This is a genomic window from Ideonella sp. BN130291 (genome assembly GCF_036231905.1).
Taxonomy (GTDB): Bacteria; Pseudomonadota; Gammaproteobacteria; order Burkholderiales; family Burkholderiaceae_C; genus CAMLIZ01.
Map to the genome: position 1 here is coordinate 111,979 of NZ_JAZARE010000001.1, position 55,632 is coordinate 167,610.

Genomic DNA, 55,632 nt, shown 5'->3' on the forward strand with positions numbered 1-55,632 from the left:
GCTTGCAGGGCGTCCAGCACCAGCAGGGTGGCATCGACGATCTCGGGGCCGATGCCGTCGCCGGCGATCAGGGTGGCAGGGATGCGTGTGCTCATGGCGGGCAGCATAGCCGCGCCGATGCCTTCATGGCATGCGTGACCTCCACATCAGGAGGGCCGCAACATCCCCGCACGCGGCGCCACAATCGCCGGCTTCAGGTCACCAGGAGCGCCCGTGCTCACACTCTGGGGCAACGCCGATTCAGTCAACGTGCAGAAGGTGATGTGGTGCTGCGAGGAGGCCGGCGTGGCCTACCAGCGCATCGACGCCGGCCGGCACTTCGGCGTGGTGGACACGCCCGAGTTCCGCGCGCTCAACCCGAACGGGCTGGTGCCGGTGATCAACGATGGTGGCCTGGTGGTGTGGGAGTCGAACACCATCGTGCGCTACCTGGCCGCGCGCTACGCCAGCGGCACGCTGTGGCCGGAGGACCCGGCGCTGCGCTCGCACGCCGACCGCTGGATGGACTGGACGAACTCCACCTTGTGGCCGGCGCTGGTGCCACTGTTTCGCGCCTACATGCGCACGCCGCCCGAGCAGCGCGATGCCAAGGCCACCGAAGCTGCGCGGCTGGAGAGCCTGGCGGCACTGACCCTGCTGGACCAGGCGCTGCTGGGCCGCGAATACGTGGCCGGCGCGCACTTCACGATGGGCGACATCGCCCTGGGCTGCGCGGTCTGGCGCTGGTTCGCCTTGCCGGTGGAACGCCCGACGCTGGCGCGGCTGGAAAGCTGGTTTGGCAGGCTGGCGCAACGGCCGGCCTGCCGCAAGGTGGTGACGCTGCCGCTGTCGCGCTGAAGGCGCTGCCGTCGCCACGACTGCGACCGCGACACCGAAGAAGCGGCGCATTGTCGGAGCGGCCGTTGCCCGTTTCGCCGGTAAGCTTCGCGCTCGCTGCTCACCCACAGGATCCTCATGACCACATCGGCCGCCCGAGCTGCCCTTCTCCTGATGGCCGCAACCGGCCTGGCTGCCGTGCCATGCGCCCCTTCGCTGGCCGCCGGCACGGCAACCGCTACAGCCCCCGGCACGACCCAAGGCCCGAGCGCGGTGGACGCCCAGTTCTGGGCCACCACCGAGCGCATCGGCACGCCGGACGCCTACCGCGCCTACCTCGCCGCCTTCCCGAACGGTTTCTTCGCCAGGCTGGCGGCTGCCGCGCTCGCCAAGGCCGAGCCCGCGTCAGCACAGCCATCGCCATCGCCCGCGGTATCCCCTGCCGCGCCCGTGACCAGCGCCAAGCCTGACGTCCCACCCGCGGGCCCCTTCCCAACCCAGCGCCTGGCCAAGATCGCGGCCGATCCATCGAGTGGTGCGGTCACCTTCCGCATCGGCGACGTGTTCCAGGGCCCGGGGCCGGTGACGGTCGGCTGGGCGGGCGCGAAGAAACAGCTCATCGTGCCACCGGGCCAATGGGTGGTGCTGGCCACGCTCGACCACTCGGTGGCGCAGAACTCGGCGCTGCCATCGGTGCCGGCGCAGCCGATTCCGGTGGCCTCGGTGGCCCTGGGGCGCCTGGACAGCCTGGGCGCCAACGCACTGCTGCTGGCCACCTTCAACCGCCATGCCGCGGGCAGCATGAACACCCGCTGGCCCGAAGCCCAGGCCTGCGAAGGCACCACGCCCCGCAGCGGCTTCCAATGGACCGAGCAGCACGGCATCGCGCGCCAGTGCGTGCTGGGCAGGCCGACCACCGCCAAGCCGGTCGGTGCAGACCCTGCGCCGCTGTGGGACGAGTTGCGCCAGAACCTGCTGCGGCTGGACCTGCCGCTGGCCCAGGACACGCCTGCATGGCGCACCGACATGCACCTCACCGGCGCGCGTGCCGAATACATGTGCATCAGCCGGATGGACCTGGGTCCCGGGGCAGCCGGCTCGCCGGCACGGCAGGCGGCGATGAAGGCCTATGCAGACGCCGCGTGGCGCGGCTTCCGGCGTGAGCTGGAGGACAACGACCTCGCGCCCGGCGCACAACGCGGCGCCACCACACTGAACCTGCCGGAGTGAAGCGCGCACCTCGCGACCGCGGCACACGGGTTGCCAGGGAAGCAGGGTGTCCCACACTCACAGGAGCGTCCCATGAGCAAGAGCGGTCAACAGCACACCGAAGCGGACAAGGGCGGCCAGCGCCCCGCCAAGACCTCCGGCAAGGCCCCCGACGGCAACTCGCCGGCCGCCAAGTCGCCGCAGAAGCAGCAGGACAACAAGTCCTCGAAGAAGCGCTGAACCTCCTCCCACCACCCTCACCGCCGGCACTCGTCGCCGTGATCGGTGGCGCCTGATCGGCTCGGTGGGGGTGCTGCGCAGAGCGAAGTGAAGGAGGAGGGCTCGGCTCGCCCAGCCCGGGGGACATGAGTTCTGCACAGCGCCCCCACCGAGCCGATCCCACCGCAGAAGATGCAGCCGCTCCGGGCCGGCGGCTAACATCCCCCCTCTATGACCCTTCCCTACGAGCTGGTGGTCGGCTGGCGCTACACGCGGGCCGGCCGGGCCGGCCGGCGCAACCGCTTCATCTCCTTCATCTCGGGTGTCTCCATGCTGGGCATCGCGCTCGGCGTGGCCGCGCTCATCATCGTGCTCAGCGTGATGAACGGCTTCCAGAAGGAAGTGCGCGACCGCATGCTGTCGGTGGTGGCGCACATCGAGCTGCTGGAGCCGCAAGGCAGCGCACTGCCTGACTGGAAAACCACCGCCGAGCAGGCGCGGCGCCAGCACGAGGTGATCGGCGCGGCGCCCTTCATCGCCACGCAGGCGCTGATCGCGCGCGGCGAGGACATGCGCGGCACCATCGTGCGCGGCATCTCGCCCCAGGATGAAGCCAACGTCACCGCGCTGGCCGCCAAGTTGCGCGACACCACGCTGGCCAAGCTGCATCCCGGTGAATTTGGCATCGTGCTGGGCGGCGAGCTGGCGCGCCAGCTCAATGTGCGCGAAGGCGACCAGGTCACCCTGGTGGCGCCGGGTGGCACGGTCACGCCGGCCGGCGTGGTGCCCCGCCTGAAGCAGTTCACCGTGGTGGGCACCTTCGATGCCGGCCACTATGAATACGACAGCGCGCTGGTGCTGATCCACATCGACGATGCGGCGCGCCTGTTCCGCACCGGCGGGCCTACCGGCGTGCAGCTGAAGCTGAAGGACGTGCACGAGGCGCGCGCGGTGGGCGACAAGCTGCAGGCCAGCTTCGGCCGAGATGTGCTGGTGCGCGACTGGACCCGCACCAACCGCAACTGGTTCGACGCGGTGCAGGTGGAAAAGCGGCTGATGTTCATCATCCTCACGCTGATCGTGGCCGTGGCCGCGTTCAACCTGGTGAGCACGCTGGTGATGACCGTCACCGACAAACAGGCCGACATCGCGATCCTGCGCACGCTGGGCGCGAGCCCGCAGTCCATCATGGGCATCTTCGTGGTGCAGGGTGCCGCGGCCGGCATCATCGGCACGCTCAGCGGCACGCTGCTCGGCCTGCTGGTGGCGTTCAACATCGACGTGATCGTGCCCTTCATCGAGCACCTGCTGAACACGCGCTTCCTGCCCAGCAGCATCTACGTCATCAGCAACATGCCGAGCGAGCCGCAGCAAAGCGACATCGTGCCCATCGTGCTCATCTCCCTGGTGCTCTCCTTCGTGGCCACCCTCTACCCCAGCTGGCGCGCCAGCCGCGTGCAACCGGCGGAGGCGCTGCGTTATGAATGAGGTGGCACTGTCCGCTCAGGGCCTGCACAAGCGCTTCCACGAAGGCGACCTCGACGTCGCCGTGCTGCAGGGCGTCGACATGGCGGTGCACGAGGGCGAAACGCTGGCCATCGTCGGCGCCTCCGGCTCCGGCAAGAGCACGCTGCTGCACCTGCTGGGGGGGCTGGACCAGCCGACCGCCGGCCGCGTCACGCTCAAGGGCCGTGACTTCGCCGACATGACCACCGCCGAAGCCGGCCGCTGGCGCAACCAGCACCTGGGCTTCGTGTACCAGTTCCATCACCTGCTGCCGGAGTTCACCGCGCTGGACAACGTGGCGATGCCGCTGCGCATCCGGCGCCAGACCGACGCCCAGGCGCACGAGGCGGCGCGGCAGATGCTGGCGCGCGTGGGCCTGGCCGAACGCGTGATGCACCGGCCCTCGCAGCTGTCCGGTGGCGAACGCCAGCGGGTGGCCATCGCGCGCGCGCTGGTCACGCGGCCGGCCTGCGTGCTGGCCGACGAGCCCACCGGCAACCTGGACCGCAACACGGCCGACGGTGTGTTCGCGCTCATGCTGGAGGTGGCGCGCGAAAGCGGCACGGCCTTCGTGATGGTCACGCACGACGAGAGCCTGGCGGCCCGCTGCGGCCGTGTGCTGCGCCTGGTGCAGGGTCGGCTCTGACGCGCTGCCCGGCCTGCGTCACGCCCCGGGCAGCAGCCCCGCGTCACGCAGGTAGGCGCTGGCCTGGCCCTTGCGATGCAGCAGGGTCAGCCGGCGCCGCGCCCGCGTGATGCCCACGTAGAAAAGGTTGCGGTTGTCGGTGCTGTCCCCGCCGATCGCAAACTCGCCGCGGTTCAGGCCCGGCATCACCACCTCGTCGAACTCCAGGCCCTTCACCGCCTCCACGGTGGCCAGCAGCACGCGGCTGCTGCCTGCACCCGCGCGGGCGTTCCGGCGGCCGCCGCGCCCCAGGTTCACCAGCCGCTGCTCGCGCCCGTTGATCGCCTCCAGGAACGAGGCAGCGCTCTGGTAGTCGGCCGCAGTCGCGATGAAGGCCGCGACGTTGGCGCCGGCCTGCGCCACGTCGATCGCCCGCACCAGCACCCGCTCGGCGATCTGCTCGGCCTGCAGCGCCGCCAGGAACAGCGTGGGCCAGGCGGCCGAGCCCCCGCGCGCCGCCTGCAGCGCCGCCTCGATGCGCTCGCGTGTCGCCGGCCTCGCATTGCGCAGCACCTGGTTCTCCACGAAGGCCGGCACACCACGCGCGTCCGCCGCCATGGCCTCCACCTGGGTGGCATGCCAGCGTGCATCCGAGTCGCGTTCGGGCTGGCCGGTGTCGATCCGCGATTCGGTGAACATGAACAGCGCGCGCAGCACGGCCGCCAGGGTGCCCGGCACAAACCCCTCGAAGTCGCCGGCGGCCTGGGCCAGCAGGCCACGCACGAACAGCAGCTCCGGCCGCTGCAGGTAGGTGTCGAAGCCGGCGGTGCGGTAGTCCAGGGCGCCGTCGGGGTTGTGGTCCAGGAAGTGGTTCTCCAGCGCGATCGACAGATGCGCCTGGCGCAGCAGCACCGCCACGCTGGGGCGGCTGCCGGGCGGCACGGCGTTGCGTGCCTGGCGCACGGCCTGGGCCACCTGCCAGACCTGGTCCGCATCGTCCTCGCAGGGCAGCACGCGGATGTCGGTCTCCCACCCGCTGCGTGAGCCAAAGGGCTTGCCCGCCACCCGGCCGGCGGCCGCGGCCAGCGCGGGCCCGGCACGGTAGGAGGCCGACAGCGGCGGTCGCAGCGGCACGCCGATGGTGCGATCGAACTCATCGCGCATGAACGTGGCATCGGCGCCGGCCAGCTTGTGGATCACCTGGTGCGCGTCACCCACGCCGACGAAGGCCGCCTGCGGGTTCTGCGCCAGCAGGTGCTGCAGCACGGTGAACATCGCCCGGTTGGTGTCGTGCATCTCGTCCAGCACGACCAGCTCGAAACCCAGGCGCAGCGGATGCACATCGAGGAAGGGCGGGTCGTCGGCGCGCAGCGCCATGGCCAGGTCGTAGGTGGCGTCGCCGGGCGACCGGAAGGCCGGACGCTCCTCGCGCGGGTCGTAGCGCAGTGCCTCATGGGCGCGGAACAGGCGCAAGGCGACCGGGTCCATGCCCACGTCGGCCGCCACCGCGGGCGTGATGCGCGCCCCCGGCGCCTGCAGCGCCAGCGCGAGCGTGCCCTTGAGCCAGAGAAAGTCGGCCAGCAGGCCTTCCACCCACGCCTCCACGCCCGCCAGCGGCAGCTCGGGCTCGCCCTGCTCCAACGCCGCCTCGCGCAGTGCCTCCACCGCCTGCAGCAGCCGGGGTTTCACCTGCTCCGGCGTGTCCAGCCACGCCACGCCCTTGCCTTCGAGGCGCTCCAGGCACTCGGCGCTGAAGCGGTCCACCGTGCGCAGCTGCATGGCCTGGGCCACACGCGCCGGCACACCCACGCGCTCCAGCGACGCCTGCAGCGCCTGCACCGCCGGCTCGGTGTAGGTGAGCGCCACGATGTGCGCGGGCGGCATGCCGCGGGCCAGCGCTTCGCCGATGCGCAGGGCCAGGGTCGTGGTCTTCGCTGCACCCGCATTGGCCTGCACCACCACATGGGGCGCGTCGGCGCACTGGATCGCGCGCTGCTCAGGCGTGGGCTCGAAGCCCGCAGGGTTGAAATGCCACATCGTCATGGCGGCAGTATCGGCGCTGGCATGTCGCGCCGGCGCCGCCGCGGCGTCAGCGCTGGCGTGGATGGGCCTGCTGCAACGCGGCCGACAAGGCCTGCGGCGTCCACGGCTTCTGCAGCACCACGAAGCCCTCGGCCATGGCCTTGTCGGTCTCGCGCGCGTGGCCGGTCATCAGCACGATGCCGATGCTCGGATAGCGGCCGCGCACATGGCGCGCCAGCGTCAGGCCATCGATGCCGCCAGGCATCACGATGTCGGTGAGCAGCAGCTCGAACTGGCCGTCCGCCCGCTCCAGCATCTCCTTGGCGATGCTGCCCGAGCGCGCGCTGCGCACCTGGTAGCCCCAGCTGGCCAGCATGGGCTCGGTGGCTTCGGCCACTTCGGCGTTGTCCTCCACCAGCAGCAGCCGGCCTTCCACGCTGGGCACCGGCGGCGGCTCCTGCGTCGCCTCGGGCGTGGCGTTCACCGCCGGCAGCAGCAGCTGCACCGCCGTGCCCTGGCCCGGCGTGCTCTCGATGCGGGCCGTGCCACCCGCCTGCTGGCAGAAGCCATACACCTGGCTCAGGCCCAGGCCGGTGCCCTTGCCTTGCTCCTTGGTGGTGAAGAACGGCTCGAACACCCGGTCCAGCAACTCCGGTGCGATGCCCTGGCCGGTGTCGCGCACGGTGATGCTCACCCACTGGCCCAGGCCTTCATGCTCCTGCGGCTGCGCATTGCGCACCTCCACGCTGAGCTGGCCGCCTTGCGGCATGGCGTCGCGTGCGTTGACCGCCAGGTTGATCAGCGCGAGCTCCAGCTCCGCCGGGTCGACCTGCACATGGCCGGTGTCCGGGGCGGCCTGGCCGTCGAGCGCCACCACGGCGGGCACCGAATGCCGCATCAGGTCCAGCAGCAGCGGCAGCCGCTCCTGCAGGCTCACCACCTCGGGCCGCAGCGCCTGCCGCCGCGCAAAGGCGAGCAGCTGGCGGGTCAGGCGGGCGCCGGTGGTCACGGCGCGCAGGATGGCGTCGATCGGCTTGTCCGCCCGCGCCTGGGCGGCCGCCGGCATGCCCTCCTTCTGCAGCAGGCGGCGCAGCAGGTAGGCGTTGTTGCTCACCACCATCAGCAGGTTGTTCACGTCGTGGGCCACGCCGCCGGTGAGGTGGCCCAGCGCCTCCAGCCGCTGGGTCTGCCGCAATGCGTCCTCGGCCTGGGCGCGCTTGACCGTTTCGGCACGCCAGCGGTCCAGCGCCACACGCTCGCGCTGGGTGTGGCGCAGCGCCACCCAGGACACCCAGGCCAGCCCCAGCGCGGTAGGGAACGTGAAGGCCGCCAGCAGCGCCACTTCGCGATACCAGGAGCTGAGCACCGCCTCGTGGCTGATGCTGGCCGCCACCACGAGCGGCTGGCCCTCCAGGCGGCGGAACGCCACCAGCCGGTGCTGTCCGTCCACCGGCGACACGGTCTCCAGCAGGCCGGCGTTGTCCCCGGCGCGCACGCGCTGCATCATCGGGCCGCTGGCCGGCTGCACCATGCCCGGCGTGGGTGGCGCGGGTGCCCGCGCGATGATGGTGCCGTCCTGGCGGAACAGCGACACCGTGCCGCTGCGTTCGCTGCGCACCAGGTCGCGGTAGAAGTCGGTGAACGCCGTGGCATGCAGGGCCACCGCGTACACGCCGTCGAACTCGCCCCGCGGCCCACTGCGGCGCTGGCTCACGACGATGCGCCACTGGCCCGGCTGCACCTGGCTTTCGATCGGCGGCGACACCAGCAGCCCCGGTTCGGCGCTGTCGCGGTGGCGGCGGAAATACTCGCGCTGCAATGCGTTCAGCCCGGGCGGCGGGGGGCCGCCGTCGCTGGTGGCCAGCGGCTTGCCGTCGCGGTCCCAGACCGCGATGCCCTGCACGTCGGGCAGGCCCTGCTTCAGGCGGGCGAGTGCGGCTTCCAGTGCGGGCCGGGCGGCGTCGATCTCCGCGGCGGACTTGCCGTCGAAACGGTCCTGCATCTGCTGCACCAGCAGACGGCTGGTGTGCATGATCTTCAGCGCATGTTCGCGCGCGATCACGGCGCTGCGGGTGATGCGCTGCTGCGCGTCCTGGTAGGCGGCCGCGCGCGACTGCCACGCGGTGCTGACAAAAAAGGCCGCCGGCAGCAGCAGCGCGAGCGCCATCGACAGGCGCAGCCACAACTGCACGTGGCGCCCTTCTTCGGCGGCCAGGGACTGCGCTTCGTCCCGCACCACGGGCACCGGCCGCTGGCGCATCAGCCAGCTGCACACCGCCACCAGCAACACCGCAGACACCACGAACACGAGCAGCTGGCGCTCGGCCGGCGCGGCGCTCAGGATGCCCGGCATGCCGGGGATCAGCGGCATCACCGCGCACACGGCCACGGTGAGCATGCCGGCGCCCGCACCGGCCAGCAAGGTCGCCGCCACCACCGCAGTGAACGCGAAGACGAACGGCACGCTGCCCGCCATCCACGGCTCCAGCGCGGCGCGCAAGGCCATGGCCGCCACACCCAGCACCGGCCCCGCCAGCCAGCGCCATGCCGGCGACCGGACGGCCGCGGGCTCGCCAGCTGGGGGGTCGGAAACCGCCGCTGCGGGCACGCTCATCGGGCGCCCCCGCGATGGGCGCAGTGCAGCAACGGAACGGGATGCGGGCTCATGCGGTGGCATTGTGCGTGCAGGCCCGGCAGGGCCGGTTCGCACGTGACGGCAGAGGACAAGAAACGACAAGCGCAATCCATTGGCAAACAGCGCGCCCGTGGTCCGGCGCCGGGGCGCGCTAATCTGCGGCCTGTTGCCACTCCCGATGCGCCGCGTCGTGCCCGTCACCCCACCGCCCCTGGTGCCCGCCGATGCCAGCGGCCTGCCCGCCGGCTGGATCGACACCCATTGCCACCTCGATGCCGCGGAGTTCAACCCCGACCGCGACGCCGTGGTGGCGCGCGCCCGTGCGGCCGGCGTGGCCCAGATCGTGTTGCCGGCGGTGGAGGTGGCCAACTTCGATGCGGTGCGCGCGCTGGCTCACCAGCATGGCCTGGCCTACGCCCTGGGCATCCACCCCTTGTGCGTGCACCGGGCCGGGCCCGAGGACCTGGGCGCCTTGCAGGCCGCGCTGCACACCCACCGCGACGACCCGCGCCTGGTGGCGGTGGGCGAGATCGGGCTGGACCACTTCGTGGCCGAGCCGGACCGCGGGCTGCAGGAGCGTTTCTACATCGCGCAGCTGAAGCTGGCGCGCGATGCCGGCCTGCCGGTGCTGCTGCATTGCCGGCGCTCGGCCGACGGCCTGCTCAAGGGCCTGCGCCGAATCGACGTGGCCGGCGGCATCGCACATGCCTTCAACGGCAGCGCGCAGCAGGCGGCCGCCTTGGTGGAGCGCGGTTTTGCGCTGGGTTTCGGCGGCGCGATGACCTTCGAGCGCGCCTTGCAGATCCGCACCCTGGCGCGTGAGGTGCGGCCCGACGCCTGGGTGCTGGAGACCGACGCGCCCGACATCCCGCCGCATTGGCTGTACCGCACCGCCGCGCAACGTGCGGCCGGCGAACGCGCGCGCAACGAGCCGGCCGAGCTGCCGCGCATCGCGACCACGCTCGCTGAACTGCGCGGCTTGTCGCTGGCCGACGCGGCCACCGCCAACCGGCACAACGCACTGCGCGTGCTGCCTCGCCTGGCCGGGCTGCCCACGCCGGCATGACGCTGTTGCAGGGCCTGCCGCCGGTGATCGCACCGCACACGCGGCTGCTCGTGCTCGGCAGCTTTCCGAGCGCGGCCTCGCTGCAGCGGCAGGAGTACTACGCCCATCCGCGCAACCACTTCTGGCCCATCGTGTCCGCGCTCTGGGGCCTGGAGCTGCGTGCCCTGCCCTATGCCGAGCGCATCGAGGCCGTGCGCGACCGGGGCCTGGGCATCTGGGATGTCTACGCCCGCTGCCGCCGCGAAGGCAGCCTGGACAGCGCGATCGAGGAGGCCGAGCTCAACGACCTGGCCGGCCTGGCGGCCCGCGCGCCGCAGCTGCAGGCGATCGCCCACAACGGCGGCGAGTCGGCCCGCAGCATGCGCATCACCCGCGCGCTCGGCCTGCCGGTGTGGCGGCTGCCCTCCACCAGCCCGGCCAACGCGTCCTGGTCGTTCGCGCGCAAGCTCGCCGCCTGGCGCGAGGTGTTCGACGCTGCCGGGCTGCTGCCGGCCGCACCGCTGCCGACGTGAACTTCGCGCGCAGGCGGTTGCGCGCGATTCACTTGTGCCTGCGTCCGCCGCCCGGCAAGGTGAGGGCCTCAGCCACTCACCGCCTCCCGGGATGAAACCGCAACCCCCACGCCCACTTCGTTTGCTGGCCCCTGGTGCCGCCAGGCCGACCGCTGCCCCGGCCGGCGGGCCCGCTGCGGCGGCCGGGCGGCTGGTCCTCCTGCCCCTGGTGATGGGTGGCCTCATCGTCGGCATGTCCATGGGCATGCGCGGCGGCTTCGGCCTGTTCGTGCCGCCGATCGCGCTGGACCGGGGCTGGAGCCGCGAGGCGATCGCGCTGGCGCTGGCCTGGCAGAACCTCGCCTGGGGCCTGGCCCAGCCGCTGTTCGGCGCGATCGCCGACCGCTTTGGCGCCGCGCGGGTGATCGCCGCCGGCATGCTGGTGTATGCACTCGGCCTGTTCACGATGGCCCACGCCGCCGACAGCACCGGCTTCACCTGGTCCACCGGCCTGTGCGTCGGCCTGGGCCTGGCCGGCTGCGCGTTCGGCACGGTGTATGGCGCGGTGGCCAGGCTGGTGCCGCCGGAGCGCCGCGGTGCCGCCCTGGGCATCACCGGCGCGATCGGCGGGCTGGGCCAGTTCCTGATGCTGCCGGTGCTGGGCGGGTTGATCACCACCACCGGCTGGGTCACGGCACTGGTCGTGATGGCGATGGCCTTCGTGGTGGCCTCGCTGGCGGCGCACTCGCTGCGCAGCCCGCCGTCCGCAGCGCCGGTGCTGCCGGCCGAGCGCATGCGCACGGCCGTGGCCGAGGCACTGGGGCAGCGCGACTTCTGGCTGCTGGGCCTGGGCTTCTTCACCTGCGGCTTCCAGCTGTCCTTCGTGTCCTTCCACCTGCCGGCCTTCCTGGCCGACCATGGTTTCGCGGTACGCACCGGCACCACCGCGCTGGCCTTGATCACGCTGGCCAATATCGGCGGCATCTATGCGTGCGGCCGGCTGGGGGATCGCTACCGGCCGCGTTCGGTGCTCACGCTGCTGTACCTGCTGCGCGGCGCCGCCTTTGCTGCTTTCATCGTGCTGCCGCTGTCGGAGGCATCGCTGTACGCCTTCTCGATCGTGATGGGGCTCACCTGGCTGGGCACGGTGCCGCTGACCAACGGGGTGATCCTGCGGCTGTATGGCGCGCGCTACCTGTCCACCCTGTTCGGCTTCGTGTTCGTGGGCCACCAGCTGGGCGGTTTTGGCGGTGCCTGGGTGGGCGGCTGGGCCTTCGATGCCACCGGCAGTTATGCGGTGGTGTGGTGGGCCTGCGCCGCGCTCGGCCTGACGGCGGCTGCCTTCCACTACCCGATCGACGACACGCCGCGGGTGCCGGCCGGCGCCGCGCAACCGGCATGAAGCACCGTGCGTCCTCGAACGCAGGCGCGCCAGCGGCGCCCCGCGGGGCTTGTGCCATGAGCCCGCACGGCCGCCCGAAGGGCTCATGCACCGCAGTGCGAAGCACGGAGGTTGCCTGATGAGCCGCTGGCGCGTGACGCGCAGGGTGGCGGCGGCCGCGGGCCTGGCCGCCGTGGTGGCAGCCGTGGCCACCGGCTGGTCGGCCTACCGTGCGCCCACGCTGGTGCTGTCCTACGCGCTGGACGTGGCGCTGTGCGGCGCCGCCCGGCGCCCGACCGCCGTCACACCGCCGGCGCCTGCGCCTGCAGCCAGGCCAGCAGCGCCCCCACCGCCGGCCGGCGCGCCACCTCGTTGAGCGCCACCGCCTGGTAGAGCTTGCCCGGGATGCAGGCGGGGTGCGCGCGGGCGATCTGCCCCGACGCGACGGCCGGCGCGAGGATGTGCACCGGCAGCAGCACGATGCCCAGGCCCTGGGCCGCCGACTGCAGCGTGAGCAGGATGTCGTGGCACACGACCTGGGGCGCCGGCGGGTCGCCGGCCACGCCGTGGGCGGCCAGGAAGCCGGCCCAGGGCATGCGCGGATGCTCCACCAGCGCAAAGCGCTGCACCAGATCCGCCAGCGCCAGGCCCCGCGCCTGCCGGGCCAGCGCCGGCGCGGCGAAGACGGCGATCTCCTCGCGCCACAAGGGCACACGGTGCAGGCCCGGCGTGTCGGTGTCGCCGCCGTAGCGCAGGGCCACGTCCGCCTGCTCGCCCGGCACGTCGGCCAGCGACTCCGACACCAGCAGCGACAGCCCGATGCGGGGATGCTGCTGCCGGAAGCCCGCCAGGCGCGGCCCCAGCCACAGGCGCGCGAGCGCCGGCGAGCTGGACAGGCGGATCTGCACCTGGGCGTCCGGCGACACGCCATACAGCCCGTCGCCCACGGTGCGCGCGAACTGCTGCACCGCCGAGTAGTACAGCCGGCCCGCAGCCGTGAGCTCCACCTGGCCGGCATGGCGCGTGAACAGGCGCACCTTGAGGCGGTGTTCCAGCAGCGTCATCGCCCGGCTGAGGGCCGAACGTGTGACACCCAGCTCCTGCGCGGCACGCTGCGCGCTCTGCAGGCGCGCCATCGCTTCGAAGGCCACCAGCGCATGCAGTGGCGGCAAGGCGGGCAACCGCGGTACAAGATCGGTCATGGCAAACAAGGATAACGAGGCCTCTGCAGCGCCCCTGGTTGCCGCTGCGCCGCTGGACGTGAGCTCCATCGCGACCTTGCCGCTGCATGCGCTGGCCGCGTTCGAGGCCGCCGCCCGCCTGGGCAGCTTTGCCCGCGCCGCGCAGGAGCTGTGCATCACGCAATCGGGTGTGAGCCATCGCATCCGCCAGCTGGAGGGGCGGCTGGGCGGGCCCTTGTTCGAGCGCGCCGGCAAGGCGGCCCGGCTGCTGCCGCTGGGCCAGCGCTACCTGGCGCCGGTGGCCGACGGACTGGCGCGCCTGCGCCTGGCCACCGCCACCATCGACGACACCGAGCGGCGCCTGGTGCGTGTGGCCGCCACGGCGGCGCTGGGCACCCACTGGCTGGTGCCGCACATCGGCCAGTTCCTGCAGCGCCATCCCCAGGTGCGCGTGGACATCGGCCCGATGGCCGGCCCGGGCGACGCAGCGGCCGGCGCCGCCGACGTGCTGATCGAATTCGGCGAGGCGCAGGCCAACCGCGGGAACGATGTGGCTGCCTTCCCGGTGAGCCTGCAGCTGGTGGCCGGGGCCCCCTGGGCGCATGCCGATGGGCCCTTGGCCGAGGCGCAATTGCGCGCCGCGCCGCTGCTGCGCCACCCGCTGTTCCCGTGGGCCCGCTGGGCCCGCGCGGCCCTCGGCATCGAGCTCGAACCGGCGGGCCTGTATTACTTCGACGACACGGTCACGATGCTGGAGGCGGCGGCCGGCGGCCTGGGCCTGGCCCTGGCGCCCAGCATCGCGTGCGACGCCTACGTCGCGCGCGGCGCCCTCCAGGTGGTGCACCCCGCGCCGCTCGCCGGCTTCGAATGCCGCGCCCGGGTGAGCGATGCCGGCGCAGTGAAACCGGGCGCGCGTGCCCTGGCCCAATGGCTGGGGCAGCAGCTGGGCGCGGCGGCCTGAGGCGATCAGCTCAGCGCGGCCCGCCTGGCATGGAGCCGCCCCCCAGGCGTCCGGTGGACGACAGCACCGACTTCCAGCTGAACGACAGCAGCCAGAAGAAGGCGATCGGCAGCACGATGGTCTGCAGCAGGAAGATCACACTGAGGTCCACCATGCGCTCGATGCCGTTGTCGGCCACCTGCTTCAGGCCTGCGATGTCGGGCAATTGCGGCAGCTGCACGCCCTTGAGTGGCGCCGGCAACCAGCGCCGCCACCCCGCGTCCTGGTCGGCCGCGGCCGGGTCGGTCGTGGCGGCGTCCTGCCCTGCACGCGCACGTTCGATCTCCCTCGTCGACAGGCCCAGCCCTTCCTGAGCCGCGGCGTAGGGCTCGGCCAGGAAGCCGCGATACACAAGCTCGGTCCCCAGGACATACACCGGCACCGCAAACCGCACGATGAGCAGCGCCGCCGTCAGGCGCAGCAGTACGCCGGACACCGGGCGCCCGCGCAGCAGCGCCGCCGCCACGCCCACCAGCGCCAGCGACAGCAGCAGCGAGGGCAGCCAGTGCGCGCCCAGCTTCACCAGCAGCAGCTGCATGCCGAACGCCACCAGCACCACCTGCATCAACGAGGAGAACTGCTCGATCACGTCGTCCACCGGATCGAGCGCCTCGCCCACTGCGAAGGTAAAGCCCACGCCGGCCGGCTCCGCCGCAAGCTCGGTGCCCTTGGCCACCGAGATCACTGCGTTGAGGCTGCGCGCGACCGCATAGGTGGCCAGGGCACGTTTCAGGCCCTGCCGGGTGTGCTCGGTGGCGAAGTCCTGCGTGGTGGGCAACCAGCTCAGCGCCAGCAGCAGCAACGTCACGCCGAGGATCGCTGCCTGTCTCGGCCGGGTCATGGGCACCTCCTTGTCCGTCGGAGCGGCGATCTTGACGCAAAGCAGCCGCCGTGCCGGCAGCCCGCAGCCACCCCGCGCGTCGACAATCCCGGCGATGAAAAACAACGGCGACCTGCCCACCGTGACCCTGTCCGAACACCAGGGCATCCGCGACCTGCACCTGGACAGCCCCTGGATCCAGGGCTCCATGCGCATCAAGGCGCCCTTCGACATCGAGCTCGAATACGTGCAGCGCATGATGGTGTGGCTGCTGTTCCTGGAGCCGCAGGGCCTGGGGGAGCGCCACGCGATGCAGCTGGGGCTGGGCGCGGCCACCATCACCAAGTTCTGCCACAAGCGGCTGCGCATGCGCACCACCGCGGTGGAGCTCAACCCGCAGGTCATCAGCGCCTGCCGCGCCTGGTTCCACCTGCCGCCCGACGACCGGCGGCTGACTGTGATCCAGGCCGACGCGGCCCAGGTGGTGCGCGAACCCGAGCGCCTGCAGACCGTCGACGCGCTGTGCGTGGACCTCTATGACCATGAGGCCGCCGCCCCGGTGCTGGACGACGAAGCCTTCTACGCCGGCTGCCGCGGCCTGCTGGTCGACGGCGGCGTGATGACCGTCAACCTCTTCGGCCGCGATGCCAGCTTTGCGCGCAGCAGCGCGCGCGTGGCGGCGGTGTTCGGCCGCGACCAGGTCTGGAGCATGCGCCCCACCAAGGAAGGCAACACGGTGCTGATCGGCGGGCGCGGCGTGGTGGTGCCCGACCGCGAAACCCTGCAGGCGCGAGCGGCTACCATCGAAGAACGCTATGGGCTGCCGGCGCGCAAATGGTTGCGCATGGTGCGGCCCTTGGAGTGAACCTGACGATGTCCGCGACTTCTCCAGCACCGCTTGGCGCATCCACCTCCAAACACAGCCGGCCCAAGGGCAAGCTGGAGTGGCGCGCGTTGCTGCACTGGCTGAAGGAAGACGGTGTCATCTCGCCGGAGGAGGCCGAGCGCGTGAAGTACCGCTTCGGTGCCGGCCAGTCGATCCTGCATCCGCTGGTGCGCCTGGGCGGCGCCAACCTCACGCACCTGGGCACCGGCCGGCCGCTGGACGTGGAAGTGCTCACTGAATGGCTGGCCGCCAAGTGCAAGCTGCCCTACCTGCGCATCGATCCGCTCAAGGTGGACGTGGGCCGCGTGGCCGAGGTGATGTCCATCAACTACGCCGAGGCGCGGCGCGCGCTGCCGGTGGTGGTGGGGCCCACCGACGTCACCATCGCCACCTGCGAGCCCTTCGACACCGACTGGGTGCCGGAGATCGAGGCCCACACACGCAAGCTGGTGCGCCTGGCCCTGGCCAACCCGCAGGACATCGCCCGTTTCACCACCGAGTTCTACACGCTCGCCAAGTCGGTGAAGGCGGCGCAGAAAAGCGGCGAGACCTCGGCGCTGGCCAGCTTCGAACAGCTGGTGGAGCTGGGCAAGAGCAACAAGCAGCTGGACGCCAACGACCAGGGCGTGGTGCAGGTGGTGGACTGGCTGTGGCAGTACGCCTTCGACCAGCGCGCCAGCGACATCCACCTGGAGCCGCGGCGCGACATGGGCGCCATCCGCTTCCGCATCGACGGCGTGCTGCACACCGTGTACCAGGTGCCGATGAGCGTGATGCAGGCGATGACCGCGCGCATCAAGCTGCTGGGCCGCATGGACGTGGTGGAGCGCCGCCGCCCGCAGGACGGCCGCATCAAGACGCGCCGGCCCGAGATGCAGGGCCTGCCCGGCAGTGAAGTGGAAATGCGTTTGTCCACCCTGCCCACCGCCTTCGGCGAGAAGATGGTGATGCGCATCTTCGACCCCGACACCGTGGTCAAGAACACCGAGGCGCTGGGCTTCGGCACGCACGATGCGCAGCGCTGGAACGAGCTGATCGCGCGGCCGCACGGCATCATCCTGGTCACCGGCCCCACCGGCTCCGGCAAGACCACCACGCTGTACGCCACGCTCAAGCGCCTGGCCACCGACGAGGTGAACGTCACCACCATCGAAGACCCGATCGAGATGATCGAGCCGGCGCTCAACCAGACGCAGGTGCAGAGCGCGCTGGACTTCGGTTTTGCCGAGGGCCTGCGCGCGCTGATGCGGCAGGACCCGGACATCATCATGGTGGGCGAGATCCGCGACCTGGCCACCGCCGAGATGGCGATCCAGGCCGCCCTCACCGGCCACCTGGTGTTCAGCACCCTGCACACCAACGACTCCGCCTCCGCGATCACGCGACTGGCCGACCTGGGCGTGCCGCCCTACCTGATCAGCGCCACGGTCATCGGCGTGCTGGCGCAGCGCCTGGCGCGCACCTTGTGCCCCGCCTGCAAGGTGCACGACACCGAGACCACGCGCGAGGACCTGGACGCCGCCGCCAAGCCCTGGCGCCTGAAGGGCGGCGTGAAGGCCTACAAGGCGGTGGGCTGCCTGGAATGCCGCAAGACCGGCTTCCGCGGCCGGGCCGGGCTGTACGAGCTGCTGGTGATGACCGAAGCGTCACGGCAGTCGGTGCACCCCACCCTGGACATCGCCGCCTTGCGCCGGCATGCACTCGCCGAAGGCATGCACCCGCTGCGCCTGGCCGGCGTGATGAAGGTGGCCGAAGGCGTGACCACGCTGGACGAGGTGCTGCGCACCACGCCGGCCTGGGAGGGCTAGGAGGCTGGGCCGCAGAAGCCGCCCAGCCTCCTAGCCTGCGGCTTTGTGCACGGCTCCCCCCGAGCCCCCTCCAGGAGGGAGCTCCAGCTCGTTCGACCGCACCCTCCAGCCTCCCTCCACGAGGGAGGCTCCAGTCAGCCCGACGAGCGATCCCTGCATGCTCAGCTTGCGCTGAACACCGACATGCGCCGCTGGTTCAGCGCCGGTGTCAGCCTTTGGTGGGCCGCTCCTGCGCGTCGTGCTTCTGCTGGTGGATCGCCTTGCTCTGGTGGTTCTCGGCGTGCTGCACGCGGTGCTGCTCGGCCTGGCCCACGTGGCCGTCGCGGCCGGCGGCGTATTCCTTGTGGTCCACCTTGGCCTGGCCGCGCTCCAGCTTGGCCGCCTCATGCCTGGTGAGCTCTCCGCTCTTCAGCCCCTGCTGGATGCGCTGCTCCTGGTTCACGTTGCGCTGCACATCGGCTTGCATGCGCTGCGACGACGCCGACAGCGGGTTGCCGTTCACGCCGTTGTAGGTGGCGGTGGAGATGTCGCGGCTCGCCTGGTTCTGGGCCTGCTGCAGCCGGCTGCGTTCGGCATCGGTGAGCTGGCCGTCCTTGAGCGCCTGGGCCTGGAGCCGGTCCACCCGGCTCTCATCACGCTCCAGCAGCGCGGCTTCGCGGGTGGTGAGCTTGCCGCTCTGCAGGCCCTGCTCGATGCGCTGCTGCTGCTTCACGTCGCGCTGAAGGCTGGAGGCGGCGGTGGTCTGGGCGAAGGCGCCGGCGGCCGTAAAGGCCAGCAGCGCGGAAACGACGAAGTTGCGGTTCATCCAATGGCTCCTTGTGGGTGCTTGCGGTTCCAGAGTTGCGCAACTCTGCTGCGAACAACGGCGGCTTCCGAGCCGTCGTTGACCCGCCCCGGAGCAGGGCCATGTGAAGTTTTGTTGAGCGTGGGCAGGGTTCCCCCGCAGCGCCGCACCCCTTAAGGGGGGTGTGGGTGGCCGCTCCTGCGCGCAGAATGCATGAGCGCCAGGCACTCCAGCGCCGGCGTCGGCCTGCGCCAGCAGCGCTTCATGACACACCCACCAACCGACACCGCGCGCGCGGAGTTCATCTTCAGGGCCTTTTTCGACCAGGCCGCCGTGGGCGTGGCGGTGGTGGACAGCGCAAGCGCGCAGGTGGTGACCTGCAACGACCGCTTCTGCGCCATCCTGGGCCTGGACCCGGCCACGGCCGCAGGCACCCTACTCGGCACGCTGGAGCATCCCGACGACCAGCACCTGCACCGGGCGGCGGTGGCCGCCATCGAGCGGGGCGAAACCGACCGCTACGTGGTGGAAAAGCGCTACCGGCACGCCGACGGCGCGGTGGTGTGGGCGCGGGTGATGACGTCGGCGATCGCACCCCCTCGCAGCGCTGCGTCGGCCACACCCGAGGCGGGCTGGCACGTGGCGATCGTGGAGGACATCACCGACCGCAAGCAATACGAGCAGGCGCTGCAGCATCGCGAGGCCTGGTACCGCTCCTTGTGGGACACCACGCCGGACGCGGTGGTGACCGTCGGCGCGGACAACCTCATCCGCTCGGCCAACCCGGGCGTGCAGCGGGTGTTCGGCCACACGCCGCTGGACCTGGTGGGCCGCGATGCCGGCGTGCTGCAGCCCGAACGCCTGCGCGAGGCGCACCGCGCCGGGATGGCGCGCTACCTGGCCACCGGCGTGCGCCGTGTCGATTGGCGCGGCACCGAGGTGACCGGGCTGCGCAAGGATGGATCGGAGTTTCCGCTGGAGGTGTCGTTCAGCCACGCCAGCGTGGCCGGCGAGGAATTCTTCGTGGCGTTCATGCGCGACATCAGCGAGCGCAAGCGGGCTGAGCAGGTGCTGCGGCAAAGCGAGGAACGCCTGGCGCTGGCCCTGGCCGCCGGCCAGCTGGGCCACTGGGACTGGTCGGTCGCGGCCGACGAGCTGGATTGGTCCGACACCGCCAAGGCGATGTTCGGCCTGGCGCCGGCCAGCGTGGTGACCCTGCCGCGCTTCCTGGAGATCGTGCATCCGGAAGACCGCACCCGCGTGCAGCAGGCGGTGGAAACCGCGCTGGACACCGGCCACAACTACGACGTGGAGTTCCGCGTGGTGTGGCCGGACGGCACGCAGCGCTGGATCCAGGCCATCGGCAAGCCGCAGCCCAACCCCGGCGGGCGCAGCGAACGCATGACGGGCCTGGTGCAGGACGTGACCGAGCGCGTGGAGCGCGAGGCCGAGCGCCACGCGCTGGAGGAAAAGCTGCGCCGCGCGGAGACCCTGCAAGCCCTGGGCACCTTCGCCGGCGGCATCGCGCACGACTTCAACAACATGCTGTCGGCAGTGATGGGCAACGTGGCACTGGCGCGCCAGGCGCTGCAGGCCGGCGAGCCGGCGCAGGGCGCGCTGGACCAGATCGACATCGCGGCCCGCCGCGCGCGCAGCCTGGTCAAGGAGATCCTCGCCTTCAGCCGCAACGAACCGGCGCGCCAGGTCACCCTGGCGCTGCAGCCCCTGGTCGAGGAGACAGTGCAGTTGTTGCGGGCGGGCCTGCCTGCGGGTGTGACGATCAGCGCGCAGCTGTGCGCCACGCCGATGCTGGTGCGTGCCGACCCCGGGCAGATGCAGCGGGTGCTGATGAACCTGTGCACCAACGCCAGCCAGGCGATGCGCGGGGCCGCCGGCCGGATCCTGTTGACGCTCGAGATCATCGGGCCCCTGCCGCATGCAGCGCCGGGTGCCGCGCCGCTGGGCCACGCGGTGCTGCGCGTGGCCGATGACGGCGTGGGCATGACCCCCGACGTGCGCCAGCGCCTGTTCGAACCGTTCTTCACCACCAAGGCCTCGTCCGGCGGCACCGGGCTGGGCCTGTCGGTGGTGCACGGCATCGTCGCCGCGCATGGCGGCAGCATCGACGTGCGCAGCGAGCCGGGCCATGGCACGGTGTTCGAGCTGCAGCTGCCGCTGGCCGGCGCCGAGGCGACCGACGCCGTACCGGAGGCGCCGAGCCAGGTGCTGGCCGGCATTCCGTGGGACGACATCCGCCATGTGCTGTACGTCGACGACGACGAGGTGGTGTCGCTGATGGTGGGCCGCCTGCTGGAGCGCAATGGCCTGGCCGTGCGCTGCGTGCCGGACACGCAGGAAGCCCTGCGCCTGGCCGCCGACCCGGCCGAGCCCATCGATCTGCTGCTGACCGACTTCGACATGCCGGCGATGACGGGCATCGAACTGGCTGTCGAAGTGCGCCGGCTGCGCCCCACGCTGCGCATCGTCGTGAGTTCCGGCACCATCGACACGGACCTGCAGGAGCACGCGCGCATCACCGGGGGCTGGCCGGTGGTGCAGAAGGACGAGCTGGTGCAGGCGCTGGGCAGCCGGCTGAAGAATCGACGCCGCTAAGCGGCGAACGCTCGCCTCACGCGGTGTGGACGGGAGGGCGGGCCGCGGTGGTGGTGGCGGTGCCCGGGGTGGTACCGGTGCGTGCGCCCGTGGTGGTTCCGGTCCCGGTGCCGGCGGTGGTGCCGGTGCCCGACCCGCTTCGTGTGGCGGTACCCGTGCCGGTGCCGGTCCCTGTGGCGGTCCCGGCGCCCGATCCGCTTCGTGTGCCAGTGCCAGTGCCGGAAGTCGCGCCCGTCGTGCCGGAGCCTGTCCCTGTCCCCGTCGCTGGCGGCCTGGCCGGCGGCGTGGCGGGTGCCAACGGCCGGCTCGCCGTGTCGATGGCGCTGTCCATGGACGTGCGCCGTGCACGCTCGGCCCCCTGCTGCGACACCAGCCGCGCCTGGCGTGCCGCGTCGCCGCTGTCCACCGTGGCCGCAGGGTTCAGCGTGGCGTTGCGGATGCGGTCGGCCTGCGCCTGCGCGGCCATCTGGTTCAGCGGCAGGTAGTCGGTGCGGAAGTTGATCTCCACCGAGGAGTTGAGGTCCAGGTCGGTGTTGATCTCCTCGTTGCCCTGCGAGCGTTCGGTCGACACGTAGCTGATGGTGTTCTCGGCCTCCGCGCTCACGCCCCATGGGCCGGCGCCAAAGCTGCCCGAGGCCTTGATGCGGTTCTGCATGCCGAACTGGCTGCCGCGGTCCTGGCTGGCCGCACTGCGCGTGTCGATGTGGAAGCGCATGGACGCATTGATCTTGCCGCTGTCGATCACGATGCGCTGCATGCCCATCATCACCATGGTGGCCAGCATCTGCTGGCGCTGGCGCGCGATCTGGCGCCGCGCCAACGGCACCAGCTGCTCCGGGTTGGAGGCATCGATGCTCTCCTCCGGCCCCAGCCCGAGCACGCTGCGCAGCTCCTCGGCGCCCGGCATGGTGGCGTTGGGCTTCAGGCGCAGCTTGATGTTGGCGATGTCCTCCGGCTCGGGCGGGTCGTCGCCGGGCTCCACCTCGGGCAGGTCGTATTCGATCGCCTCCGGGAAGTGCTCGGCCACCCAGCGCCGGATGGCCACCAGGCTGAACTGCGTCTTCTCGAAACCCTCGGCGGAGGCCGACACGTTGTTGAGCAGCTGCACGTACATCTGCATCTGCTGCGAGCTCGAATCCAGCATCGCCTTGAACACGCCGTTGATCAGGTCGGTGACAAAGCGCGGGAAGGACACCGCGGCCAGCACGTCGCGCGTGGTGCTCGCGATGCGGTCGGCCGACGCGCCGAAGCCGGGCGCCTCCTGCGCCCGCGCCAGCACCGGCCGGCGCGGCGGCGCGGGCGGATCCGGCGCAACGGCGGGCGGCTGCCCCAGCGCCTGCGCCGCCTCGCCTTCCTCCGCGATCAGGCCGGCAGCGATGCCGCTCACCTTCACCATCGCCTGCGCCAGCGCACGCCGGTCCTCCGGCTTCAGCTGGTGATAAGCCGGCGCCTGCACCAGCACCTCGCGCACCGCATGGCGCAGCCAGTCCGGCGGTGGCGCGTCGGCCGCCGGTTCGTGGCGGACGTCGTTCATGTCGCGCCCGGCCGCGGCGCGGCCGCCTGCAGGCCAGACCAGGCGGTGCGCCAGGCAATGGCCGCAGCCATCAGCTGCTGGCCGGGCGCGCTCGCGGGGTCGAGCGCATAGCCCTGGGGCACCGCCGCGGCCAACCAGGCGAGCACCGTCGCGCCCTGGCGGCCCAGGTCCACATGCCGGCGCATCTGCGCGGGGCCCGCACCCTGCGCCGTGCCGACGGTGGCCACCAGCCCCCACAGGTCCTGTGCGCCGAAGGCCACCTGCAGCAAGCGGTCGCGCAGGAAGTGGGTGGCCTGCGCGAGGGCCTGCACGATGTCGCCGGCGGCGAACATCGCCATGCCCACCGCATGCGGCGCCAGCCAGCCGGCCAGGCTGTCGGCCGCCTGCTGCAGCGCCACCCGGGCCCGCACGTCGCTGGGCCGCGCGGGGTTGTCGAACTGGCCTGCCAGCGCGTCGCACAGCGCCAGCATCAGCGGGTAGAACTCGCTGGGCTCGAACACCTGCAGGAACAGCTGCTCGCGTTCGGGTGCGGCCAGGCGCTCGTGGCGGGCGCGCCAGAAGTCGGCAATCAACTGCGCGGTCGGCCCGAGCGGCTGGGTGATCGCACCGCTGGCGAACAGCCCCGCGATCAACTCCGCCGTGCGCAGCACGCCGGCGTGTTCCAGTTCGGCCGCCAGGTACAGCGGCGCCAGCGCTTCCAGGTGCTGCGCGTCCTCCGCGGTGGGCGCGCTGTCGGGCAGCTCGATGTCGCCCAGCTCGGCCAGCGCCATCGCCAGCGCCTGCACGAGGTGCACATCCACCCGCCGGGCCGGCGCGACCTGCATGGAAGACGGGAAGATGAGGGCGGCGCTCATGGCAGCAGCGGCGGGAGGCCGCTCACCGGGCCGGGGCGGCCGCAGCGGCACCACGCGCCGCGGGTGCGGCGTTCGGGTCCACCGGCATGGAGTTGCCCTGGATGGCCGCGATCATGCCGGGCGAGGCCAGCTTTTCCATCGGGAAGTAGTCGGACTTGAAGTTCACCCGCACCTCGCCCGACAGCTTGGCCTTCACCTCGGCCTTGGACTCGCTGGTTTCGTCCACCGCCGAAGCCACCGTGGTGACGTGGCGCTGCTCGTTCACGTTCACCGAGCCGGCTGCGCCCCAGCCGAAGTTCATGCCCGCCGCGCTGGTGTTGCTGTTGCGGCTGCTCTGGGTGTCGTACAGCGAGGCGCGCGCTTCGCGCTGCGCCTGGTCGCTGGCCTTCAGCTCGAACAGCACCTTGGCGTTGATCGCGCCATCGGTCACCACGATGCGGTTGATGCCCAGGATCACCATGGACGACAGCAGCTGCTGGCGGCTGCGTGCCATCTGCAGCCGTGCGGCGGTGACCAGCCGGGCCTCCTGCTCGGGGTCGGACAGGTCGGTGATCGGTTCGGCCAGGCCCATCTCGGCATTGATCTGCGCGAGCACCGACTCGGCGCCGTCCTCGGACTTCAGCGCCAGGCGCGGCTGGCCGCCCTCTTCCTGCGCGGCCGCTTCGTCCACGCCGATCTGGTCGGGGTACTTGTCGACCAGCCAGTCGCGTGCGTTGTTCAGGCTGATGTTGTCCTGCGCGAACTGGTCCACCGTCTGGGCCACCGACTTCAGCAGCTGGCCGTAGGCGTTCATCTGCTGGATGGAGGCGTTGACGATGGCCTGGAACACGTTCTGGATGAGGCCGCCCACGAAGCTGGGGAAGTCCACCGAGCCCACCAGGTTCTTGTACTGCTCCACGCCCTGGCGCACCGCGCCGGCCTGGAAGTCGGCGCCGGCGAAGGTGCCGCTCTTGTCCGAGGCCTTGCGCTTGGCGGCGTCCACCGCGCCATCGGCCTGGGCCCGCGCCAGCACGCCGTTGCCGGGCGTGAGCTCCTGCTTGGCCAGCCCGTCCGGGTTGGCCATGTAGGAGGCCACCCGCACCATGGTGCGCGCCATGTCCAGCTGCTGGGCTGGTGACAGCGCCCGGAAGCCCGGCGAGCGTTCGAGCAGCTGGCGCACCTGCGGCCGCACCGCCGACAGCGTGGCGTCGTCCAGCCAGGCGGGATCGCGGGTGGACAGGGTGGTGGCGGCGCGCATGGCGGGCTTCTCGGCAAGGTGTCAGCGGGCCGCAGCGGCCGGCGCAGGCGCGGCCGCCGGCGGGGGCACCGCCGCAGGTGCCGGCGCGGCACCGGGCTGCGGCCGCGCCGCCATGTTCTTCACCATGCCCGGCTGCGCATTCATCTGGATGGCCGCGATGTTCTCCGGGTTGGCCATCTTCTCCAGCGGCAGGTAGTCGCTCTTGAAGTTCACCTCCACCGCACCGGTGAGCTGGGCCTTGGCCTGCAGCTGCGAGTCGTCCATGAGCTTCTGCGTGCTCATCAGCTTGACCACCGGCTGCTGCGAATACTTGTACGTGCCCTTGGAGTAGTAGCTGGCGTCGCGCCGGTCTTCGGAGTCGGCCGTCTTGCTGTAGCTGCCGCCTTCGCTCTTGCCTTCATAGTCGCCGGAGTAGGTGCTGGTGGTCTGCAGGTTGCCGGCCGCGTCCTTCTCGTGGTCGAACTTGGTGGCGCTGAAGGCGTACTTGCGGTTGTCGCTGGCCTTGAAGTCGAACACCACCTTGGCGGAGATCTTGCCGTCGGTGACCACGATGCGGTTGATGCCCATCATCACCATGGTGGCCAGCAGCTGCTGGCGGCCGGTGGCGATCTGGGTGCGTGCGGCCGGCACCAGCAGCGCTTCCACCAGGCCGTCGTCCAGGCTGGTGATCGGCTTGTCCAGCGGCATCGAGCGGTTGATGCGCTCCAGCGCCGACTTCTCGTCCACGTCCTCGCGCACCGTCACGCGCGGCTGCGCCGGCTTGCTGCCGTCGCCACCGAAATCACCGAAGGCATCGTCCTCGCCCATGCTGATCTGGAACACGTCGGGGAACTGCTCCACCAGGTGGTCGCGGCCCTGGTTGTCGGTGGTGTTGTCGTCGCGGAACTGGTTCAGGCTCTTGGACACGTCGGCCACCAGCTTGGCGTAGGCCTCCATCTGCTGGATGGAGCTGTCGACGATGGAATGGAACACGCCCTGGATCAGGCCCGACACGAAGCCGGGGAAGTTCACGCCCTGCACCAGGCTCACCATGCTGTCGATGCCGGCCCGGGTGGCCTGGCCGAATTGCTGCGGCTTCATCGCCTCGTCGGCGAGTGCGCGCACCTGCGGGCTCTGCTGCTTCAGCCGCACGCCGTCGGGCTCGGCCAGGTAGGCGCCGATCTGCACCAGGTCGTGCGCCAGCTGGCGCCGCTTGGGCTCGGGCAAGGCGTTGAAGGCCTGGCTGCGCTGCAGCAGGCTGCGCACCGTCTGGCGCGCAGCCTCCACGGTTTCGGGGCTGGCGGCGGGCCGCGCCGGACGGGGCGGCGGCGCATAACGGCGCACGGCCGAGGCGGGGAAGACGGAGGCAGGCATGTGTGGACTCCGATAGAAGATCAGCTGTACTCGCGCGACTCTTCCAGCGTGTCGCGCATCTCGAACTCGATCGGCCGCACATACAGGCTGATGCGCGCCTGCGAGCTGGGCGACACCCGCACCGACAGCACCGAGAAGTGGCCCTGCTCGCCGGCGTCGTCCACGCCGAAGGCGGACAGCCAGCGCTCCAGCGCGGCCACCTGGCGAGGTCGTTCGGCCAGGCCCAGGCGCAGCAGGTCGAGGAAGCGGTTGGGCAGGTCGGGCAGCGACGCCAGCAGGATCTCCAGCTTCATCTCCACGCCGTCGGGCGTGTCGCGCAGGCCCACCAGCACGCCGCCGTTGGGCAGCTCGAAGCGCCCGCCCAGCGCCACGCCCACCACCCGCATCAGGCTGGGCAGCTGGTGCCCGATGCCCAGCCGGTTCATCAGCGGGCCGAGCGCCGCCAGCGCCAATGGGCCGCGGTGCATGAAGGTCACGCGCTGGCTGGCGGTGTCACGCTTGCAGCCGATGGAGGTGAAGATCGGCATCAACCCCGGCATCTCGGTCATGACCATGCGGGTCAGCCGCGCCAGGCTGGGCGCCAGCGCATCGATCTGCGTGGGCGCCAGCTCGTAGTACACCTTGGCGGCGTACAGCCCGTCCTCGTCGAAGGCGCTGCCGAACCAGGCGCCGTAGTGCATCCAGCCCAGGCCGCTCATGCCGCGCCATTCCTCGCTGCGCGAATCGAACCAGCGCAGTGCGTCGCGGCCGAACAGCGGCGAGATCAGGCGCCGCATCTCGCGCGTGGCCTCGTCGCGCCGGGCCACCGGCGAGGCGCCGGGACCGGAAGGCTCGATGGTGAAGCGCAGCACATCCGGCTCGGCTTCGGAGAACGAGGGCTCGAAGGGCACGGCGCCGGGGGCGAGCTGGTTGTCGGCATATGCCATGTCGTCGTCCGGCCGCGCGAAGGTGCGGTCGATCATGGAGCCCATGAAGGGCAGCGGGTCGCGCACGCCGAGCGCCTGCGACGCCTGGCGCAGCGACTGCTTGACGTGCGTGGCCATCGAGGGATGCGGGCGTTGGTCGTAGGCCATCACATGCTCCTCACTGCAGGCCCGGCATGCCGGCCGGCAGGCCGCTGCCATTGAGGCTCACGCCCATGCCGTTGAGCATGTCGCGCGCCATCTGCGGCATCTCGATCGGCCGGCTGGTCATGGTGGGCGCCTCGATCGGTTGCGAGTACTGCTCGATGCTCGCGTCCTGCACGCCACCGACGGCCAGCCACTGTTCGCAGGCATTCACCAGGTCCCAATCGGTGGGGTCCACGGTCGGGTTGTTGTTGCCGTTGGCCACGCGCAGCTGCGGGTTGACGATCTGCTCGATCTGGATCACCGGCCCGCCCACGCTGGCCAGCCGCTGCACGTTGTTGGCGATCCAGCGGATGATCACCGCGCCCGCGCGGCTTTGCGTGCGGTAGCGATGGGTGTTGCGCGCGCCGCCCAGGTAGTTCACGTTCACCTGGTCGATCACCTGCCACATGTCGCGTGCACCGAAGGCATTGCGCAGCTCGGGGTTCTGCAGCACATCGCGGAACTCCAGGATGCTCTGCTGCAGGTCGGTGGCCGCGAAGTAGGCGATGCCGTAGCCGTTGCGCGAGAGGTTGGCCCCCAGGTCGCGCCCGGCCTTGCGCACCTGTTCCTGCGACACCGCCATCGGCACCGAGTTGCGCAGCATGCGCTCCACGGTGAGCTGGCGCGAGAAGCTGGACACCGCGGAGATGAAACGCAGCCAGAGCTCGTTGAAGTCGCGGTTGGGTTCGTTCGACGGGTTGCCGCCGGGCGCGCCGAACAGGCGCATGTAGAGGTCACGCCGTTCGCCTTCGGTGATGCGCTCGGACGCCTTCTTGTAGTAGTTGAAGAGGTAGTCGCCCACGGCGCCGCGGCCCAGCGGCAGCAGCCCCTGGCGGAACAGCTCCACGATGCGCTCCACCACCTGGAACATCCGCATCTCCTCGAGCTGGTAGGCGAAGTAGATGGCCTGCACCGCCTGCAGGTTCTCGGCCTGGATCTCGATGTCCACCGCCTCTTCCAGGTCGGGCAGCATGATCTCCATCGCCGAGGGCGGCGCGCCGGACACCACGCCGGTCTGCATGTTGTAGGCGCTCTCCAGCCGGCTGCTGATCCACGGGTCGTCGGCGCTCACGTTGTCGTTGACCAGCTTGCGCACCACGGCTGCAATGTTGCGCGCCGAGATCACCGAGATGCGGTCCTTCAGCGACGGGATCACCGGGCTGTTGAAGGAGGTGGGCGCGGCCGTGCCGTGGCGCCCGCTGATCGAGCCCCCCGGCTGCACGCAGCCCACCACGTCGGCATCGATCAGGCCCTGGTCCACCTGGCTGTGCAGCGTCACCTCGAAGCGGCGCGAGAAGGTTTCGTAGGCGGCGTCGAACAGCGCGATGTGCTGGCGGTATTCGCCCTGGGCCTCGGTGATCTTCTTGATGAAGCTGGGAATCGTCGGCTGGGTGATGTTGTCCAGCTCCAGCAGGCCGCTGACGAAGGCGATCTCCTGCTCATGCGTGCCCAGGCCCTTTTGCGTGGGCTCGATCTGCTGCGAGCCAAAGAGGCCGTGCTCCAGCAGGTAGTCGCGGTCGTTCACCAGCTCGTCCCAGGGCTTGCGCGCGATGCTGCAGGCCACCGCCTGGTAGAACGGGTCCACCGGCACGTCGCTGTCCAGCGCGGCGGCTATGCGCTCCAGCTCGGCCTCCTGCGCGGTGCTGAGCCCGCCGCTGGAGTCTTCGGTGCGGCGCACGGCTTCCAGCCGGTCGCGGCGGATCTTCAGCTTGGCGCGCTCTTGCAGTTCGCGTTGGCTCAAGTCGATCAACAGGATGCGCTTCATGGTCCGTCCTCCAGGAGGGTTGGCGAGGGTCAGGGGGTTGGCGGCGGAGCCACCGGCAGGTGGACGGTCCGCCTCGGCGGCGAGTGCCGCCGCAGGCAGGGTGGAACGAGCGGGCGGCACGCCCGGGGTTTTGGTGGTGGCCCGTCGCACCGGCACCGGCGCCGGCTTGGCATCGCGGTGGCCATTGGCGGCCGGCCGCGTGCCTTTGCCGTTGCGCGCGGCCGGCGCCGCGACCACGGCCTTGGAAGCCGGCTTCTTGGGTTGTGTGGCCATGGTGATGTCCTTCCTCATGAGTCAGCGCCCAGCGCTGCGGCAATGCGTTGGTCCAGCAGGGTCAGTGCGGCGAGTGCGTCCAGCACGCCGGCACCGCAGCCGACCGCACTGCGCGGTGATGCGAACGGCTGGGCGCTCGCCACCAGGATCTCGCGCGCGCTCTGCGGGTCCAGCGGCCAGGCCCGGCTTTGGGCATGGGCCACCAGCAGCGCGCAGGCCGCGGCCACGAAGGGGGCGGCGAAGCTGGTGCCGCTGACGCAGGCATAACCGTCCAGGCCGCAGGTCCAGATGTCGCGGCCGGGCGCGCACAGCGCCACATGCCCGCCGCGGGTGCTGAACGACGATGGCGCCATCGCATCGTCCACCGCGCCGACGGCGATCACGCCCTCGTGCGCGGCCGGGTAGTAGCGTTCCTCGCGGCCGGAGTTGCCGCTGGCGGCCACCAGCAGCACACCTCGCGCCAGCGCATAACGCACCACTTCTTCATGCGGCCGCGGGTCGGTGGAGCCCAGCGCCGAGTCCGGCGTGCCGAAGCTCATGTTGATGACTTGAACACCCAGGTCGATCAGGCGCTTCATGCCGGCGTCGATGTTGGCCAGCGCGCCCACGCCCACGCGTTTGTCGCCCTGCAGCGCCGCGCCCAGCACGCGCACCGGCGTGAGGCCGCACAGCCCCGCGCCGCCCGCAGGCAGGCCGGTACCGCTGGCGCGCAGGATGCCGGCGCAGGCGGAGCCATGGCCCACCTCGTCCTCCGGCTCCTCGTCGCGCGCGGTGTTGTCGCCCACGAGCGTGAGGTCGCCGAGCGCGGCGGCGTCCAGGTCCACCGTGTCGAAGCCGCGGCGCAGCCGGCGTGCGAGTTCGCCGTGGTGGCGCGCCACGCCGGTGTCGGCCAGGCCGACGATCACCGAGGGGTCGCCGCGCTGCAGCGCCAGCGCCTGCGGCAGCCGCACCAGCGCGCGCGGCCGGCGTGCGGCGGCAGGGTCGATCTGGGCTGCATGCTGCGGCCGATGGGCATCGAAGGGCGTGGTGCACACCCAGTCCGGCATCACGCTGTCCACCTGCGTCACCTGCGCCAGGGCCTGCACCAGGGCCGGCACGCCTGCGTCGTCAGCCACCTCGATGCGCAGCACCCGCGCCACGCCGCTCAGCTGCTCCAGGTCGTCGAAGCGGCGCGCGCCCTGCACGCCGGGGCGCTGCAGCCGCGTGATGCGCGCGCTGTGCAGGCGCATGCTGCGCGCGGCCACGCCGTGGTGGGCCAGCAGGCGGTCGATCGGCCCGCCGTCGATGCGGGTGGCCGGTGCCACGCCGTCGCAGCGCACCTCGCGCAGGCTGGGCAGGTGATCCGGCAGTTCGCCGAGCTTCAGCCGCAGCACCAGGCGGCGCGGCACACGCAGGGGTGGGCGCAGCGTGTTCATGCGGCACTCCCGTTCACCGTGCCAGGCGCGGCCCAGCGGCCGATGCGGCCGTTGGACAGCGGCACATGCGCCACTTCGCCGTTGCCAAAGTCGATCTCGGCGTCCATGCCGAGCTGGGTGGCGTAAGGCGCGAGCACCATGCGCCCGTCGTGCGACTCCAGCACCGGCACGTCCTGGCCGGCAGCGCGCACGAAGGGCACGCGGCCGGCGCGCAGCCCGGGCGCCTGCAGGTGCACACGCGCATGCGACGCAAAGCGGCCGCTGCCGATGGCTTCGGGCGCGGGCGCATCGTCCACCTGCGTCACACGCGGTGCCGCCGCGGCCAGCAGCGCCTGCTGCAGCCGGTTCACCGGCATGCGGGCCAGGCGCGCCACCACGTCGGTGCCGGCGGTCTTGCGCAGCTCGGTCAGCTGCTCCACCGTGCGCACGCCGATGCGTTCCAGGCTGCGCTGGTCCTCGTCGCTCACCTGGCCGCGCAGCGCCTCGCGCAGGCTGAACTGCGGCTCCTCGGCGCGGAAGTCCACCGCGTTCTCCTCCACCATCGAGCGGGTGATGGTGGTGAGCGTCAGGCGGATGGTGCTGGCCTCGGTGTCGCCGGGGCTGGAGGGGCGCACGTACACGTCGTCGTCCACCACCTGAACGAAGGCACGCAGGTCCAGCTGCACATCCTTCACCGCAAACGTGAGCGGCAGCTTGGCCACGCGCGCCTTCAGCGCCATGGTGGCCTGCGCCTTGTCCAGCTGCTCGGTGAGCGACTGGATGAAGACGTCGAAGGGCACGCCCGATTCCTGCACCAGCGCCTGCACCGACCGGGTCATGGCGCCACCTCGCTGGTGGGCAGTTCGCCCCAGGTCAGCGTCAGGCGCGATGCGGCGGTGAGCCAGGCGGCGTCGGCATGGCTGCGCGCCACGTCGGCCAGCAGGGTGCAGCCGCCGTCCTTGAGCACCAGCGCGGTGTCCACCGGCAAGGTCATCTCGGCCTGGTGGATGCGCACGCCGTTGCCGGCGCGCCGCGCCGCGGCCTGCATGCCTTCATGCAGGTCCAGCAGCACGGTGGACAGGTCGCGCAGCATCACACGCCCCCTGCCGGTGCGGCGGGCGGTGCCACGGGCGGCGCGGTGGGCGCGGCCACGCGGGCGACGGCCGAGTTGCGCTGCACCAGCGCCACCTTGGCGGCATCGGCCAGCTTGTCCAGCGGCAGCGTCTCGCTCACGAAATTGAGCCGCACCTCGCCGAACAGGTCGGCGCGCAGGCTGGTGTCGCTCTGGGCATTCACGCCCAGGGTGGACACCATGGTGGCGCTGGCATTGCTGTAGGTGAGGCTGCCGCGCTCGCCCCAGTCGGCCACGCTCTTGGGGTCGCTGCCGGTGGCGTAACCCACCTTGGCCATGTCGTTGGCGGTGGCGCGGAACATCACCTTGGCGGTGATCGAGCCGTCCTTCACCGCGACGCGGTTCATGCCCAGCATCACCATGGTAGCCAGCAGCTGCTGGCGCTCGGCGCCTACGTGCATGCGCACCTGCGGCAGCACGCGGGTTTCCAGCAGCTCGCTGCTCAACTCCTCGCCGTCGATGCCGTAGTCGCCCAGCCAGGTGGGCATCAGGCCTTCGGCGATGGGCACGAGCGTGGGCGTGGGCTGGTCGCCGCCGGGCGGCGCCACACGCACCTCGCCCGGGTAGCGCTGGGCCAGCCAGTCGCGCGCCTGGTTGGGGCTGACGTTTTCCTCGGTGAACTGGTCCACCGTCTTGGCCACCGCCGCCACCAGGCTGGAATAACTCTCCATCTGGCGGATGGAGGCATCCACGATCGCATCGAAGGTGCCGTGCACCAGCCCCGCGACGAAACCAGGGAAGTCGATCTCGTTGACCAGCGCACCGGCGCGCTGCGCCAGCGCCTCGGTGGCCGGCGGCTTGGGCGCGGGCGCGGCTGCAGCCACCGGCGCCGGCGGATCGGCGAGCGCACGCGAGCGTGCACCGCCGTTCACGGCCGGTGGAAAGATGGAGCGAGAACGGAGGGTCATTGCAGCCTCTATTGCCAGCTGCTGTCCATGTCATAGCGGCCATTGCCCACCAGGCGCAGCCGGGTGCGCGCGGACACGTTGCCGCTCGGGGTGCCGCTGAAGTCCACGTCAATGGTCACTCGCACCGCGGCCTGCAAGCTCGCCGTGCCCGGCAGCGGCGCCGGCTCGTCGTCGATCGTCGCGGTGACGCTCACGTCATAGGGCAGGTCCACCGCGTTGCCGGCGCTGATGCGCACATTGCCGACCGCGCCGCCGCCCGCATCGAAGCGCACCGTCAGCGGCAGCGGCATCGCATCGCCGCCCACGCAGGGCCACTGGTCCAGCGTGATGGTGGTGGGCACCAGGGCCGGCACCATCGCGGCCATCGGGTCGGGCAGTTTGATGCCGTCCAGCTGGTCCAGCGCCCAGGTGGTGCGGCCGCGGCTGCCGCGCTGGCGCCGCATGGTGGTGCCGGGCACACGCGAGGGCTCGACCGGTTCGTCCATTGCTGCGGCGTCTTCCAGGGCAAAGGCACGCACCCGGCGCGGTGGCGCCGGCAGCGCTCCAGCGCGGCCGCCGGCTGCGCGACGCGCACCCAGGCTCTGCGCCACGGCACCACCCGCGCCCGCACCCACGGCCTGGGCCGGCAGGTGCAGCACGCGCCAGTTGCCGTAGTCGGGCTCGGCCATGTTGCCGAAGTCGGAGGCGAACTGCTGGAACGGCAGCCAGTCGGCATAACCGTTGTTGGGCGGGTTGAAGATCACCGGGTCGTCGTCGAAAGCGACCCGCGTGTCCCAGGGGTTGAGCAGCTTCACTTCGCAGCTGGCCGCATCGTCGGTGTTGCCACGCAGGCCGCTCACCACCACGGCGTGCGGCATGCCTACGATCACCACCCACAGCGGGCCGAAATCACGCAGCCATTGCGCCCACTGCACCGGTGAGAAGTACAGGCTGGTGTTCGACGGCACGTCGATCGCGGTGAAGCCATAACGGCCGCGCACCGCTTCCAGCAAATCCCAGCCGTAGCTGGTCATCAGCGAGCCACCCACCTCGTTGGCCAGCGTCTCGGGGTCGAAGGAGGCATTGCGGCGGAACGACAGCAGCATCGCCATCGACGCGGCCCAGCAGGCCACCTTGTTGGGCTGCGGGATCAGCTGCACCGGATGTTCGATGGTCTCGGTGCCCAGCGAACGCGAACGCGCCGGTGCGCCGTTGCCCACCAGGCGCCAGTCCTGCGCACGGCTGGTCACCGCACGCAGCGGGGCGCGCGCACCACCGCGCCGGCCTTCACCGGGGGCCCGCACCTGCGAAGCCGCCAGCGACAGCGCAAACGGTGCGGCCGTGGCCGGCGTGCGGCCGGCGGCGCTGTCGGCATGCAGGATCTGCACGTCCACCACACCGCCGGTTTCGGTCATGCGCCCTTCGTAGAGCTGCACGAACTCGTTGAACGGCATGCGGATGCGGCCGGGTGTCTCGGGCCAGGGGTCGTACAGGAACATGGTGGTGTCGGAGCCGTCGTCGGCGCCGCCGGCTTCCATGCCGACCAGCACGCGCGCATGGCCGCCGCCTTGTTTGTCCCAGTTCATGCCCACGTACAGCGGGCCGTAGGCCGCCAGCATCTGGCGGAAGCCCTCGATCGAATAGGACGCCGGCGGTTCGGCCACCAGGCCCCAGGCATCCGCCAGCGTGATGCGGTTGGACGGCGGCAGCCCGTTGCGATAGGCATCGATCACCGGCACGCAGCGCGCGATCTCGTCGTTGGCCAGGCAGACCTGGTCGCGCCAGCCCACCACCATGGCGGCGGCAGCGGCCCAGCAGGAGCTGCTGTTGGTCTGCGGCTGGTAGGGCGTGTCGTCCCAGTGGATGGAAAACGCCTGGAACGACAGCGACTGCGCCACCGTGCCGTGGCCGTAGAGGATGTCCACCACGCTCGGATGGAAGCGCTGGCTGAAGGGTTCGGGCGCACTCGCGCTGCCGCCGTTGGCGTTGACGAACTCCACCGCCTTGCGCTGGAAGCTCTTCCACAGGTGATCGGCACCGAAGAAGGCAATGCTCTCGCCGATGCCGTCGGTGGCGCGGTCGGCGCCGCGGGTGTAGAGCACCACGGCGCCATCGCTGTCGGTGCGCACGCCGAACTCGCGATGCCCGCTCACAGGATGGTCGCCCGACCATTCGGTGTGGATGGTCGTGAACCGCAGCATCCGCGGCTCCACCAGGCTGGCGACCACGGCCGCGTTGTCCGGCCCCACGATGTCGATCTTGAACACCGTGCCGATGGGCGCGGCGGAGCTCCACTTCACGTCGTCGTCACCGGCGGTGTAGGGAATGAACTCGCTGTTGTCGGTGTCGAGGAAGTCGTTCAGGTGCAGGCGTACATGCTCGAACAGCGACTCGTCGGTGAAGCCCGCCGGCAAGGTGGCGATGCGCACCTCGTAGCGGTCGAGGTTGAGCGCGCCCGCCGCATCGGCAATGCGCTGCACGCTCATGTTGCGCCCGGCCAGGTAGCCGTGGATCCACTCCGGCACGCTCCAGTTGAAGAGGTCGGCCCATTGCGGCGCATAACGCTGCGCCTGCTCCACGTCCTCCGGCCCGATGATGAGCGCGCGGGCCCGTGCCGCCGGCGCACGCTGCACCGCCTGGCGTCCCGGCAAGGCGCGCGGGCGCGAAGGCCGCGCGGCGAAGCTCGCCGCCAGCGCGAAGGACGCGGCCCGGCCTTCGATCCAGTCCATCTTGGTCGGGGTGATGAAGCAGCCGCGGTTCAGGCCTTGCGCGGCCGGCTCGCCGGTGACGTGCACCGCGCACACCAGCGCTTCCAGGCTGCCGTTGCGGTCGCTCAGGTGATAGACCGGCGAACCGCTGTTGCCCTTGAGCGTGAGCAGTGCGTAGTCCAGCGTCTCCAGCCCGCTGCCGCTGGACGCATAACCGCCATGCAGGTGCTGCTTGTCGCCGTCGATCGCCTGGGTGAGCTGCGGCACGGTGACCGAGCGCTTGGCATAACCGCACACCACGATCGGCATGCGGTCGGAGGGTGATGCGTTGAGGAAACCGAACCACTGGCCGTTGGGCGCGGCCAGCGGCACGTTGTCGATCACCGCGAGGTCGTTCTCCCAGTTGCCCGAGCCGGTGTAACCCGGGGCGATGCGCCAGGAACTCGAGGGCATGGTGCATTCGCCGAAGGGCTTGTCGCCGGCGTTGCGCCCGGGGATCACATCCACGCTGGACATGCCGCTCAGGTTGTGGGCGCAGGTGAGGATGCGGTCGCTGGCGATGTAGAAGCCGGTGCCGATGTAGCGGCTGCCGTCGGGCGCGGTCATGCGCAGCTGGCAGATCGCCGAGTGCGGGAACTGCGTGGTGTCGCCCACGCCCATGAACCATTCCTCGGCCGCCAGGCTGAACGCGTTGTCCTGGCAGGTCAACGCGCTCATCGGGTTGGACTGGTCGTAGTACGGCTCGATGATTTCCTGCGCGCGGGCGTAGGCGGCGTGGCCGTTGGCTCGCCCCTCCGCCCGGCCATCCGCTCGCCCGTTCGTGCGGCCCAGGCTTTGTGCGGTGGGCTGCGGCTGCGCCGCGGCGGCGGCCGCACGCACGCAGTCCATGTAGTGGTCCCAGTCCCAGATGGAATTGGGGCAGTTGGTGTGCGTGGTGTGCGGATCGGCCTCCGCATGGCCCAGCACGTGCGTGCGGTCGATCGGCAGGTTGTACTGGCTGCACAGCCACGCCACCAGGGCGGCGGAACCTTGGTATTCCTCTTCGGTGGGAATCTGGCCGTTGCTGGAGTTGGCCACGTGCTCGATGCCGATGCTGTGCGCGTTGGCCGAGTTCGCATGCCAGGCGATGTCGTTGTTGCGCACCATCTGCACCACTTCGCCGTCGCGGCCCACCACGTAATGCGCGCTCACATGGATGGGCTTGTTGCGTGCGTTGCGCTGGTTCGGGTTCTGGAACCAGCCGATGGTGCCGGTGATGCGGCTGCCGCCATCGGTGATGTGGATGACGATCTGGTTCACCTCGCGCTGTGTGCGCACCACGCGGTAGTTGGACGGATGGGCCGGTGCAAAGCGGCTGGCGCCGGGGTATTCGGCCGCGGGCGCCTCCATGGCGCGTGAGCGCAGCGCCTGGGCCTGCGCGGTGGCTTCGTCGTCGGGGATCGGGCCTTCGATGCCCTCGCCTTCGTCTTGCTCCTGAGGTGCGTCGTCCTCGAACGCGCGGCTGCGGCGGTTGAGCGCCTGCGCGGCCGCCATGGGGGGCTGGGGCGCGGGCTCGCCAGGCGCCGGTGCCGTGCCAACGGCGGGGGCGGGCGGGAAGCTGCCGAAGCCGTCGTCATAAGGCGCCGGGGCGGCAGCCGGATTCGCGGCGGCGGACCCGTTGGCGTCCCCATTGGCGTTGCCGTTTGCCTTGCCATTCGTTTTGCCATTGGCCGGTGCGGCGCTCGCTGCGCTGCTGCCATTGGGCTGCGGCTGGGCATCGCCGCCCCAGTCCAGGCTGGGGTCGTGCCCGTTGGGCCGGCCGTAGGCGCCACCCGCACTGCCCGCACCGGTGCGGCGCAGGCCGCGCTCGGTGAGGCCGGACAGGTCCACGTACATGTGTCCGGTGCTGGGCGCCTGCACGAAGTCCGGCACGCCGCCGGAGCCCTCGCGGTAGGTGGCCAGGCCGAAATACAGCTTGGGCTGGCCCACGAAATTGGCCAGCACGTCGGGCGGCACCAGGTACACCGCCTCGCCGCGGCGCAGGCGCAAGGCGCCCACCGAGCGGCTGGAGTAGAAGTTGCGCCGGCTGCGCTGCTCGCGGTTGCGGGTGTCGAACAGCGCCGGGTCGGTGGCGATACCCACCTCGAACAGCGGGCTTTCGGCGCGCACGCTGAAACCCAGCACGCTGAAGCGGTCGTTCACGGACTCGCGGTTGGCTCGGATGAGGGGCATGAGCTTCTCCTGTCTTGACGTTGCGCTTCAGCGCTTGCGGAGTCGGGCGGCGCGGGCCGGTGGGTTCGGCGGCTCCGCCGCCGGCATTACCGGGGGCACCACGGAGGGCATCACCGCACCGTCGACAGCCTCGCCGGCGAACAGGTCGGGCGTCATGCGGTCCCAGAAGCGCAGCGGCGCTTCGATGCCGAGGTGGTGGAGGTGAGGCTGCATGAAGTTCGCGATGGCGCCGAGGTCCCTGAAAAACGATCGCTGGCCGGTCTGCACGTGCTCGATGGAGCCACGCCATTCCTGGCACACCGCAGTGCCTTCGCCCCGCTCGCGCCAGATCCGCACGATGAACGAGGCGGTGTGGTCTTCCAGCAAGGGCATCCAGCGGCTCCCCGTGTCGATCGACAGCGGATGCATGGAGTCTGGGCGCCGGCCATCACGCGGGCATCACGCGGCAATCACGCGGGCCTCACGCGCTGCGCGCAAGGTGTGATGCGCGTGAGATGGCGCGCGGGCGGCGCCGCGAGGGCCCGCCCTATCATCCGGCCCATGGCCTCCACCATCACCTTCCAGGGCGCGCTGGCGCACATCGGCCGCCTGGGCGCCGGCTGGGTGGCCGGCTGGTGGCGCGTGGTTCACCTGGGCGCGCTGCTGCTGGTGCTGGCGCTGTCCCCCGCCAGCTACACCGCGGACAACCGGCGCGCACTGCTGCGCCACCTGTACGTCGGCACCGCGCCGACGCTGCTGTGGTTCAGCGTGATCAGCACGCTGATCAGCCTGGTGCTGATCCGCATCGTGCTGGTCACGGCGCTGAGCTACGGGCTGTCGCAGTACGCGCTGGAGATGGTGGTGCGGGTGCTGGTGCTGGAGCTGATACCACTCACCGCCGCGCTGTTTGCCGCCCTGCGCTGCACCATCCCCAACGCGGCGGAGATCGCCACCCTGCCGGCCAGCGAGCAGCTGCTGCGCGGCGAGGTGCTGCCGCGGGTGGCCGCGGGCGTGTTCTGTGCGCTGATGCTGGCGGCGGTGAGCTGTGTGGTCACGCTGGTGGTGGCCTACCTGTCGGTGTACGGCCTGTCCACATCGGGCTTTGCGGCCTACACCCACACGGTAGGCCATGTGTTCGACGCCGGCGTGTCGCTGGTCTTCGGCCTGAAGATCCTGCTGCTGGGCATGGCGGTGGCGCTGGTGCCGGTGGCCGTGGTGCTGGACCAGGCCGCACGCGGGCGCTCGCGGACCAGCGCGGAGCTGCAGGGCCTGGTGCGCATGTTCCTGCTCATCCTGCTCATCGAGGCGGCCTCGCTGGTCGGCAACTACTACTGATGGACGAACAAGCGACTCCCACCCCTGCCCCAAGCGCGCCGCGCCACCTGGAGGCCAAGGCGGCCTTGCTGCTGGCGCTGTTCGTGCTGCTGATCGGCGGCACCACGCTCTACCTGATGTACGCGCGCGGCGCTTTCGAGGCCACCCAGCGCCTGGTGCTGGTGGCGGAAGACTCCGAAGGTGTGCGCGTGGGCATGGACCTCACCTTCTCTGGGTTTCCGATCGGCCGGGTGCGCCGCATCGAGCTGGCGGCCGACGGCAACGCCCGCATCCTGGTGGACGTGCCGCGCAAGGACGCACACTGGCTGCGCCAGACGAGTGTCTTCACGCTGGTGCGCAGCCTGGTGGGCGGCGCCAGCCTGCGCGCCTACAGCGGCGTGCTCACCGATCCGCCGCTGCCCGACGGCGCCGAGCGCAAGGTGCTGGTGGGCGATGCGGGCGCCGAGCTGCCGCGCCTGGTGGCATCGGCCCGCGAGCTGATGCAGAACCTCACCCAGCTGTCGGCGGCCGACTCCGCGCTGGCCGGCAGCCTGGCCAACCTGCAGGCGGTGACCGAGCGGCTGAAGGGCCCGCGCGGCGCGGCCGGCGTGCTGCTGGGCAGCGATGCCGAGGCGCAGAAGCTAAGCCATGCGCTGGACCGGGTGAACACCCTGCTGGCGCGCCTGGACGGCATGGCGGCCAAGGCCGACACCCAGGTGCTGGGCCCCAACGGCGTGGTGCGCGAAAGCCGCAACACCGTGCTGCAGCTGAACGCCCTGCTCACCGACGCCCGCGGCACCTTGAAGAAGGTGGACGGCGTGCTGGCCGAAGCCCAGGCGGTGGCCGCCAACGCGCGCGGCGCCACCAACGACCTGGGGGCGCTGCGCAATGAAGTGGACATCACGGTGCGCAAGGTGGAGCAGCTGGTGGAAGAGGTGAACCGCAAATGGCCGTTTGCACGCGACACGGAGCTGAAACTCAAATGAGCCTGCCCTTCGCGAAGCGTCCTGACACCTCGCAAGCGCTTCGAACGCTCCCGCGCCCTGGTGCCGCGCAGCGCGAGGCCAGCGCACGGCGCATCCGCGCTGCGGCCGCATTGCTGGCGGCCTGCCTGGCCGGCTGCGCCAGCGGCCCGCCGGCGCCCGACTGGCAGGCCAACACCAAGTCCGCCATGGACGCCGCGGTGGCGGCCTACCTCGCGGGCAACAGCCGCGCCGAAGCCCAGGAGCTCGCACGCGCGCGCAGCGAAGTGGGCCGCACCGGCCGCGCCGACCTGGCGGCGCGGGTGGAGCTGATGCGCTGCGCCGCCCATGTGGCCAGCCTGGAGTTCCAGCCCTGCGCCGGCTTCGAGCCGCTGCGTGCCGACTCAGGCCCGGCGGAGCGGGTGTACGCCGACTACCTGGCCGGCCGCCTGCCCACCGGCGCCGAGCGCGAGCAGTTGCCGCCGGCGCAGCGCGCCGTGGCCGCGGGCGGTGCAAGCCTCGCCACCGTGCAGGCGATCGAGGACCCGCTGTCGCGCCTGATCGCGATCGCCGTGCAGTTCCAGGTCGGCCAGGCCCGCCCGGAGCTGATGGCGTTGGCGGTGGACACGGCTTCAGCACAAGGCTGGCGCCGGCCGCTGCTGGCGTGGCTGAAAGTCCAGCAGCAGCGCGCCACGCGGGCCGGGGATGCCACAGCCGCGGCGCAACTGCAGCGTCGCATCGACCTGGTGGAGGCCAGCACGCGGCCTTGACACCCACGCGGCCAGGGTGCGGCCCTGCTGCAGGCCGGCGCTCCAGCCCAGCACCCGCCGCAGCGCGCGGCTAAAGAAACGGCAGTGTCAACTGCAGCTGCGCCTCGGCCTGCGCAAGGTGCGCACGTGCGCACTCCACCAACTCGCGCGCGGACAGCGGCGCAGCGCCCACCAGCGCAGGCAAGGCCGGCGCGGCGCGCGGTGCCAGCAAGTCCTCCAGGGTCGGTGGGCCTTCGACCCGCACCGCATGGTCGGCAATGCCCTGGTAGAGCGCGATGGTCTCGTGCATCGGCTGGATGGCCAGCTCCTGCTTGAGCGCGGCGCGGCACTGCTCGAACTGGCGCAACGCCAGCGCGCGCTGCCCGCTCGCCAAAAACAGGCGCATCAGGTCGCGGTGCACATCCTCGCGCAAGGCGTCCTGGTCGAGGATGGCCTGGGCATAACGGATCGCCGATGCGTGGTCGCGCCCCAGGGTGCAGATCTGCATCAGCCGGCCCAGGGCGTTCAAGCGGTGGCGCCGGTGCTTTTCGCGCTCGCGCAGTGCCCACTCGTCGGCCAGGTCGGTGAGGATGTCGGCGGTGTACAGCTCGATGCCGCGGCGCAGCGCCTGCACGTCATCTTCGGTGGTGTGCTCCAGCGGCTTGGCCAGCGCCGGCAGCACCAGGCGCGCAAACTCATCGACATCCAGCGCGATGCGGGCCTGCGGGTCCAGGCCCACGGCGCCATGCCGATCGCAGGTGATCAGCGCACCATGAACCAGAGGCGGGCACTCCATCAGCTTGCGCAGGCGCCACAACACGGTGTTGAAGGTGCCGCTGCCCACGCCCTCGGCCTGGTCGCCCCACAAGGCGGACACCAGTTCGCCGCGGCTGAAGTAACGCCCATGCGCCAGGGCCAGGAAGGCCAGCAGGCTGCCCGGGCGGCCGGTGACATGCAGGAACGAACGCACGTCCGCGCCCGGTCCTTCGAAGCTGAAGGACAGCGCGCCGAACAAGTGCAGTCGCAGCATGGGGGACACCGTGGCCTGGCGGCCAGCAAGAGCGTGACCCAGTGTGTGAGCGGCTGCTTGCGGGCGATATCCCTAGTTACCTGCATTACATCCGCGCCTGCCGGTCTTGATCGGCACGCCTGACCGCCTTGCGCTGCCCAAGGGCGGCGGTTCAGTGCGGCTTCTTGGGCCGGCGGAAGCTGCGCGGCTTGTAGACGTTGCCTTCCCAGTGGCCCTCGCGGGCGCGGCGGATCGCCTCTTCGGCCACCCGGGCGGGGTCGGGCGGCGGTGCGCGACGGCGGCGCAGGCGGTCAACCAGGCGCAGGCAGCCGGCCCAGGCCCGGCGCAGGCGTGCATCCAGCCGATGCTGCAGCCGGTTGGGCAGGGCCATGCGCAGCAAGGCCACCAGACAGGCCACCAGCACCCCGGCAGCGAAGATTTTTTCGACCATCGTCGCCGTATTGTGAACAGGTGCCCCGCCGCCGTCTGCAGCAATCGGTGGCTTCACAATCGCGCGGCGCGACTTTTCTCTCAGCGCCACAGCAGGACTTCCCCGATGCGCCTTTTTCGACGCGGCAGACAACTGGCCCACATGCTGGGCCCCGGCCTCATCACCGGCGCGGCAGACGACGACCCCAGCGGCCTGGCCACCTATTCACAGGCGGGCGCGCAGTTCGGCGCCGGCATGCTGTGGACGCTCGCCTTCACCACGCCGCTGATGGTGGGCATCCAGATGGTCAGCGCGCGCATTGGCTGGATCACCGGCCAGGGCCTGGCGGCCAATGTGTGCCGCGTCATGCCGCGCTGGCTGGCGGTGAGCCTGGTGCTGCTGCTGGTGCTGGCCAACACGCTCAACATCGCGGCTGACGTGGCGGCCATGGGCGAGGCGCTCCAGCTTGTGGTGGGCGGGCCCGAACATGGTCACGCGCTGCTGTTCGGCGTGTTGTGCGCCGGGCTGCCGGTGCTGCTGAGCTATGAGGCGATGGTGCGCGTGCTGAAGTGGCTGACGCTGGCGCTGCTGTCCTACGTGGCGGTGGTATTCATGCTGCATGTGGACTGGGGCCCGGTGCTGGTGAACACGCTGCTGCCCCGCCTGCAGAGCGACGGTGCCTACTGGCAGATGATCGTGGCGGTGCTGGGCACCACCATCAGCCCCTACCTCTTCTTCTGGCAGGCCGCGCAGGAGGCCGAGCAGCGCCAGCGCACGCCCGACCCGGAAGACCTGGCGCGCCATCCGCGCTTCGTGCGCGAGCACCTGTACCGCATCAAGCTCGACACGGTGATCGGCATGCTGTTTTCAAACGGCATCGCCTTCTGCGTGATGCTGGCCACCGCGATCACGCTGCACCAGCACGGCCTCACCGACATCCAGACCAGCCGCCAGGCCGCCGAGGCGCTGCGCCCGATCGCCGGCGACTTTGCATTCACCTTGTTCGCGCTCGGCATCGTGGGCACCGGCATGCTGGCCGTGCCGGTGCTGGCGGGCTCGGCCGCCTATGCGGTGGCCGACGTGTTCCAGTGGCGCTCCGGCATGGACCATGCCCTGGGCGAGGCCAAGGGCTTCTACGGCGTGCTGGTGGCCGCCACCATCGCGGGCACGCTGGTCGATTTCACCTCGCTGGACCCGATCAAGGCGCTGGTGTGGAGCGCGATCGTCAATGGCGTGATCGCGGTGCCCATCATGGCGGTGATGATGCGCATGGGCAGCGACGTCCGCATCCTCGGCGACTACACCCTCACCCGCAGGCACCGGCTGCTGGGCTGGCTGGCCACTTCGGCGATGGGAGCGGCGGTGGTCGCGATGCTGGCGACCTTGTAGCCGTAGGGGCAACGCTTCGAACGCCGCATGCAAAACCTTGCAATGGCGGCCCCGGAAGCGGATGCTGCAATGACTGCATGAACACGCTGCCCTCGCTCTTCGTCTCCCACGGCTCGCCGATGATCGCGCTGGAGCCGGGCTTAGCCGGTGCCTTCCTCGCCCGGCTGGGGCCAGCAATCGACGCCACCTTCGGCCGCCCGCGCGCCATCGTGGCGATTTCCGCGCACACACTGGCGCGCGCGCCGGTGGCCTTGGGCGCCGCGCGCCACGACACCATCCATGATTTCGGCGGTTTTCCGCCCGCGCTGTACGCCCTGCGCTACGACGCACCGGGCGATCCGGCGCTGGCCGCCGATGTGGTGCAGCGGCTGGCGGAGCATGGCATCGCGGCGCAGCGCAGCGAGGCCGGCGGGCTGGACCATGGCATCTGGACCGCCCTGCGTTACGTGTACCCCGAGGCCGATGTGCCGATCGTGCCGCTGGCCTTCGTACACAGCGAATCGCCGGCGCGGCAGTTTGCGCTGGGCGCGGCTTTGGCGCCGCTGCGCGAACAAGGCGTGCTGGTGCTGGGCACCGGCAGCATCACGCACAACCTGCGCCGGCTGTTCGGCGGCGTGCACGGCCGGCCCGACGCGGATGCGCCGGAAATCGAGGAGAGTGCGGCGTTCCGGCGCTGGATGGCCGAACGCAGTGCGGCGCGTGACTGGGACGCGCTGTGGGATTACCGCGCCAAGGCGCCCTTCGCGGCGGAAATGCACCCCACCGACGAGCACCTGCTGCCCTGGTTCGCGACGGCCGGCTCGGGCGGTTTGCAAGCGCAGCCGGTGCGGCTGCACGACAGCGTGAGCTTCGGCGCCCTGGGCATGGACACCTACGCGTTTGGCGAGCCGGCCGCGGCGCTCGCCGCGGCACTGGCTTCGTGAGTCAAACGGGGATCAGCGACGGTTCAGATCGTCGTCGCGACGGATCTTTTCCTTCATGTCGCCGTACTGCTTCTGGACTTCGCCAACACCCTTCTCGACCTTGCCCTTGATGTCGTCGGACAGGTCACCGGTGGCGTCGCCGCGCTCGTCGATCAGTTCGCCTTCGACCTTCTTCGCGCGACCCTTCACTTGATCCTTGTTCATCCGGTACTCCTTGGGTTCACGTGCCGCATCGGCACACCTGAAGCACGGCAAGGGGTGTGCCCATCCTGGGGGCTGTCAGCCGCTCCCTACGCGCCCCGCGCCGTACACTGCCGGCGCCATGCCGGTGCCGCCCGATCCGCCCTCACTGCAGCCTGCCGCATCGGCGCGTCCAGTGCTCACCACGCCACGCCTTTTGCTGCGCACCGGGCAGCCGGCTGACGCGCTGGCGGTGTGCGATTTCCTGGTGCGCAACCGGGCCCACTTCGCACGCTGGGACCCGCCCACCGCCGAGGTCTTCTTCACCCCGGGCGCCCAGGCCGAGCGCCTGGTGCAGGCGGGCGAGGCCTTTGCCAACGGCTCGGGCTACCGCTACTGGCTGGTGCTGCCCGAGGCGCCGGAGCGCATCGTGGGCTCCATCCACTTTTCGCAGGTGGCGCGCGGTGCCTTCCACAGCTGCATGCTGGGCTACGCGCTGGACGCCGAGCTGCAAGGCCACGGCCTGATGGCCGAGGCGCTGCGCGCCGGCATCGCAGAGATGTTTTCGCCAAACGTCAACCTGCACCGCGTGCAAGCCAACCACCGCCCCGAGAACCTGCGCAGTGCGGCCACCTTGCAGCGCCTGGGCTTCCAGGTGGAGGGCCTGGCGCTGCAGTACCTCTACATCGACGGCGCCTGGCGCGACCACGTGATGACCGCGCTGCTCAACCCCGCTTTTCGGCCGCTGGTCGGCTGGTAGCGCTGTTCGGCGCATGCCGCGCGGCCCTGCCGCGGCAGAGGATTAAGCTAGCGGGCTTTGACACATTTCCATACCGACAAGAGTCCGGGAGAACCGTCTGATGCTGCGTCACCCTCTTTCCCTCGTTCTGGTTGCCTGCCTGCTGGCGGCCTGCGGCAAGGGCGACAAGCCGGAGGCCGGCGCCGCCTCTGCCAAGCCGGCCGCCTCGGCCAGCGCTGCCGCCGCGGCGCAGCCGCTGCTGCTGTCGCCTGAGGATCTGCGCACCGTGGGCGGTGCCGACCAGGCGCAGGGCCCGGTGATCACCGGCTCCATCCAGCCCGAACGGCGCGCCGACCTGCGCGCCGAAGTGAGCGCGGTGGTGCTGCAGGTGCTGAAGGAAAACGGCGAACCGGTGCACACCGGCGACCTGCTGGTGAAGCTGGACGACACCGCCATCCGCGACAGCCTTTCCTCGGCGGAAGAATCGGCCCGCGCGGCCACCCAGGCCTTCGAGCAGGCCGAGCGCCAGGTGGAACGCCTGAAGACGCTGCAGGCGCAGGGCATGACCTCGGTGCAGGCGCTGGAAGACGCGCAGGTGCGCCGCAACACCGCCCAGAGTGATCTGGCCGCCGCCCGTGCACGCGTGGTGTCGGCGCGCCAGCAGATGCAGCGCACGCTGGTGCGCGCCCCCTTCGACGGCGTGGTGAGCGACCGCAAGGTCTCCGCCGGCGACACGGCCCAGGTCGGCAAGGAACTGGTGAAGGTGATCGACCCGCGCAGCATGCGTTTCGAGGGCCTGGTGTCGGCCGACCGCATGAAGGACGTGCAGGCCGGGCAGGAGGTGCGCTTTCGCGTGAACGGCGCGCCGCAGACCGAGTTCGTCGGCAAGGTCAAGCGGGTGGACGCCTCCGCCAATGCCACCACGCGCCAACTCGAAGTGCTGGTGTCCTTTGCGGATCCCGCGAACGCGCCCCGCGTCTCCGGCCTGTATGCCGAAGGCCGCATCGTCACCGGTGGCACCACGCAGGCGCTCACGCTGCCGGCCTCGGCGCTGGTGCAGCAAGGCGGCAAGGCCTATGTGTGGCGGGTGAACGGCCAGGTGCTCAACAAGGTGGCGGTGCAGCTGGGTGAGCGCGATGCCCGCACCGGTGAATACCCGCTGCAAGGCGGCGTGGCGGCCGGCGAGCGCATCCTGCGCAACCCGGGCAGCACGCTGGCCGACGGTCAGAAGGTCGAGTTCGCCGGCGCCACCGCCACTGCGGCGGCCTCCAGTGCTTCGATGAGGTAAGCACCATGTTCCTCTCCGACTTCAGCATCAAGCGGCCGGTGGCCACGATCGTGATCATCATCGCGCTCATGTGCCTGGGCCTGCTGGCCCTGAACAAGCTGCGCGTGAACCAGATCCCCGACGTGGAGCAGCCGGTGATGGTGGTGACCATCCCCTACCCCGGCGCCTCGCCCGACACGGTGGAGCGCGAGGTGATCAACCGCATCGAGAAGGCGCTGCAGAGCATCTCCGGCGTGGACCAGGTGCGCTCCACCGCCAGCGAGGGCAGCGCGCGCATCGTGCTCGTGTTCCTGTTCAGCAAGAACATGACCGAGGCCGCCGACGAGGTGCGCAACGCGATCGGCACGGTGCGCTACAAGCTGCCCACCGAGATCCGCGAGCCGGTGCTGCAGCGCATCGACCCGTCGGCCCAGCCGATCATGCAGCTGGCGCTGGCCTCCACGCGCCAGAGCCACTCGGAGATCTCGCGCCTGGCCGAGGACCAGCTGGCCGACCGCTTCCGCGCCCTGCCGGGCGTGGCCATCGTGTCGATCAACGGCTCGCTGCAGCGCGAACTCAGTGTGCTGCTGCGCGCCGAGAAGCTGCGCGAGTACAACATCTCGGTGGCCGAGGTGGTGAACGCGCTGCGCAACCAGAACACCACCGCGCCGGTGGGCAAGGTGCGCGGCACGCTGGAGGACCAGAGCATCCGGCTGGTGGGCCGCATCGAATCGCCCGCGCAGTTCGAGCAGATCGTGGTGCGCCGGCGGGGTGAAGAGGTGGTGCGCCTGGGCCAGCTGGCCACCATCAAGGACGGCTTCGCCGAGCTCAACAGCTCCAGCGCGCGCAACAGCCGGCCCAACGTGGGCATGTCCATCACCCGCGCGCGCGACGCGAGCACGGTGTCGGTGGCGCAGGACGTGCGCAAGACGGTGGACGAGGTGCGCAAGACCCTGCCCGAAGGCACCACCTTGGAGATCACGCAGGACGGCGGCAAGGACGCGCAGAACAGCCTGAACAACGTGGTGCACGCGCTGATCTTCGGCGCCGGGCTCACGATCTTCGTGGTCTACGTGTTCCTCAACTCGTGGCGCTCCACGCTGATCACGGCGCTCAGCTTGCCGACCTCGGTGATCGCGGCTTTCATCGCGGTGTGGCTGTGCGGCTTCACGCTCAACTTCATGACGCTGCTGGGCCTGTCGCTGGCCATCGGCGTGCTGATCGACGACGCGATCGTGGTGCGCGAGAACATCGTGCGCCATATGGAACGCGGGGAGGACCGGCGCACCGCGGCATTGCGTGGCACCGCGGAGATCGGCCTTGCCGTGGCGGCCACCACCTTCTCGATCGTGGCAGTGTTCGTGCCGGTGGCCTTCATGCCCGGCGTGTCGGGCGAATGGTTCCGGCCCTTTGCGCTGACCGTGGTGGCCTCGGTGCTGGTGAGCCTGTTCATCAGCTTCACGCTCGACCCGATGCTGTCCGCCTTCTGGGGCGACCCGCCCGGACTGCACGACATGCAGCGCAAAGGCCTGAGCCGCTGGCTGCAAGGCTTCAACGCCTGGTTCGACCATCAGGCCGACCGTTACGGCCGCATCATTGCCTGGGCGCTGCACCACCGGGTGTGGATGTTCATCTTCGCCATCGGCAGCTTCGTCGCGGCCATCGTGCTGCAGGCCAACTTCGGCGGCTCCAGCTTTTTGCCCGCGTCCGACTACGGCACGCTGGCGATCGAGGTGCGCACGCCCTCCAGCAGCAGCCTGGAGTATTCGCGCCTGAAGCTCGAGGCCGCCGCGGCCCTAGCACGCACCTTGCCCGAGACCAAGGCCACCGATGCCTTTGCCAACCCGGGCGGCGGCCGCGTGTACGTGGACATCGGCAAGAGCAACACCCGCAAGCGCAGCGCCACCGAGGTGGCCACCGACCTGCGCCAGCGCGTGGCGCGGCTGGTGGGCGCCGAATACACCGTGCTGGACGACCTGAACAACGGCGCGCAGAAGCCGGTGCAGATCCGCTTCCACGGCACCGATTCGCGCCGCCTGTTGGCGATCACCAACCAGTTCATGGACAAGCTGCGCCAGGTGCCCGGCGCGGTGGACGTGGGCCTGTCGGAACAGGCGCCGCAGGACGAGCTGAAGATCGAGCTCAACCGCGGCCTGGCCAATGCGCTGGGCATCTCGGTCAACGATGCGGCGCAAACCTTGCGCGTCGCCTTCGCCGGCATCGAGGTGGGCGACTGGGTGGATCCGACCGGCGAAACGCGCGACGTGGCGGTGCGCCTGCATCCGGACGACCGGGTGGACGCGAGCAACATCGAGCGCCTGCCGATCGCGGTGAGCACCACCGGCGCCATCGTGCCGCTGGACCAGATTGCCACGGTCACCATGGGCCAGGCGCCCTCGCAGATCCAGCACTCGGATGGCAAGCGCATGATCGCGGTGAGCGCCAACGCGCAGGGCCGCTCGCCCGGCGAGGTGACCGCCGACGCGTTGAAGATCGCCAAGGCGATGGAGTACCCGCAAGGCTACGGCATCGAGCTGGCCGGCGCGTCGAAGGACCAGCAGGAAGTGTTCAGCCAGATGCTGATCGCGCTCATCATGGGCATCCTGTTGATGTACCTGGTGCTGGTGATGCAGTTCGGCTCGTTCACCGCGCCGCTGCCGGTGATGATCTCGCTGCCGCTGTCGCTCATCGGCGTGGTGCTGGCGCTGCTGGTCACCAAGAGCACGCTCAACCTGATGAGCTTCATCGGCATCATCATGCTGGTGGGCCTGGTGGCCAAGAACGCCATCCTGCTGCTGGACGCGGCGCGCGCGAGCGAAGCTGAAGGCATGCCGCGCGAGGAGGCGCTGATGGCCGCCGGCCGCAAGCGCCTGCGCCCCATCCTGATGACCACCTTCGCGCTGATCGCCGGCATGCTGCCGGTGGCCATCGGCGTGGGTGAAGGCGGCGAGTTCTACCGGCCGATGGCGGTGGCCATCATCGGCGGGGTGATCACCTCCACCCTGCTCACCCTGCTGGTGATCCCGAGCTTCTACGACAGCATCGAGATCTGGCGGGACCGTGCGATCGCCAAGTTCCACCGCCGTGCGCAACGCTGGAACCCGTTCTTCGCGTTCGTGGCCACCTTCTTCGAAGCGCTGCTCACGCTGGTGATGTTGCGGTTCGTGTGGCGCTCGCTCAAGCGCCTGGCCGGCCTGGGCCGCCGCCGTGGCATGCAGCCCGCATGATCACCGTCTACAAGTACGGTCCGGTGGGGCGCACCCCGGACCTGAGCCCCTTCGTCCTGAAGCTGGAAACCTGGCTGCGCATGGCCGGCATTCCCTACACCGGCGCGCTGGGTGGGCGCGCGATGATGCCCAAGGGCAAGCTGCCAGTGATCGACGACGACGGCCAGCGCATCGCCGACTCGTCGCTGATCATCCGGCACCTGGAGCGCAAGCACGGTGATCCGCTGGGCGAGGCGCAGCGCAGCCCGCAGGACCGCGCCATGGCGGTCGCGATGAAGGCATTGTTCGAGACGCACCTGTACTTCACCGCCGTGCACCTGCGCTGGAGCTCCGATGCCAACTTCGAGCACCTGAAGCCGCTGCTGCTGGACTACGCCGTCCAGACATCGCGGCCGCTGGCCCGCACGCTGCTGCCGCGGCTGGCACCGCTGCTGATGCCGGCGATCCGCAAGAAGACGCTGGCCCAGCTGCATGCGCAGGGCATCGGCCGGCACCAGCCGCAGGAGATCGTGCAGATCGCGCTGGAGGGCTGGCAGGCGGTGGCTGACTTCCTGGGCGACAAGCCCTACATGCTGGGCGACACACCGAGCGGGCTGGACGCGATTGCGTTCGCCTTCATCCACACGGCCAGCGCCCCGCCCTTCGAGCATCCGGTGCGCGAGCAGCTGCAGCGCATGCCGAACGTGATGGCCTACCACGACCGCATGTGGCAGCGCTACTGGGCCGGCGGTACGGCCGCTGCGGCGGGTTGACACGGCATCGCGCGGCGCCGCCGCCGCCAGCTACCACTTGCAGCCGCTGCCCTTGACCGCATCGATCGCCAGCGGCACCACCGCCAGCAGGCCCTTGTCGGCATAGGCGTTGCGGCAGTCCGGCTTGGCGGCCTTCTCGATGTCCTCGGCCAGCTTGGACTTGTGCTCCGGCGGATGTGGCAGCACCGGCAGCACGCCGCGCGAGCCCTGGCTGGACACCAGGCCGCCGCGCGGGCGCACCAGTTCCAGGTTGAGGCGCGGCGCACTGGCCGGCAGGGACGGCGGCGTGGCGACGTCGTGACCGAGCTGCGCACCCGCGTCCGGCGACGCCCCCAAGCCGGGCCGATTCAGCGGTGACGGTGTGGCCCCCGGGCTGCTGGGAGGCCGCACGCCGGGCGCCTGCGGCGCCGGCTCCGTGGTGGTACGTGCCGCGGCTTTCGGCGACTCGGGCGATCGGGGCGCGCTGTCCGGTGCCGGCGTGGTGGTGGGTGCCTGAACAGGCGGCGAGACGGGGGCCGGTGTGGGTGCGGGAGGCTGGACCACAGGCTGCTCCGCGGGCGCGGGTGGCGCCAGCACGGGCGCCGGCATCGGCTCGGGTGGCTGGACCAGGGGCACGGGCGTGGGGCGCGGCAGCTCTGCCGCCTTCGGCACCGGCAGGGGCGGCTCCGGCACAGGCCGTGGCGCCGTAGGCGCCGTGGGCGGGCGCACCACCGGTTGTTCCACCGGGGGCGCCAGGCGCGGCATGGCCGATGGCGCCACCGGCAAGGGCACTGGCGCCAGTTCCACCGGCGCTGGCGCAGGCGCGCGTTGGGGCGGTGCAGGCGCCGGCGGTGGAGGCAAGACGGATGGGGGCTCCGCCGGTGCGGCCACTCGCGGCATCGCCGTGGGCGGCAGTGGCGCCGGCAAGGGCGCGATCTGTGCCGGCGCGGGCGCAGGCGCGCGCTCCACCGGCAGCGGCGGCGCAACCGGTGCGGCAGGTGGCGCCACAGGCTCAGCCGGCTTGGCGACCACCGGCTCCGGCAGCCGCTGCAGCGGCATCGCGCTGCGCGCGGGTGAGGGGAGTTCGAGCGGCTTCACATCCACCGGTGGCGGCGGCTCCGGCTCGGCACGCTGCACCGGCTGCTGCGCCTGCGCAGGCGCAGGCGCAGGCGTGAACTCCACCGGTGGCGCCAGCTCCTGGCGTGGCAAGGCCCCGGTCTCCGGCGGGCTGCCATTCGCCGGCGCGTCGTCGCGCGGCGGCGTGGCCGCCCATTCGCCAAGCCGTGCGGCACCCGGCGTGTCGGGCACGGGCGGACTGTCGGCGGGCCGCGCTGCGCCGCCCCAGCGCCGCTGCACCGCCGTGCCCTGGGGGCCGGTGTAGGCATCGGAGCGGACGGTGGCTTCCTCGCGCCCGCGGCCGCGTTGTGCGCCCTGCAATGTGACATTCAGCGGGCCCCACACGCCTTCGCCGCGGCGCGCGCTGCCACCCGGCGTGTTGCCCAGCAACAAGGCCGCCAGCAGGTGCAGCAGCAGCGCGAGCGCCAGGCACTGGGCCAGCGATGGCGGCTCAGGCAGGGCCACCATCGACGGGATGGCGGCGGTGGAGCGGGGCGGACTCGGGTCTGACATCGGCGCAGGCCCCGAGCATCGCAGATTCGGCCGCGCTCATGGGTGCCTTATCCTTCACCGATGGTCGAGTCGTTTTTCGGGTTGAAGTGCGAGCCGTTTTCGGTGGCGCCCGATCCGCGCTTCCTGTACTTGAGCGAGCAGCACCGGGAGGCGCTGGCGCACCTGACGTACGGGCTGCACCGCGGTGCCGGCTTCGTGCTGCTCACCGGCGAGATCGGCGCCGGCAAGACCACCGTCTGGCGCCACTTCCTGGAGCACCTGCCGCCGCAGTTCGACGTGGCCAACGTGGTGAACCCGCGCCTGGGCGCGCAGACGCTGCTGGCCCGCGTGTGCGACGACCTGAACATCGAGCGGCCCGCGGCCGATGCGGGCGTGGACCTGATCGATGTGATCCACGGGCACCTGCTGCTGGCCGCCGCACGCGGGCGCCGCACCCTGATCGTGGTGGACGAGGCACAGGCCCTGTCCACCGACGTGCTGGAGCAGCTGCGGCTGCTGACCAACCTGGACACCAGCGGCGGCAAGCTGCAGGTGCTGTTGATCGGCCAGCCCGAGCTGCGCACCCTGCTCGAACGGCCGGAGCTCGAGCCGCTCGCGCAGCGGGTGGTGGCGCGTTTCCACCTCGCCGCCCTGCCGCCGGCGGAGACCGCACGCTACATCGCGCACCGCATGGCGGTGGCCGGCCTGGAGGGGCCGCTGCCCTTCCAGGACGACGCGCTTCAGCGCATCCACAGCCTGTGCCGCGGCGTGCCGCGCCGCATCAACGTGTTGTGCGACCGCGCGCTGTTGCTGGCCCAGGCGAGCAACAGCCGGCAGGTGGACCGGGCCTTGGTGGACCGCGCCGCAGCCGACGTCTTCGGCGCGCTGCTCAAGACACGTGCCCCGGCGCCGCCGCACACCGGCCGGCTGGTGGCCGGGGGCGTGGCCGTGCTGGCGGTGGCCGCAGGCCTGGTCGTGCTGGGGCCGATGGCGCAGCGTGCCTGGGCGCCCGAGCGGGCCACCGGCCAGCCGCTGGCGCTGGCCGCCGTGCCGGCGCCGGCCGCCACCGCCTCCCGATCGGTCGCCTCCGCCCTGCCGGCGGCGCCGGCATCCACCACATCCACTGCCTCCGCAGCACCCGCTGCATCCCCTCCACCCGGCGCATCGGCTGCGTCACCGGCGACCCCCACGCCGGTACCTGAGCTGCCCGCCAAAGCCGGACCCTCCACCGCGCCTCGGCTGCTGCAAAGCCTGGATGCGCTGTTCGTGGCCGGTGCCGCCGACGAAAGACGGGCGTGGCGTGAATTGGCGGGGCTGTGGGGCGCGGCCCTGCCCGGCGACCAGCCCTGCGCCGTGCCGGCTTCCAGCCCGGTGCATTGCTATCGCAGCCGCGGCGGGCTGGGCCCGATCCGCCAGCTGGCGCGGCCGGGCATCGTCAACCTCGCGGACGCGCAGGGCCGCATGGCCCAGGTGCTGCTGACCGGCCTGAGCGCCCACAGCGCCACCCTGCGCCTGGACGGCGGGGAGTACCAGGTGCCGCTGGGCGTGCTGGCGCAGGCCTGGCGCGGCGAGTTCGCCACCCTCTGGCGCGCGCCGCCGGGTTACCGACCGGGCGAGCTGGTGAGCGCGGGCAGCCCGCTGGCCACCTGGCTGGCGCAACGGCTGGCCGCGATCGATGGCCAGCCGGCCACCGGCTTGTCGGACGAGGCCCTGAAGGCCCGTGTGTTCGCCTTCCAGCTGGCCCACGGGCTGCCACCTGACGGCCTGGCCGGGCCCTTGACGCTGATGCAGATCAACCAGGCCAGCGCGGTGGACGAACCGCGCCTGCGCACGGCCGCCACGCCTTGAGCGGGCGCCGGCGCCTCAGCGGGCCGGTGTGCCCGCCATCGTGACCCAGCGCAGCTCCAGCACGTCGTTGGGCCACTGCACCACCTTGACACCGGGGCGCATGGCCCAGTTGTGGTGGCGCCGGTACAGCGGCATCAGCGGCAGGTCCTCGTGCATCAGCTTCAAGGCGTCGGCCACCAGGCTGCGGCGCCTGGTGATGTCCGGCTCGACGCGGATGGCGTCGATCAGGGCATCGAGCTTCGGATTGGAATAACGGCCCGCGTTGAAGGCGCCCGCCTGCAAGCCGTCGTTGGTGCGCACCAGCGACTGCAGGATGTTCCAGGGGTCCACGCCCGGCGACCAGCCGAACTCCAGGAAGCTGCTGGTGGCCTGGGTGAGCTTGGGGAAGAAGGTCGACGTGGGCGAGGGCTGGAAATTGACCTTGATCGCCACCTTTTCCAGCATGGCCGCGATCGCCTGGCACACCGCGGCACGGTAGCTTGCGTTCACGCAGTCCAGCGACACCGCAAAGCCGCGTTCGTAGCCCGCCTGCTTGAGCAGCGCGCGTGCGGCGGCGGGGTCGGCCTTGGGCCGCTTCTCGAAGGCCGGCAGGTAGCCGTCCACCAGCGGCGCCACATGCGAGCCGGTGGCCGTGCCCTGGCCGCGCAGCACCTGGCGCACGATGAGGTCGGTGTCCACCGCGAGCTGGATCGCCTTGCGCACGCGCAGGTCCTTGAACGGGTTCTGCCCGGGCAGGCCGCTGCCGGGCAGCTCGGCACGGCGCTGGTCGAAGGCGAGGTACTGGGTGCCGATGTCCTCGATCTCCACCACCTTGAGCGCCGGGTCGGCCTTCAGGCGCGGCAGGTCCTGGAAGGGCGGGTCGATCACGAAGTCCACCTGGTTGGACTGCAGCGCGGCCAGCCGCGTGGCGTCCGACTGGATCACGATGTACTGCACTTCGTCGAGGTTGCCTCCGCCGGCCGGCGTGCCCTTGCCCCACCACTGCGGGTTGGCCTTGAGCACGGTGCGCACGTCTGACTCGTAGCTCGCCAGCACAAAGGGGCCGGTGCCGTTGGCATGGCGCACCGCGTAGGTTTCCTGCTTGGCGTTGTAGTCCTGCGGCAGGGTCACCTTGTGCTCCTCGCACCAGGCCTTGCTCATCATCGCGATGGGCCAGAGCTTTTCCGGCAGCACCGCATCCGGCGCCGCGCTCAGCACCTCGATGGTCAGCGCATCCACCTTGCGCGCACCGGTGATGCCACGCATCTGGTTGGCCCGCTGCGAGGTCTTCTGCAGCGCGCGCTCGATCGAGAACACGGCATCGTCGGCGGTGAAGGACGTGCCGTCGTGGAATTTCACGTTCGGCCGCAAGGTGAAGCGCCAGGTGGTGGGGTTCACCATCTCCCAGCGCGTGGCCAGCGACGGCTCCAGCGTCTTGAAGTCCTTGGCGCGATTGACCAGGCCCTCGTACACCTGCGTGACCACCCGCGTCTGGTACAGCAGCGCCAGCGCATGCGGGTCCAGGGTCTGCGGGTCGAAGCCGCTGGCGTAACGCAAGGTGGCTGCGTGGCCGGCACCGCCGGCCAGCACCAGCAGCCCCAGAAGAACCGTGCGGATCCGTCTCATGTTGGACGCTCCCTGACAGGCAACGTCCGCGAGTGTGCTACTTCTGCGCCGGCGTGGCCACGCCCTGCACGAACCAGTCCATGGCCGCGATGGCGGCGTCGTCCAGCGCACCGTGTTCCAGGCGCACGCGCCCGGCGTTGTCCACCAGCCGGC

Annotated in this window: 47 protein-coding genes (2 of these 47 cut by a window edge); 23 read left to right on the plus strand and 24 right to left on the minus strand. The window is 71.0% G+C overall.

Going from position 1 to position 55,632, the window contains the following annotated elements:
* Positions 1–95, minus strand: the 5' end (the start) of a protein-coding gene (locus VPH43_RS00560; protein WP_328575693.1) for an isocitrate/isopropylmalate dehydrogenase family protein. The gene continues 937 nt to the left of window position 1, outside the view; only the first 95 of its 1,032 coding nucleotides appear in the window; its start codon is at positions 93–95; its stop codon lies beyond the left edge, outside the window.
* A gap of 118 nt (positions 96–213) precedes the next feature.
* On the opposite strand from VPH43_RS00560, the gene VPH43_RS00565 reads away from it, so the two are divergent.
* From VPH43_RS00565 to lolD, 5 genes are all read left to right on the plus strand, one after another.
* Positions 214–837, plus strand: coding sequence for a glutathione S-transferase family protein (locus VPH43_RS00565; protein WP_328575694.1), 624 nt, complete (start codon positions 214–216; stop codon positions 835–837).
* Between the two features lie 153 nt (positions 838–990).
* Positions 991–2,046, plus strand: coding sequence for a hypothetical protein (locus VPH43_RS00570; RefSeq protein WP_328575695.1), 1,056 nt, complete (start codon positions 991–993; stop codon positions 2,044–2,046).
* A gap of 72 nt (positions 2,047–2,118) precedes the next feature.
* Complete coding sequence (locus tag VPH43_RS00575; RefSeq protein WP_328575696.1) at positions 2,119–2,265, plus strand: hypothetical protein; 147 nt, start codon at positions 2,119–2,121, stop codon at positions 2,263–2,265.
* Between the two features lie 210 nt (positions 2,266–2,475).
* Positions 2,476–3,732, plus strand: a complete 1,257-nt coding sequence (locus VPH43_RS00580; RefSeq protein WP_328575697.1) for a lipoprotein-releasing ABC transporter permease subunit — start codon at positions 2,476–2,478, stop codon at positions 3,730–3,732.
* Entirely contained in the window at positions 3,725–4,396 is a 672-nt protein-coding gene (gene lolD / locus VPH43_RS00585) for a lipoprotein-releasing ABC transporter ATP-binding protein LolD (RefSeq protein ID WP_328575698.1), read from the plus strand. The genes VPH43_RS00580 and lolD overlap by 8 nt, the downstream gene beginning before the upstream one ends.
* A gap of 18 nt (positions 4,397–4,414) precedes the next feature.
* Here lolD and VPH43_RS00590 read toward each other — a convergent pair whose 3' ends face one another.
* Positions 4,415–6,418, minus strand: a complete 2,004-nt coding sequence (locus VPH43_RS00590; RefSeq protein WP_328575699.1) for a UvrD-helicase domain-containing protein — start codon at positions 6,416–6,418, stop codon at positions 4,415–4,417.
* Positions 6,419–6,464: 46 nt separating this feature from the next.
* Complete coding sequence (locus VPH43_RS00595) at positions 6,465–9,011, minus strand: ATP-binding protein (RefSeq protein ID WP_328575700.1); 2,547 nt, start codon at positions 9,009–9,011, stop codon at positions 6,465–6,467.
* Between the two features lie 199 nt (positions 9,012–9,210).
* On the opposite strand from VPH43_RS00595, the gene VPH43_RS00600 reads away from it, so the two are divergent.
* From VPH43_RS00600 to VPH43_RS00615, 4 genes are all read left to right on the plus strand, one after another.
* Entirely contained in the window at positions 9,211–10,098 is an 888-nt protein-coding gene (locus tag VPH43_RS00600) for a TatD family hydrolase (RefSeq protein ID WP_328575701.1), read from the plus strand.
* Positions 10,095–10,610: a DNA-deoxyinosine glycosylase gene (locus VPH43_RS00605; RefSeq protein WP_328575702.1), complete on the plus strand. Its 516-nt coding sequence runs from the start codon at positions 10,095–10,097 to the stop codon at positions 10,608–10,610. The genes VPH43_RS00600 and VPH43_RS00605 overlap by 4 nt, the downstream gene beginning before the upstream one ends.
* 211 nt (positions 10,611–10,821) lie before the next feature.
* Positions 10,822–11,991 (plus strand): MFS transporter, encoded by a 1,170-nt coding sequence (locus VPH43_RS00610; protein ID WP_328575703.1) that lies wholly within the window; start codon positions 10,822–10,824, stop codon positions 11,989–11,991.
* A 118-nt stretch (positions 11,992–12,109) separates the two neighbouring features.
* A complete protein-coding gene (locus VPH43_RS00615; protein WP_328575704.1) occupies positions 12,110–12,346 on the plus strand; it encodes a hypothetical protein in 237 nt (78 codons plus the stop codon).
* Here the strand turns inward: VPH43_RS00615 and VPH43_RS00620 are convergent.
* Positions 12,273–13,172: a LysR substrate-binding domain-containing protein gene (locus VPH43_RS00620; protein WP_328575705.1), complete on the minus strand. Its 900-nt coding sequence runs from the start codon at positions 13,170–13,172 to the stop codon at positions 12,273–12,275. The two genes, VPH43_RS00615 and VPH43_RS00620, sit on opposite strands and share 74 nt — an antisense overlap.
* Between VPH43_RS00620 and VPH43_RS00625 the strand changes: the two genes are divergently transcribed.
* Complete coding sequence (locus VPH43_RS00625; protein WP_328575706.1) at positions 13,171–14,112, plus strand: LysR family transcriptional regulator; 942 nt, start codon at positions 13,171–13,173, stop codon at positions 14,110–14,112. The two genes, VPH43_RS00620 and VPH43_RS00625, sit on opposite strands and share 2 nt — an antisense overlap.
* Positions 14,113–14,122: 10 nt before the next feature.
* Here VPH43_RS00625 and VPH43_RS00630 read toward each other — a convergent pair whose 3' ends face one another.
* On the minus strand, positions 14,123–14,992 hold the full coding sequence (locus VPH43_RS00630; protein WP_328575707.1) for a hypothetical protein: 870 nt from the start codon (positions 14,990–14,992) through the stop codon (positions 14,123–14,125).
* A 94-nt stretch (positions 14,993–15,086) separates the two neighbouring features.
* Here VPH43_RS00630 and VPH43_RS00635 point away from each other — a divergent pair, with 94 nt between their 5' ends.
* Both VPH43_RS00635 and VPH43_RS00640 read left to right on the plus strand, forming a co-directional pair.
* Positions 15,087–15,836, plus strand: a complete 750-nt coding sequence (locus VPH43_RS00635) for a spermidine synthase (RefSeq protein ID WP_328575708.1) — start codon at positions 15,087–15,089, stop codon at positions 15,834–15,836.
* Between the two features lie 8 nt (positions 15,837–15,844).
* Positions 15,845–17,665 (plus strand): GspE/PulE family protein, encoded by a 1,821-nt coding sequence (locus VPH43_RS00640; RefSeq protein WP_328575709.1) that lies wholly within the window; start codon positions 15,845–15,847, stop codon positions 17,663–17,665.
* A gap of 208 nt (positions 17,666–17,873) precedes the next feature.
* On the opposite strand, the gene VPH43_RS00645 is transcribed toward VPH43_RS00640, so the two are convergent.
* Positions 17,874–18,470, minus strand: coding sequence for a hypothetical protein (locus tag VPH43_RS00645; RefSeq protein ID WP_328575710.1), 597 nt, complete (start codon positions 18,468–18,470; stop codon positions 17,874–17,876).
* Positions 18,471–18,713: 243 nt separating this feature from the next.
* Here VPH43_RS00645 and VPH43_RS00650 point away from each other — a divergent pair, with 243 nt between their 5' ends.
* Positions 18,714–21,062: a hybrid sensor histidine kinase/response regulator gene (locus tag VPH43_RS00650; protein ID WP_328575711.1), complete on the plus strand. Its 2,349-nt coding sequence runs from the start codon at positions 18,714–18,716 to the stop codon at positions 21,060–21,062.
* Between the two features lie 16 nt (positions 21,063–21,078).
* Here the strand turns inward: VPH43_RS00650 and VPH43_RS00655 are convergent, their stop codons facing one another.
* Genes VPH43_RS00655 through VPH43_RS00710 form a run of 12 tightly spaced genes read right to left on the minus strand, consistent with a single transcriptional unit; the run spans position 21,079 to position 37,927 of the window.
* Positions 21,079–22,596 carry a hypothetical protein gene (locus VPH43_RS00655; RefSeq protein WP_328575712.1) on the minus strand — a complete coding sequence of 506 codons (1,518 nt, stop codon included), beginning with the start codon at positions 22,594–22,596 and terminating at the stop codon, positions 21,079–21,081.
* Positions 22,593–23,450: a hypothetical protein gene (locus tag VPH43_RS00660; RefSeq protein ID WP_328575713.1), complete on the minus strand. Its 858-nt coding sequence runs from the start codon at positions 23,448–23,450 to the stop codon at positions 22,593–22,595. The genes VPH43_RS00655 and VPH43_RS00660 overlap by 4 nt, the downstream gene beginning before the upstream one ends.
* 22 nt (positions 23,451–23,472) lie before the next feature.
* Positions 23,473–24,687, minus strand: a complete 1,215-nt coding sequence (locus VPH43_RS00665) for a hypothetical protein (RefSeq protein ID WP_328575714.1) — start codon at positions 24,685–24,687, stop codon at positions 23,473–23,475.
* A 21-nt stretch (positions 24,688–24,708) separates the two neighbouring features.
* Positions 24,709–26,040 carry a hypothetical protein gene (locus VPH43_RS00670; protein ID WP_328575715.1) on the minus strand — a complete coding sequence of 444 codons (1,332 nt, stop codon included), beginning with the start codon at positions 26,038–26,040 and terminating at the stop codon, positions 24,709–24,711.
* A 20-nt stretch (positions 26,041–26,060) separates the two neighbouring features.
* Complete coding sequence (locus VPH43_RS00675; protein WP_328575716.1) at positions 26,061–27,113, minus strand: hypothetical protein; 1,053 nt, start codon at positions 27,111–27,113, stop codon at positions 26,061–26,063.
* A gap of 10 nt (positions 27,114–27,123) precedes the next feature.
* Positions 27,124–29,187, minus strand: coding sequence for a hypothetical protein (locus VPH43_RS00680; RefSeq protein WP_328575717.1), 2,064 nt, complete (start codon positions 29,185–29,187; stop codon positions 27,124–27,126).
* Between the two features lie 14 nt (positions 29,188–29,201).
* Positions 29,202–30,602 carry a S8 family peptidase gene (locus VPH43_RS00685; RefSeq protein WP_328575718.1) on the minus strand — a complete coding sequence of 467 codons (1,401 nt, stop codon included), beginning with the start codon at positions 30,600–30,602 and terminating at the stop codon, positions 29,202–29,204.
* The gene (locus VPH43_RS00690) at positions 30,599–31,420 is read right to left on the minus strand and encodes a hypothetical protein (RefSeq protein ID WP_328575719.1); all 822 of its coding nucleotides are present in this window, start codon (positions 31,418–31,420) and stop codon (positions 30,599–30,601) included. The genes VPH43_RS00685 and VPH43_RS00690 overlap by 4 nt, the downstream gene beginning before the upstream one ends.
* On the minus strand, positions 31,417–31,674 hold the full coding sequence (locus tag VPH43_RS00695) for a hypothetical protein (RefSeq protein WP_328575720.1): 258 nt from the start codon (positions 31,672–31,674) through the stop codon (positions 31,417–31,419). Before VPH43_RS00695 ends, VPH43_RS00690 begins: the two co-directional genes overlap by 4 nt.
* Positions 31,674–32,621, minus strand: a complete 948-nt coding sequence (locus VPH43_RS00700) for a hypothetical protein (protein WP_328575721.1) — start codon at positions 32,619–32,621, stop codon at positions 31,674–31,676. The genes VPH43_RS00695 and VPH43_RS00700 overlap by 1 nt, the downstream gene beginning before the upstream one ends.
* 8 nt (positions 32,622–32,629) lie before the next feature.
* Positions 32,630–37,519, minus strand: a complete 4,890-nt coding sequence (locus VPH43_RS00705) for a papain-like cysteine protease family protein (RefSeq protein WP_328575722.1) — start codon at positions 37,517–37,519, stop codon at positions 32,630–32,632.
* 27 nt (positions 37,520–37,546) lie between these two features.
* Positions 37,547–37,927 carry a hypothetical protein gene (locus tag VPH43_RS00710; RefSeq protein ID WP_328575723.1) on the minus strand — a complete coding sequence of 127 codons (381 nt, stop codon included), beginning with the start codon at positions 37,925–37,927 and terminating at the stop codon, positions 37,547–37,549.
* A 132-nt stretch (positions 37,928–38,059) separates the two neighbouring features.
* Between VPH43_RS00710 and VPH43_RS00715 the strand changes: the two genes are divergently transcribed.
* Genes VPH43_RS00715 through VPH43_RS00725 form a run of 3 tightly spaced genes read left to right on the plus strand, consistent with a single transcriptional unit; the run spans position 38,060 to position 40,544 of the window.
* Complete coding sequence (locus VPH43_RS00715) at positions 38,060–38,833, plus strand: MlaE family ABC transporter permease (RefSeq protein WP_328575724.1); 774 nt, start codon at positions 38,060–38,062, stop codon at positions 38,831–38,833.
* Positions 38,833–39,798 carry an MlaD family protein gene (locus tag VPH43_RS00720; protein WP_328575725.1) on the plus strand — a complete coding sequence of 322 codons (966 nt, stop codon included), beginning with the start codon at positions 38,833–38,835 and terminating at the stop codon, positions 39,796–39,798. The genes VPH43_RS00715 and VPH43_RS00720 overlap by 1 nt, the downstream gene beginning before the upstream one ends.
* Positions 39,795–40,544, plus strand: coding sequence for a hypothetical protein (locus VPH43_RS00725; protein WP_328575726.1), 750 nt, complete (start codon positions 39,795–39,797; stop codon positions 40,542–40,544). The genes VPH43_RS00720 and VPH43_RS00725 overlap by 4 nt, the downstream gene beginning before the upstream one ends.
* A gap of 70 nt (positions 40,545–40,614) precedes the next feature.
* Here VPH43_RS00725 and VPH43_RS00730 read toward each other — a convergent pair whose 3' ends face one another.
* Positions 40,615–41,553 (minus strand): AfsR/SARP family transcriptional regulator, encoded by a 939-nt coding sequence (locus VPH43_RS00730; protein ID WP_328575727.1) that lies wholly within the window; start codon positions 41,551–41,553, stop codon positions 40,615–40,617.
* Between the two features lie 151 nt (positions 41,554–41,704).
* Positions 41,705–41,983 (minus strand): hypothetical protein, encoded by a 279-nt coding sequence (locus VPH43_RS00735; RefSeq protein WP_328575728.1) that lies wholly within the window; start codon positions 41,981–41,983, stop codon positions 41,705–41,707.
* A 105-nt stretch (positions 41,984–42,088) separates the two neighbouring features.
* Between VPH43_RS00735 and VPH43_RS00740 the strand changes: the two genes are divergently transcribed.
* The gene (locus VPH43_RS00740; protein ID WP_328575729.1) at positions 42,089–43,351 is read left to right on the plus strand and encodes an NRAMP family divalent metal transporter; all 1,263 of its coding nucleotides are present in this window, start codon (positions 42,089–42,091) and stop codon (positions 43,349–43,351) included.
* A gap of 77 nt (positions 43,352–43,428) precedes the next feature.
* Positions 43,429–44,274, plus strand: coding sequence for a dioxygenase family protein (locus VPH43_RS00745; RefSeq protein ID WP_328575730.1), 846 nt, complete (start codon positions 43,429–43,431; stop codon positions 44,272–44,274).
* 12 nt (positions 44,275–44,286) lie between these two features.
* On the opposite strand, the gene VPH43_RS00750 is transcribed toward VPH43_RS00745, so the two are convergent.
* Positions 44,287–44,478 carry a CsbD family protein gene (locus VPH43_RS00750; protein ID WP_328575731.1) on the minus strand — a complete coding sequence of 64 codons (192 nt, stop codon included), beginning with the start codon at positions 44,476–44,478 and terminating at the stop codon, positions 44,287–44,289.
* 118 nt (positions 44,479–44,596) lie between these two features.
* Here VPH43_RS00750 and VPH43_RS00755 point away from each other — a divergent pair, with 118 nt between their 5' ends.
* The 4 genes from VPH43_RS00755 to VPH43_RS00770 all read left to right on the plus strand — a co-directional run bounded on the left by VPH43_RS00755 (position 44,597) and on the right by VPH43_RS00770 (position 50,439).
* Entirely contained in the window at positions 44,597–45,214 is a 618-nt protein-coding gene (locus VPH43_RS00755; protein WP_328575732.1) for a GNAT family N-acetyltransferase, read from the plus strand.
* Between the two features lie 100 nt (positions 45,215–45,314).
* Positions 45,315–46,481 carry an efflux RND transporter periplasmic adaptor subunit gene (locus VPH43_RS00760; protein WP_328575733.1) on the plus strand — a complete coding sequence of 389 codons (1,167 nt, stop codon included), beginning with the start codon at positions 45,315–45,317 and terminating at the stop codon, positions 46,479–46,481.
* Between the two features lie 5 nt (positions 46,482–46,486).
* Complete coding sequence (locus tag VPH43_RS00765) at positions 46,487–49,687, plus strand: efflux RND transporter permease subunit (protein ID WP_328575734.1); 3,201 nt, start codon at positions 46,487–46,489, stop codon at positions 49,685–49,687.
* A complete protein-coding gene (locus VPH43_RS00770) occupies positions 49,684–50,439 on the plus strand; it encodes a glutathione S-transferase family protein (RefSeq protein WP_328575735.1) in 756 nt (251 codons plus the stop codon). The genes VPH43_RS00765 and VPH43_RS00770 overlap by 4 nt, the downstream gene beginning before the upstream one ends.
* 30 nt (positions 50,440–50,469) lie before the next feature.
* On the opposite strand, the gene VPH43_RS00775 is transcribed toward VPH43_RS00770, so the two are convergent.
* The gene (locus VPH43_RS00775; protein ID WP_328575736.1) at positions 50,470–52,047 is read right to left on the minus strand and encodes a hypothetical protein; all 1,578 of its coding nucleotides are present in this window, start codon (positions 52,045–52,047) and stop codon (positions 50,470–50,472) included.
* A gap of 60 nt (positions 52,048–52,107) precedes the next feature.
* Here VPH43_RS00775 and VPH43_RS00780 point away from each other — a divergent pair, with 60 nt between their 5' ends.
* Positions 52,108–53,874 carry an ExeA family protein gene (locus VPH43_RS00780; protein ID WP_328575737.1) on the plus strand — a complete coding sequence of 589 codons (1,767 nt, stop codon included), beginning with the start codon at positions 52,108–52,110 and terminating at the stop codon, positions 53,872–53,874.
* Positions 53,875–53,889: 15 nt separating this feature from the next.
* Here VPH43_RS00780 and VPH43_RS00785 read toward each other — a convergent pair whose 3' ends face one another.
* Both VPH43_RS00785 and VPH43_RS00790 read right to left on the minus strand, forming a co-directional pair.
* Positions 53,890–55,479, minus strand: coding sequence for an ABC transporter substrate-binding protein (locus VPH43_RS00785; protein WP_328575738.1), 1,590 nt, complete (start codon positions 55,477–55,479; stop codon positions 53,890–53,892).
* A 37-nt stretch (positions 55,480–55,516) separates the two neighbouring features.
* Positions 55,517–55,632 carry the 3' end of a BMP family ABC transporter substrate-binding protein gene (locus tag VPH43_RS00790; protein WP_328575739.1) on the minus strand. It continues 955 nt past the right edge of the window, so 116 of the gene's 1,071 nt are visible here — the last part of the coding sequence; its start codon lies off the right edge, out of view — the gene reads right to left on this strand; the stop codon is at positions 55,517–55,519.

What these genes read in the sequence shown, in the direction of transcription:
- VPH43_RS00570 (WP_328575695.1), top strand. Translation starts at nt 991, where the DNA reads ATGGCCGCAACCGGCCTGGCTGCCGTGCCATGCGCCCCTTCGCTGGCC.
- VPH43_RS00575 (WP_328575696.1), top strand. Translation starts at nt 2,119, where the DNA reads ATGAGCAAGAGCGGTCAACAGCACACCGAAGCGGACAAGGGCGGCCAG.
- VPH43_RS00580 (WP_328575697.1), top strand. Translation starts at nt 2,476, where the DNA reads ATGACCCTTCCCTACGAGCTGGTGGTCGGCTGGCGCTACACGCGGGCC.
- lolD (WP_328575698.1), top strand. Translation starts at nt 3,725, where the DNA reads ATGAATGAGGTGGCACTGTCCGCTCAGGGCCTGCACAAGCGCTTCCAC.
- VPH43_RS00590 (WP_328575699.1), bottom strand. Translation starts at nt 6,418, where the DNA reads ATGACGATGTGGCATTTCAACCCTGCGGGCTTCGAGCCCACGCCTGAG.
- VPH43_RS00595 (WP_328575700.1), bottom strand. Translation starts at nt 9,011, where the DNA reads ATGAGCGTGCCCGCAGCGGCGGTTTCCGACCCCCCAGCTGGCGAGCCC.
- VPH43_RS00600 (WP_328575701.1), top strand. Translation starts at nt 9,211, where the DNA reads ATGCGCCGCGTCGTGCCCGTCACCCCACCGCCCCTGGTGCCCGCCGAT.
- VPH43_RS00605 (WP_328575702.1), top strand. Translation starts at nt 10,095, where the DNA reads ATGACGCTGTTGCAGGGCCTGCCGCCGGTGATCGCACCGCACACGCGG.
- VPH43_RS00610 (WP_328575703.1), top strand. Translation starts at nt 10,822, where the DNA reads ATGGGTGGCCTCATCGTCGGCATGTCCATGGGCATGCGCGGCGGCTTC.
- VPH43_RS00615 (WP_328575704.1), top strand. Translation starts at nt 12,110, where the DNA reads ATGAGCCGCTGGCGCGTGACGCGCAGGGTGGCGGCGGCCGCGGGCCTG.
- VPH43_RS00625 (WP_328575706.1), top strand. Translation starts at nt 13,171, where the DNA reads ATGGCAAACAAGGATAACGAGGCCTCTGCAGCGCCCCTGGTTGCCGCT.
- VPH43_RS00620 (WP_328575705.1), bottom strand. Translation starts at nt 13,172, where the DNA reads ATGACCGATCTTGTACCGCGGTTGCCCGCCTTGCCGCCACTGCATGCG.
- VPH43_RS00630 (WP_328575707.1), bottom strand. Translation starts at nt 14,992, where the DNA reads ATGACCCGGCCGAGACAGGCAGCGATCCTCGGCGTGACGTTGCTGCTG.
- VPH43_RS00635 (WP_328575708.1), top strand. Translation starts at nt 15,087, where the DNA reads ATGAAAAACAACGGCGACCTGCCCACCGTGACCCTGTCCGAACACCAG.
- VPH43_RS00640 (WP_328575709.1), top strand. Translation starts at nt 15,845, where the DNA reads ATGTCCGCGACTTCTCCAGCACCGCTTGGCGCATCCACCTCCAAACAC.
- VPH43_RS00645 (WP_328575710.1), bottom strand. Translation starts at nt 18,470, where the DNA reads ATGAACCGCAACTTCGTCGTTTCCGCGCTGCTGGCCTTTACGGCCGCC.
- VPH43_RS00650 (WP_328575711.1), top strand. Translation starts at nt 18,714, where the DNA reads ATGACACACCCACCAACCGACACCGCGCGCGCGGAGTTCATCTTCAGG.
- VPH43_RS00655 (WP_328575712.1), bottom strand. Translation starts at nt 22,596, where the DNA reads ATGAACGACGTCCGCCACGAACCGGCGGCCGACGCGCCACCGCCGGAC.
- VPH43_RS00660 (WP_328575713.1), bottom strand. Translation starts at nt 23,450, where the DNA reads ATGAGCGCCGCCCTCATCTTCCCGTCTTCCATGCAGGTCGCGCCGGCC.
- VPH43_RS00665 (WP_328575714.1), bottom strand. Translation starts at nt 24,687, where the DNA reads ATGCGCGCCGCCACCACCCTGTCCACCCGCGATCCCGCCTGGCTGGAC.
- VPH43_RS00670 (WP_328575715.1), bottom strand. Translation starts at nt 26,040, where the DNA reads ATGCCTGCCTCCGTCTTCCCCGCCTCGGCCGTGCGCCGTTATGCGCCG.
- VPH43_RS00675 (WP_328575716.1), bottom strand. Translation starts at nt 27,113, where the DNA reads ATGGCCTACGACCAACGCCCGCATCCCTCGATGGCCACGCACGTCAAG.
- VPH43_RS00680 (WP_328575717.1), bottom strand. Translation starts at nt 29,187, where the DNA reads ATGGCCACACAACCCAAGAAGCCGGCTTCCAAGGCCGTGGTCGCGGCG.
- VPH43_RS00685 (WP_328575718.1), bottom strand. Translation starts at nt 30,602, where the DNA reads ATGAACACGCTGCGCCCACCCCTGCGTGTGCCGCGCCGCCTGGTGCTG.
- VPH43_RS00690 (WP_328575719.1), bottom strand. Translation starts at nt 31,420, where the DNA reads ATGACCCGGTCGGTGCAGGCGCTGGTGCAGGAATCGGGCGTGCCCTTC.
- VPH43_RS00695 (WP_328575720.1), bottom strand. Translation starts at nt 31,674, where the DNA reads ATGCTGCGCGACCTGTCCACCGTGCTGCTGGACCTGCATGAAGGCATG.
- VPH43_RS00700 (WP_328575721.1), bottom strand. Translation starts at nt 32,621, where the DNA reads ATGACCCTCCGTTCTCGCTCCATCTTTCCACCGGCCGTGAACGGCGGT.
- VPH43_RS00705 (WP_328575722.1), bottom strand. Translation starts at nt 37,519, where the DNA reads ATGCCCCTCATCCGAGCCAACCGCGAGTCCGTGAACGACCGCTTCAGC.
- VPH43_RS00710 (WP_328575723.1), bottom strand. Translation starts at nt 37,927, where the DNA reads ATGCATCCGCTGTCGATCGACACGGGGAGCCGCTGGATGCCCTTGCTG.
- VPH43_RS00715 (WP_328575724.1), top strand. Translation starts at nt 38,060, where the DNA reads ATGGCCTCCACCATCACCTTCCAGGGCGCGCTGGCGCACATCGGCCGC.
- VPH43_RS00720 (WP_328575725.1), top strand. Translation starts at nt 38,833, where the DNA reads ATGGACGAACAAGCGACTCCCACCCCTGCCCCAAGCGCGCCGCGCCAC.
- VPH43_RS00725 (WP_328575726.1), top strand. Translation starts at nt 39,795, where the DNA reads ATGAGCCTGCCCTTCGCGAAGCGTCCTGACACCTCGCAAGCGCTTCGA.
- VPH43_RS00730 (WP_328575727.1), bottom strand. Translation starts at nt 41,553, where the DNA reads ATGCTGCGACTGCACTTGTTCGGCGCGCTGTCCTTCAGCTTCGAAGGA.
- VPH43_RS00735 (WP_328575728.1), bottom strand. Translation starts at nt 41,983, where the DNA reads ATGGTCGAAAAAATCTTCGCTGCCGGGGTGCTGGTGGCCTGTCTGGTG.
- VPH43_RS00740 (WP_328575729.1), top strand. Translation starts at nt 42,089, where the DNA reads ATGCGCCTTTTTCGACGCGGCAGACAACTGGCCCACATGCTGGGCCCC.
- VPH43_RS00745 (WP_328575730.1), top strand. Translation starts at nt 43,429, where the DNA reads ATGAACACGCTGCCCTCGCTCTTCGTCTCCCACGGCTCGCCGATGATC.
- VPH43_RS00750 (WP_328575731.1), bottom strand. Translation starts at nt 44,478, where the DNA reads ATGAACAAGGATCAAGTGAAGGGTCGCGCGAAGAAGGTCGAAGGCGAA.
- VPH43_RS00755 (WP_328575732.1), top strand. Translation starts at nt 44,597, where the DNA reads ATGCCGGTGCCGCCCGATCCGCCCTCACTGCAGCCTGCCGCATCGGCG.
- VPH43_RS00760 (WP_328575733.1), top strand. Translation starts at nt 45,315, where the DNA reads ATGCTGCGTCACCCTCTTTCCCTCGTTCTGGTTGCCTGCCTGCTGGCG.
- VPH43_RS00765 (WP_328575734.1), top strand. Translation starts at nt 46,487, where the DNA reads ATGTTCCTCTCCGACTTCAGCATCAAGCGGCCGGTGGCCACGATCGTG.
- VPH43_RS00770 (WP_328575735.1), top strand. Translation starts at nt 49,684, where the DNA reads ATGATCACCGTCTACAAGTACGGTCCGGTGGGGCGCACCCCGGACCTG.
- VPH43_RS00775 (WP_328575736.1), bottom strand. Translation starts at nt 52,047, where the DNA reads ATGTCAGACCCGAGTCCGCCCCGCTCCACCGCCGCCATCCCGTCGATG.
- VPH43_RS00780 (WP_328575737.1), top strand. Translation starts at nt 52,108, where the DNA reads ATGGTCGAGTCGTTTTTCGGGTTGAAGTGCGAGCCGTTTTCGGTGGCG.
- VPH43_RS00785 (WP_328575738.1), bottom strand. Translation starts at nt 55,479, where the DNA reads ATGAGACGGATCCGCACGGTTCTTCTGGGGCTGCTGGTGCTGGCCGGC.